General features: G+C 36.4%; 59 protein-coding genes, 1 pseudogene and 3 other annotated features (1 of these 63 running past the window's edge). Of the genes and pseudogenes, 46 read left to right on the plus strand and 14 right to left on the minus strand.

What is annotated here, in order from left to right; translation table 11 throughout:
• Window positions 1–162, minus strand: a pseudogene (locus tag FOT98_RS23695) (hypothetical protein); the annotation flags it as partial.
• Between the two features lie 199 nt (window positions 163–361).
• Between FOT98_RS23695 and FOT98_RS23700 the strand changes: the two are divergent.
• A complete protein-coding gene (locus FOT98_RS23700) occupies window positions 362–736 on the plus strand; it encodes a hypothetical protein (protein WP_063262640.1) in 375 nt (124 codons plus the stop codon).
• A 20-nt stretch (window positions 737–756) separates the two neighbouring features.
• Window positions 757–1,161 carry a DUF3221 domain-containing protein gene (locus tag FOT98_RS23705; RefSeq protein WP_063262641.1) on the plus strand — a complete coding sequence of 135 codons (405 nt, stop codon included), beginning with the start codon at window positions 757–759 and terminating at the stop codon, window positions 1,159–1,161.
• Here the strand turns inward: FOT98_RS23705 and pepQ are convergent.
• Window positions 1,144–2,241, minus strand: coding sequence for a Xaa-Pro dipeptidase (gene pepQ, locus FOT98_RS23710; RefSeq protein ID WP_000994028.1), 1,098 nt, complete (start codon window positions 2,239–2,241; stop codon window positions 1,144–1,146). The genes FOT98_RS23705 and pepQ overlap by 18 nt on opposite strands.
• A gap of 149 nt (window positions 2,242–2,390) precedes the next feature.
• Between pepQ and FOT98_RS23715 the strand changes: the two genes are divergently transcribed.
• Window positions 2,391–3,074: a metal-dependent hydrolase gene (locus tag FOT98_RS23715; RefSeq protein ID WP_063262642.1), complete on the plus strand. Its 684-nt coding sequence runs from the start codon at window positions 2,391–2,393 to the stop codon at window positions 3,072–3,074.
• Window positions 3,075–3,114: 40 nt separating this feature from the next.
• Here the strand turns inward: FOT98_RS23715 and FOT98_RS32540 are convergent, their stop codons facing one another.
• Window positions 3,115–3,276, minus strand: coding sequence for a hypothetical protein (locus tag FOT98_RS32540; RefSeq protein ID WP_000976299.1), 162 nt, complete (start codon window positions 3,274–3,276; stop codon window positions 3,115–3,117).
• 244 nt (window positions 3,277–3,520) lie between these two features.
• Between FOT98_RS32540 and FOT98_RS23720 the strand changes: the two genes are divergently transcribed.
• The 4 genes from FOT98_RS23720 (at window position 3,521) to FOT98_RS23735 (ending at window position 6,723) form a co-directional block, all read left to right on the plus strand.
• Window positions 3,521–4,834, plus strand: coding sequence for a CBS domain-containing protein (locus tag FOT98_RS23720; protein WP_061677030.1), 1,314 nt, complete (start codon window positions 3,521–3,523; stop codon window positions 4,832–4,834).
• A gap of 146 nt (window positions 4,835–4,980) precedes the next feature.
• On the plus strand, window positions 4,981–5,304 hold the full coding sequence (locus FOT98_RS23725; protein WP_063262643.1) for a hypothetical protein: 324 nt from the start codon (window positions 4,981–4,983) through the stop codon (window positions 5,302–5,304).
• Between the two features lie 126 nt (window positions 5,305–5,430).
• Window positions 5,431–6,372 carry a phosphotransferase enzyme family protein gene (locus FOT98_RS23730; RefSeq protein WP_063262644.1) on the plus strand — a complete coding sequence of 314 codons (942 nt, stop codon included), beginning with the start codon at window positions 5,431–5,433 and terminating at the stop codon, window positions 6,370–6,372.
• Window positions 6,373–6,459: 87 nt separating this feature from the next.
• Window positions 6,460–6,723, plus strand: a complete 264-nt coding sequence (locus FOT98_RS23735; protein ID WP_061677033.1) for a DUF3949 domain-containing protein — start codon at window positions 6,460–6,462, stop codon at window positions 6,721–6,723.
• Window positions 6,724–6,741: 18 nt separating this feature from the next.
• Here FOT98_RS23735 and FOT98_RS23740 read toward each other — a convergent pair whose 3' ends face one another.
• Entirely contained in the window at window positions 6,742–7,038 is a 297-nt protein-coding gene (locus FOT98_RS23740) for a YtpI family protein (protein ID WP_001144772.1), read from the minus strand.
• Between the two features lie 159 nt (window positions 7,039–7,197).
• Here FOT98_RS23740 and FOT98_RS23745 point away from each other — a divergent pair, with 159 nt between their 5' ends.
• Window positions 7,198–8,130: a DHH family phosphoesterase gene (locus FOT98_RS23745; protein WP_063262645.1), complete on the plus strand. Its 933-nt coding sequence runs from the start codon at window positions 7,198–7,200 to the stop codon at window positions 8,128–8,130.
• Window positions 8,131–8,181: 51 nt separating this feature from the next.
• On the opposite strand, the gene ytrI is transcribed toward FOT98_RS23745, so the two are convergent.
• Both ytrI and ytrH read right to left on the minus strand, forming a co-directional pair.
• Window positions 8,182–8,685 (minus strand): sporulation membrane protein YtrI, encoded by a 504-nt coding sequence (gene ytrI / locus FOT98_RS23750; RefSeq protein ID WP_001265726.1) that lies wholly within the window; start codon window positions 8,683–8,685, stop codon window positions 8,182–8,184.
• Window positions 8,682–9,095, minus strand: a complete 414-nt coding sequence (ytrH, locus tag FOT98_RS23755; protein ID WP_073516695.1) for a sporulation membrane protein YtrH — start codon at window positions 9,093–9,095, stop codon at window positions 8,682–8,684. The genes ytrI and ytrH overlap by 4 nt, the downstream gene beginning before the upstream one ends.
• A 42-nt stretch (window positions 9,096–9,137) precedes the next feature.
• Here ytrH and dnaE point away from each other — a divergent pair, with 42 nt between their 5' ends.
• The 8 genes from dnaE to FOT98_RS23795 all read left to right on the plus strand — a co-directional run bounded on the left by dnaE (window position 9,138) and on the right by FOT98_RS23795 (window position 19,968).
• A complete protein-coding gene (dnaE, locus tag FOT98_RS23760; RefSeq protein WP_063262646.1) occupies window positions 9,138–12,464 on the plus strand; it encodes a DNA polymerase III subunit alpha in 3,327 nt (1,108 codons plus the stop codon).
• A gap of 133 nt (window positions 12,465–12,597) precedes the next feature.
• A complete protein-coding gene (ystJ, locus tag FOT98_RS23765) occupies window positions 12,598–13,806 on the plus strand; it encodes an NADP-dependent malic enzyme (protein WP_161940843.1) in 1,209 nt (402 codons plus the stop codon).
• A gap of 14 nt (window positions 13,807–13,820) precedes the next feature.
• Window positions 13,821–14,465, plus strand: coding sequence for a FadR/GntR family transcriptional regulator (locus tag FOT98_RS23770; RefSeq protein WP_063262647.1), 645 nt, complete (start codon window positions 13,821–13,823; stop codon window positions 14,463–14,465).
• A 185-nt stretch (window positions 14,466–14,650) separates the two neighbouring features.
• Entirely contained in the window at window positions 14,651–15,520 is an 870-nt protein-coding gene (accD, locus tag FOT98_RS23775) for an acetyl-CoA carboxylase, carboxyltransferase subunit beta (protein WP_000942872.1), read from the plus strand.
• Window positions 15,508–16,482: an acetyl-CoA carboxylase carboxyl transferase subunit alpha gene (accA, locus tag FOT98_RS23780; RefSeq protein ID WP_000818786.1), complete on the plus strand. Its 975-nt coding sequence runs from the start codon at window positions 15,508–15,510 to the stop codon at window positions 16,480–16,482. Before accD ends, accA begins: the two co-directional genes overlap by 13 nt.
• A gap of 128 nt (window positions 16,483–16,610) precedes the next feature.
• Window positions 16,611–17,570, plus strand: coding sequence for a 6-phosphofructokinase (pfkA, locus tag FOT98_RS23785; RefSeq protein WP_000821161.1), 960 nt, complete (start codon window positions 16,611–16,613; stop codon window positions 17,568–17,570).
• Window positions 17,571–17,623: 53 nt separating this feature from the next.
• A complete protein-coding gene (gene pyk / locus FOT98_RS23790) occupies window positions 17,624–19,381 on the plus strand; it encodes a pyruvate kinase (RefSeq protein WP_063262648.1) in 1,758 nt (585 codons plus the stop codon).
• A 197-nt stretch (window positions 19,382–19,578) separates the two neighbouring features.
• Window positions 19,579–19,968 (plus strand): FxsA family protein, encoded by a 390-nt coding sequence (locus FOT98_RS23795; protein WP_061677040.1) that lies wholly within the window; start codon window positions 19,579–19,581, stop codon window positions 19,966–19,968.
• Window positions 19,969–20,595: 627 nt separating this feature from the next.
• Here FOT98_RS23795 and ytvI read toward each other — a convergent pair.
• Complete coding sequence (gene ytvI, locus FOT98_RS23800) at window positions 20,596–21,714, minus strand: sporulation integral membrane protein YtvI (protein ID WP_001081377.1); 1,119 nt, start codon at window positions 21,712–21,714, stop codon at window positions 20,596–20,598.
• Window positions 21,715–22,134: 420 nt separating this feature from the next.
• Between ytvI and FOT98_RS23805 the strand changes: the two genes are divergently transcribed.
• The 5 genes from FOT98_RS23805 to FOT98_RS23830 all read left to right on the plus strand — a co-directional run bounded on the left by FOT98_RS23805 (window position 22,135) and on the right by FOT98_RS23830 (window position 27,232).
• On the plus strand, window positions 22,135–22,596 hold the full coding sequence (locus FOT98_RS23805; protein WP_000625507.1) for a DUF441 domain-containing protein: 462 nt from the start codon (window positions 22,135–22,137) through the stop codon (window positions 22,594–22,596).
• A 386-nt stretch (window positions 22,597–22,982) separates the two neighbouring features.
• Window positions 22,983–24,131, plus strand: a complete 1,149-nt coding sequence (gene citZ / locus FOT98_RS23815; RefSeq protein WP_175562471.1) for a citrate synthase — start codon at window positions 22,983–22,985, stop codon at window positions 24,129–24,131.
• Between the two features lie 160 nt (window positions 24,132–24,291).
• Window positions 24,292–25,584: an NADP-dependent isocitrate dehydrogenase gene (icd, locus tag FOT98_RS23820; RefSeq protein WP_000206899.1), complete on the plus strand. Its 1,293-nt coding sequence runs from the start codon at window positions 24,292–24,294 to the stop codon at window positions 25,582–25,584.
• Between the two features lie 19 nt (window positions 25,585–25,603).
• Window positions 25,604–26,542: a malate dehydrogenase gene (gene mdh / locus FOT98_RS23825; RefSeq protein WP_063262650.1), complete on the plus strand. Its 939-nt coding sequence runs from the start codon at window positions 25,604–25,606 to the stop codon at window positions 26,540–26,542.
• Window positions 26,543–26,758: 216 nt separating this feature from the next.
• The gene (locus FOT98_RS23830; RefSeq protein ID WP_000914190.1) at window positions 26,759–27,232 is read left to right on the plus strand and encodes a MaoC family dehydratase; all 474 of its coding nucleotides are present in this window, start codon (window positions 26,759–26,761) and stop codon (window positions 27,230–27,232) included.
• A 51-nt stretch (window positions 27,233–27,283) separates the two neighbouring features.
• On the opposite strand, the gene FOT98_RS32545 is transcribed toward FOT98_RS23830, so the two are convergent.
• On the minus strand, window positions 27,284–27,421 hold the full coding sequence (locus FOT98_RS32545; RefSeq protein WP_080467775.1) for a hypothetical protein: 138 nt from the start codon (window positions 27,419–27,421) through the stop codon (window positions 27,284–27,286).
• Between the two features lie 91 nt (window positions 27,422–27,512).
• Here FOT98_RS32545 and FOT98_RS23835 point away from each other — a divergent pair, with 91 nt between their 5' ends.
• The 19 genes from FOT98_RS23835 (at window position 27,513) to FOT98_RS23925 (ending at window position 47,734) form a co-directional block, all read left to right on the plus strand.
• Window positions 27,513–27,749 (plus strand): hypothetical protein, encoded by a 237-nt coding sequence (locus FOT98_RS23835; protein WP_063262651.1) that lies wholly within the window; start codon window positions 27,513–27,515, stop codon window positions 27,747–27,749.
• Between the two features lie 159 nt (window positions 27,750–27,908).
• Window positions 27,909–28,628 carry a two-component system response regulator PhoP gene (gene phoP, locus FOT98_RS23840; RefSeq protein ID WP_061677044.1) on the plus strand — a complete coding sequence of 240 codons (720 nt, stop codon included), beginning with the start codon at window positions 27,909–27,911 and terminating at the stop codon, window positions 28,626–28,628.
• Window positions 28,621–30,384: a sensory box histidine kinase PhoR gene (gene phoR / locus FOT98_RS23845; RefSeq protein WP_063262652.1), complete on the plus strand. Its 1,764-nt coding sequence runs from the start codon at window positions 28,621–28,623 to the stop codon at window positions 30,382–30,384. Before phoP ends, phoR begins: the two co-directional genes overlap by 8 nt.
• Before the next feature lie 283 nt (window positions 30,385–30,667).
• Complete coding sequence (gene polA / locus FOT98_RS23850) at window positions 30,668–33,301, plus strand: DNA polymerase I (protein ID WP_063262653.1); 2,634 nt, start codon at window positions 30,668–30,670, stop codon at window positions 33,299–33,301.
• A 12-nt stretch (window positions 33,302–33,313) separates the two neighbouring features.
• Entirely contained in the window at window positions 33,314–34,144 is an 831-nt protein-coding gene (gene mutM, locus FOT98_RS23855; protein WP_061677047.1) for a DNA-formamidopyrimidine glycosylase, read from the plus strand.
• 72 nt (window positions 34,145–34,216) lie between these two features.
• On the plus strand, window positions 34,217–34,849 hold the full coding sequence (gene ytaF / locus FOT98_RS23860; RefSeq protein ID WP_000281742.1) for a sporulation membrane protein YtaF: 633 nt from the start codon (window positions 34,217–34,219) through the stop codon (window positions 34,847–34,849).
• A gap of 53 nt (window positions 34,850–34,902) precedes the next feature.
• Window positions 34,903–35,505: a dephospho-CoA kinase gene (gene coaE / locus FOT98_RS23865; protein WP_063262654.1), complete on the plus strand. Its 603-nt coding sequence runs from the start codon at window positions 34,903–34,905 to the stop codon at window positions 35,503–35,505.
• Between the two features lie 109 nt (window positions 35,506–35,614).
• Window positions 35,615–36,643 (plus strand): glyceraldehyde-3-phosphate dehydrogenase, encoded by a 1,029-nt coding sequence (locus tag FOT98_RS23870; protein WP_061677050.1) that lies wholly within the window; start codon window positions 35,615–35,617, stop codon window positions 36,641–36,643.
• 388 nt (window positions 36,644–37,031) lie between these two features.
• Window positions 37,032–37,415 carry an adenosylmethionine decarboxylase gene (gene speD / locus FOT98_RS23875; protein WP_002003660.1) on the plus strand — a complete coding sequence of 128 codons (384 nt, stop codon included), beginning with the start codon at window positions 37,032–37,034 and terminating at the stop codon, window positions 37,413–37,415.
• Between the two features lie 285 nt (window positions 37,416–37,700).
• Complete coding sequence (nrdR, locus tag FOT98_RS23880) at window positions 37,701–38,162, plus strand: transcriptional regulator NrdR (RefSeq protein WP_001203687.1); 462 nt, start codon at window positions 37,701–37,703, stop codon at window positions 38,160–38,162.
• A 152-nt stretch (window positions 38,163–38,314) separates the two neighbouring features.
• Window positions 38,315–39,727: a replication initiation and membrane attachment family protein gene (locus tag FOT98_RS23885; protein WP_063262655.1), complete on the plus strand. Its 1,413-nt coding sequence runs from the start codon at window positions 38,315–38,317 to the stop codon at window positions 39,725–39,727.
• A 33-nt stretch (window positions 39,728–39,760) separates the two neighbouring features.
• Window positions 39,761–40,699: a primosomal protein DnaI gene (dnaI, locus tag FOT98_RS23890; RefSeq protein ID WP_000400114.1), complete on the plus strand. Its 939-nt coding sequence runs from the start codon at window positions 39,761–39,763 to the stop codon at window positions 40,697–40,699.
• A 278-nt stretch (window positions 40,700–40,977) separates the two neighbouring features.
• On the plus strand, window positions 40,978–41,859 hold the full coding sequence (gene ytxC / locus FOT98_RS23895) for a putative sporulation protein YtxC (RefSeq protein ID WP_063262656.1): 882 nt from the start codon (window positions 40,978–40,980) through the stop codon (window positions 41,857–41,859).
• A gap of 31 nt (window positions 41,860–41,890) precedes the next feature.
• Window positions 41,891–42,119 (plus strand) — a binding site (T-box leader).
• A gap of 47 nt (window positions 42,120–42,166) precedes the next feature.
• A complete protein-coding gene (thrS, locus tag FOT98_RS23900) occupies window positions 42,167–44,104 on the plus strand; it encodes a threonine--tRNA ligase (protein ID WP_000786073.1) in 1,938 nt (645 codons plus the stop codon).
• A gap of 210 nt (window positions 44,105–44,314) precedes the next feature.
• Window positions 44,315–44,435: a sequence feature (ribosomal protein L20 leader region), on the plus strand.
• A gap of 62 nt (window positions 44,436–44,497) precedes the next feature.
• Window positions 44,498–45,001: a translation initiation factor IF-3 gene (gene infC / locus FOT98_RS23905; protein WP_000973214.1), complete on the plus strand. Its 504-nt coding sequence runs from the start codon at window positions 44,498–44,500 to the stop codon at window positions 44,999–45,001.
• A 21-nt stretch (window positions 45,002–45,022) separates the two neighbouring features.
• On the plus strand, window positions 45,023–45,223 hold the full coding sequence (gene rpmI / locus FOT98_RS23910) for a 50S ribosomal protein L35 (RefSeq protein WP_001125946.1): 201 nt from the start codon (window positions 45,023–45,025) through the stop codon (window positions 45,221–45,223).
• Window positions 45,224–45,260: 37 nt separating this feature from the next.
• The gene (gene rplT / locus FOT98_RS23915) at window positions 45,261–45,617 is read left to right on the plus strand and encodes a 50S ribosomal protein L20 (RefSeq protein WP_001138364.1); all 357 of its coding nucleotides are present in this window, start codon (window positions 45,261–45,263) and stop codon (window positions 45,615–45,617) included.
• Window positions 45,618–46,087: 470 nt separating this feature from the next.
• Window positions 46,088–46,579: a dUTP diphosphatase gene (locus FOT98_RS23920; protein WP_000365056.1), complete on the plus strand. Its 492-nt coding sequence runs from the start codon at window positions 46,088–46,090 to the stop codon at window positions 46,577–46,579.
• 69 nt (window positions 46,580–46,648) lie between these two features.
• Window positions 46,649–47,734 (plus strand): M42 family metallopeptidase, encoded by a 1,086-nt coding sequence (locus FOT98_RS23925; RefSeq protein ID WP_000163547.1) that lies wholly within the window; start codon window positions 46,649–46,651, stop codon window positions 47,732–47,734.
• Window positions 47,735–47,774: 40 nt separating this feature from the next.
• Here FOT98_RS23925 and FOT98_RS23930 read toward each other — a convergent pair whose 3' ends face one another.
• Window positions 47,775–48,392, minus strand: a complete 618-nt coding sequence (locus FOT98_RS23930) for a TetR/AcrR family transcriptional regulator (RefSeq protein WP_000023656.1) — start codon at window positions 48,390–48,392, stop codon at window positions 47,775–47,777.
• Between the two features lie 297 nt (window positions 48,393–48,689).
• On the opposite strand from FOT98_RS23930, the gene FOT98_RS23935 reads away from it, so the two are divergent.
• Together FOT98_RS23935 and FOT98_RS23940 are read left to right on the plus strand one after the other, a co-directional pair.
• Entirely contained in the window at window positions 48,690–49,343 is a 654-nt protein-coding gene (locus FOT98_RS23935; protein WP_016080108.1) for an HlyD family secretion protein, read from the plus strand.
• A 12-nt stretch (window positions 49,344–49,355) separates the two neighbouring features.
• A complete protein-coding gene (locus FOT98_RS23940) occupies window positions 49,356–51,155 on the plus strand; it encodes a DHA2 family efflux MFS transporter permease subunit (protein ID WP_063262657.1) in 1,800 nt (599 codons plus the stop codon).
• Window positions 51,156–51,176: 21 nt separating this feature from the next.
• Here the strand turns inward: FOT98_RS23940 and FOT98_RS23945 are convergent, their stop codons facing one another.
• Window positions 51,177–51,533, minus strand: coding sequence for a hypothetical protein (locus FOT98_RS23945; RefSeq protein WP_063262658.1), 357 nt, complete (start codon window positions 51,531–51,533; stop codon window positions 51,177–51,179).
• A 38-nt stretch (window positions 51,534–51,571) separates the two neighbouring features.
• Window positions 51,572–51,943 carry a hypothetical protein gene (locus tag FOT98_RS23950; RefSeq protein ID WP_063262659.1) on the minus strand — a complete coding sequence of 124 codons (372 nt, stop codon included), beginning with the start codon at window positions 51,941–51,943 and terminating at the stop codon, window positions 51,572–51,574.
• A gap of 145 nt (window positions 51,944–52,088) precedes the next feature.
• On the opposite strand from FOT98_RS23950, the gene FOT98_RS23955 reads away from it, so the two are divergent.
• Window positions 52,089–52,631, plus strand: coding sequence for a sigma-70 family RNA polymerase sigma factor (locus tag FOT98_RS23955; protein ID WP_063262660.1), 543 nt, complete (start codon window positions 52,089–52,091; stop codon window positions 52,629–52,631).
• Between the two features lie 21 nt (window positions 52,632–52,652).
• Window positions 52,653–53,678, plus strand: coding sequence for a DUF4179 domain-containing protein (locus FOT98_RS23960; RefSeq protein ID WP_063262661.1), 1,026 nt, complete (start codon window positions 52,653–52,655; stop codon window positions 53,676–53,678).
• A gap of 27 nt (window positions 53,679–53,705) precedes the next feature.
• Here the strand turns inward: FOT98_RS23960 and FOT98_RS23965 are convergent, their stop codons facing one another.
• The 3 genes from FOT98_RS23965 to sspI all read right to left on the minus strand — a co-directional run bounded on the left by FOT98_RS23965 (window position 53,706) and on the right by sspI (window position 55,504).
• Window positions 53,706–54,419 carry a CPBP family intramembrane glutamic endopeptidase gene (locus FOT98_RS23965; RefSeq protein ID WP_063262662.1) on the minus strand — a complete coding sequence of 238 codons (714 nt, stop codon included), beginning with the start codon at window positions 54,417–54,419 and terminating at the stop codon, window positions 53,706–53,708.
• 139 nt (window positions 54,420–54,558) lie between these two features.
• Window positions 54,559–55,116: an HD domain-containing protein gene (locus tag FOT98_RS23970; RefSeq protein WP_063262663.1), complete on the minus strand. Its 558-nt coding sequence runs from the start codon at window positions 55,114–55,116 to the stop codon at window positions 54,559–54,561.
• 178 nt (window positions 55,117–55,294) lie between these two features.
• The gene (sspI, locus tag FOT98_RS23975) at window positions 55,295–55,504 is read right to left on the minus strand and encodes a small acid-soluble spore protein SspI (RefSeq protein ID WP_000009509.1); all 210 of its coding nucleotides are present in this window, start codon (window positions 55,502–55,504) and stop codon (window positions 55,295–55,297) included.
• An 82-nt stretch (window positions 55,505–55,586) separates the two neighbouring features.
• Between sspI and FOT98_RS23980 the strand changes: the two genes are divergently transcribed.
• On the plus strand, window positions 55,587–56,384 hold the full coding sequence (locus FOT98_RS23980; RefSeq protein ID WP_061677063.1) for a TrmH family RNA methyltransferase: 798 nt from the start codon (window positions 55,587–55,589) through the stop codon (window positions 56,382–56,384).
• A 48-nt stretch (window positions 56,385–56,432) separates the two neighbouring features.
• Window positions 56,433–56,661, plus strand: a binding site (T-box leader).
• Between the two features lie 43 nt (window positions 56,662–56,704).
• Window positions 56,705–57,671, plus strand: partial view of a phenylalanine--tRNA ligase subunit alpha gene (gene pheS, locus FOT98_RS23985; protein ID WP_000388217.1) — the 5' portion only. Its footprint extends 68 nt past the window's final position; only the first 967 of its 1,035 coding nucleotides appear in the window; its start codon is at window positions 56,705–56,707; its stop codon lies beyond the right edge, outside the window.

Genomic DNA, 57,671 nt, shown 5'->3' on the forward strand with positions numbered 1-57,671 from the left:
TTTAGGTTGTAGTTTTTTTATCAATTCTTTCTCGTTTTCGCCCTCAATCAAACGATTAAAACTATATCGTTTTGCACTTTCGAACGTACGGATCAAAGCAATTAAAGCTTCCGTTTGTTCTTTTGTAATAGAATTGATTTTACAAGTACGTGTTGTTTTCATCCTTTTCCCCCTTTTCATCACCTGAAAATATTATAGGTTGAATTCTGTAAAATATAAAACCTGTAATTGTAAATTTTTATAGTTTTTTATAGATTCTTATTTACTGTTATTACCTCCTATTTTAGAAAATTCTGTATTTTAATAGTATAATAAGAGGAAGAAATAGACAATAAATAAATGCTTTTGAATGGGGGGCATTATGAAGAGAGTGTTATTCTTTTTCATCAGTATTTTCTTTTTAGGAAGCTGTTCGCTTTCGTATGTTACTTTTTCTAGCGAGAGCAAAAGTTGGACGGGGCAATATAAAGGGTATATTAAGGATGACAGTGAAGATGGAATGTTTACGTTTCAATATAAGGGCGGAGATGGAAATACAGAATTTAAAAATTTAGAGATTGCTATTACTGAAACCTTTAGTACAATGACACAAACTTCAGAAGTTCATAAAGGAGCAAGAATTGAAATGAAGTCTTCTTGCGTAAGTTGTGCACCTCTTTCTAAAGATGAACCGATAGAGGTTGTGATTAAATGGGATGATAAGTATGAAGAGAAGATGGTGTTAAATTTGAAATAGCCTAGAATAAGGAGTTGAAAATGAATAGGCATATGAAAAAATTAATGTTTTTAAGTGTATTTCTAATCATATTATCAGCGTGCACTACAAAACAAGTAGAGGTAAAAAAAGTACCTGAAGAAGGGTATGTCATAGTAAGAAATGACACGGTATTTTTCGTCAATGATAAAACGTATGAAACAAAAATAGAGTTACAAAATTATATAGAACAACAAATGAATAAAGAGTATCCATCACATATAGTTTTGAGCTTTAAAGATAAAGGTGCATATAAACAGTTAAAAACAGGGGATAAAATAAAATTATGGACTTCTCAAACGCTTGAAAGCTATCCAGCAAAAATGATTGTAGAGAAGTTTGAAATATTAGAGAAACAGAAAAAGGCAGCAATCACGCTGCCTTTTTTCTTATTTCACAAATTGTAATTCTTTCGGGAATTTCGTTAAAATTTCTGATCCGTCTTTTGTGATGTAAATATCATCTTCAATACGAACGCCACCTACGTTTGGTACGTAAATACCTGGCTCGATTGTGAAGACCATACCTTCTTTTAATGGAGACTCGTTACCAGCTTTCACATCTGGATATTCGTGTACGCTAATTCCAAGTCCGTGACCAAGGCGGTGCGGGAAGAAGTCGCCGTAACCTGCATCTGCGATCACAGAGCGAGCAGCGTTGTCGATTGCGCCAAGTGTAACACCTGGTTTACATGCTTCAACTGCTTGTAGTTGTCCAGCAAGTACAGTGTTATAAATGCGAGTTTGTTCTTCAGAAATATCACCGAATGCTACGGTACGTGTAATGTCAGAGCAATAACCTTCAATGATTACACCTAAATCAAATAGTACGAAATCGCCGCGTTTCATTTTGTTTGCACCTGGAATACCGTGTGGAAGAGCAGAGTTTGCACCTGCTAATACCATCGTATCAAATGACATTTTATGTATGCCTTTTGTTTTTAATTCGTGTTCAATAATTGCTAGTACTTCTAGCTCGCTACGATCTTCTTTAATTGCATTTACACCAACTTCAACAGCGTAGTCCGCCATTTTAGCTGCTTCGCGCAAAATAGAAAGTTCTTTTTCATCTTTAATTAAACGAAGTTCGCGAACTTTTTCTTCAGCTGATTTGAAAGCTGCATTTGGGAATAGTTTTGTTAATTCTTCGTAACGTTCTACGTTTAAATGTTCTTTTTCAATTGCAACTGCGTTTGCATTGATGCCGCGGTCTTTAATTGCTTTTGCAATCATATCCCATGGTCTGTCAGTATCAGTAAATCCAATAATTTCATGTGCCCAGCCAGCGTTACGCGCCTGACCTTCTTCCATTTTAGGGCAAATTAAAATAGGCTCTTTTTCTTGGAATACAAACATACCAAGCAGTCTTTCGTGTGGCTCACAGTGGAAGTTTGTCATGTAGAAAACGTTTGGTGTAGAAGTTAAGAACGCAGCTTCTACGTTTTTTTCTTTTAGCCATTGCATTAAATTTTCTAATCTAGCATTCATCGATTGGCACCCCCGAGATATTTAATTACAAATATAACTTTACATCGGAGGAAAGCGTTATGACAAGTAAATAGATGTTAGAAAAGACAGGGAATTGAAAAATCATGTAGAATAAAAAGTGAGAATGTGAATAGGGGAGGAATGTAGTAATGAAAGTATCTTATCATGGGCATTCAGTTGTAAAGATTGAAACGAATGGAAAAGTGATTTTAATTGACCCATTTTTAACTGGAAATCCTACAACAGATTTAAAGGCTGAAGATGTCAAAGTAGATGCGATTCTTTTATCGCATGGACATGGTGATCATGTTGGAGATACAGTAGAGCTTGCGAAGAAAAATAATGCAGTTGTTGTGGCACCATTTGAACTAGCGACCTTTTTAAGTTGGCAAGGTGTGAATACACATCCGATGCATATTGGTGGTTCGCATGAATTTGACTTCGGAAAAGTGAAGTTTACACAAGCATTCCACGGTTCTAGTTATATTGATGAAGAAAATAAGACGATTACATATACAGGTATGCCAGCAGGAATTTTATTTACAGCAGAAGAGAAAACTGTGTACCATGCAGGAGATACCGCTCTATTCTCTGATATGAAATTAATTGGGGAACTGAACAACGTTGATATAGCATTTTTACCAATTGGTGATAATTTCACAATGGGACCAGAAGATGCTGTTTTAGCAGCGAAATGGGTTCAAGCGAAAACTGTTGTACCGATGCATTACAATACGTTCCCAGTAATTGAACAAGACCCATATCAATTTGTAGAAAAGCTACAAAATTGTACAGGGAAAGTATTAGAAGCTGGAGAAAGTATTACACTATAGAAAAGAAACCCTTCATTTGAAAAGACAAGTGAAGGGTTTTTTACGTGTGTAGGACAGCTTTTAAAGTTTGTACTTGTTTTGGTGATTCTTTTCTTTTTGGAAGTGGCTGTTCAGGTGTTTCATTCAATTCCATTGCAACTTTTTTCCCGTCTACGAAAGCTAAAAATACAGCACCTACAACTTCTAATAATTTTTTCATCATGTATTCGCTCCTTTGTTTCATTTCTTGTCTTCATTGTATATTGAAGCAGCTGGACAAACTATCGAACGAGATGACAATACCATTACATTGTTGTAATAGAAGAAGTAGTATAATGTAAGGCGTATTTTGTTATAAAAAAAATAGTACAGACATACAAAGAGAGAGTGTAACAGTTTTGAAAATATAGTATACTGAAAATACAACACATGAAGAATTTAGGGAAAAGAAAGTATGGTGAAACCATTTGGCTACCAAGCATAACCAAATTTTAGAACATATTAATAGCCTGCCAGTAGGGCATAAAATTTCTGTAAGGCAAATTGCGAAAGATTTGAGTGTAAGTGAAGGGACAGCTTACCGTGCAATTAAAGATGCAGAAAATAAAGGATATGTTAGTACGATTGAACGTGTCGGAACAATTCGAATTGAACAAAAGAAGAAAGAGAATATTGAAAAGCTGACATATGCAGAAGTCGTTAACATTGTCGATGGTCAAGTACTTGGGGGCAGAGAAGGACTACATAAGACATTAAATAAATTCGTAATTGGGGCAATGAAATTAGAAGCGATGATGCGCTATACAGAAGCTGGGAACTTACTTATTATCGGTAACCGTACGAACGCACATCAATTAGCGTTAGAAGCCGGAGCTGCGGTATTGATTACGGGTGGATTTGATACGGAAGATCATGTGAAGAAATTAGCAGATGAATTAAAGCTGCCGATTATTTCAAGTAGTTACGATACATTTACAGTTGCGACGTTAATTAACCGTGCAATTTACGATCAGCTTATTAAGAAAGAAATAGTACTCGTTGAAGATATTTTAACACCAATTGAAGAGACACTATATTTAAAACCAGGTGATACAGTACAGCAATGGCATGCGTATAACGAAGAGACGATGCACGGAAGATATCCAATTGTTGATGAAAATAAAAAGGTATTAGGTATTGTAACTTCAAAAGATATGATCGGTGTAGCGAAAGAAACACCAATTGATAAAGTGATGACAAAACATCCAATTACGGTAAATGGAAAAATGTCTGTCGCGGCTGCGGCACGTATGATGGTGTGGGAAGGTATTGAGTTACTGCCTGTTGTTGATGAAGGAAATAAACTGCAAGGTATTATTAGCCGTCAAGATGTACTTCAGGCGTTGCAAATGATTCAGCGTCAACCACAAGTCGGGGAAACAATTGATGATATTGTAACGAATCAATTCATGACACCGAAAGAAGCAAAAAATGAACATCTATATCAATTTTCAGTGACGCCGCAAATGACTAATTCAATCGGAACGTTATCTTACGGTGTATTCACAACGATTGTGACGGAAGCAACGAACCGTGTTATTCGTGCGCAAAAGAAAAGTGATTTAATTGTTGAGAACTTAACAATTTATTTCGTAAAACCAGTTCAAATTGACAATGTTGTATCGGTTCATCCGAAAGTATTAGAAATTGGACGTAAATTTGGTAAGGTGGATGTAGAAGTACATCATGAAGGTAATGTTGTCGGGAAAGCATTACTTATGGTGCAGTTGATCGATAAATAAAAAGATGGAGCAAGCCGCTTTGGTTTGTTCCATTTTTTTATTTAAAAGGATAGAAACAAAAATAAATAGCGTATCATTTCATATTTATAATAAAAGACTAAAAAATTTGAAGATGTGGAAATGGAATAGCGATAAGGAGGAAGCGAATGGACGGAATCATTTTCTTTTTAGTGGTCGTATGTTTCATCATTATGCATGTGTTAACGCATAGAAGAATGAATGCTATTAAAAAGAGGCTGTATTTTGTAAGTTTAACTCTTGCTAGTGTGGGCGCCTTTATTCCTATATCAGGAGAAAATGAGCCGGACTTTCTTTACTTTGGTATACCAGCTGAAACGTTTGTTTATTATGGTGGATGGGAAATTTCGTTTAATCCATTAGGCTTTTTCTTTAACTTTATTTTGTTTTATTGGGTTTTGAAGTTAATGCTTAAGCTATGTAAGAGTTCGGATAGAGAAGTGAAAAAATAGAAGGATATGTATCAATGTGGATAGAAAATTGGTTGTTAGTCGATTACGCTACTAATCGTTAAAAGATAACAATCGTGGAGTTGGATAGGGAAATGATTCTTCACTATATGAACTAGGGGGAAAAGAATGGATTTTCAGACTAAAGAGCAGTTATGTAAGCAATATAATTTAAATAGTCTTACGGAAGTTTCATTGTTGCATGGGGGAGAAAATCAAACATATATATTCGAATCGGGCAAAAATAAATTTGTAGTTAGGCAGTATAGAGAAGGACGTTATATAGCAGAGCAAATAGAGGCTGAAATACATTGGTTATTAGCGATGCAAAAACAAATGCTAGTACCAGAAGTAGTTGCAAATAAAAATGGTGATTGGATCACATCTGTTATGAAAGATGAGGGAAGTATTCGGTATTTTGTTGTCTTTAGGTTTATAAACGGAAGTGAAATTTTAGAACCAAGGGATAAGGACTATGAAAAACTGGGGTCACTAATGCGAATGTTTCATGAAAAAACAAATGAAGTGCTCAAAAGAGTGCCGCAAACTTGGAGAGGTTACGAAAGGCCAATATATAGTGAGCAAAAGCTAATTCACGAGCCTTTACAGCGATTACTAAATGTTTCATTTCTATCGCATGCTGATAAGCATAAATGCATGAAAATTGCAGAAAGAATACAAGAGCTCACAAATTCAACTCAACTAGGAGAAAAACAATTTGTTCATGGTGATATGCATTTTGGTAATGTTCTTGTAGACAAAGAGGATTGGTATTTACTTGATTTTGATGAATGTGGATTTGGGTATAAAGAGTTTGATATTGGTGTTCCGAGATTACATTTAATTGCTTCGGGACAGTTAGAAGACGTATGGGGGAATTTCATGATGGGATATGGGGAAAATATTTCGGAAGCAGCCATTCGACTTGGGACTGCCTCAAGAATTTTTTATATGGCGGGAAAGATTCCGTTAAGGCTTGATATCGAGCCTATTAGAAAAGACCCCGGTGCTTTTATCCGACGATATGTTCAGTATGCTGAAAAAGAGTTATGTGGAGAGACGGTTATATAAAGAAGACAGAATAGTGATTTAATTAGGCTATATATTATGTTATAATTGTATTGTAAGAAAATGGATTCCGGGAAGGTGGTATGCAATATGTCATCAGAAGTGCTCTTTTTTGGTGGAATCGCACTATTTTACTTTCTTGTGATGATCCCGTTTCAATATTTATACTTACAAGGATTGCATGAAAAGAAGAAACGAACGGGATTATCTCAGCGAGAACTGTATGAAAAAATGTCTTTTGAGGAAGAACAATTACATTTTCACGTACAAGGAAATCCCTTTAATATACCATCTGCGTTTGTCGCATATATGATTTTAAAAGTTAGGGGACGTAAAAAAGCATCACAATATTGATGCTTTTTTTACGTTGCTTCAGACAGATTCAGCTTCTTCAACGGCTAATGGTAAGAAATGTTTGTATTGGCGAAATCCATTAAATACACTTGCACTACCAAATAGAACAAATAAAACACCAACGATAATACGAGCGGTTGAAAGTTCTAAAAAGAATTGGTTTATCCCGAAGAATAAGACGAATGAACCGAGTGCCATTGCGGATTTTCCTGAGAGCCAACCTTTCTCCATTGGGCGGTTTGTACGAAAGTATTTTGTTTTGTAGAAGAGGTACAACATAAATGAGACGATAATACAGAAGACTAATACTGGCATAATGCACACTCCCATCGCTTTGTAAAAATAATAGTGGCGAAAAAAGAAATATCTAAACTTTCTAACTTTTATTATAAAGCAATTGTTCGCATGTATGAAATACTTTCCGTTATAATGGAAGATAAAGTGAAGAAGTTGAGTAAAAAGGAGATTATACATATGCATGAGCAAATTTTAGGAGCAATTAAAGAGTTTGATACAATTATTATTCATCGCCATGTGCGTCCAGATCCAGATGCGTTAGGTTCACAGGGCGGTCTTGGTACCATTCTACAAGAATCGTTTCCAGAGAAAAATATTTATACGGTTGGGTACAATGAACCGTCACTAGCATATTTACGAGTAATGGATGATATTAAAGATAGTGTATATGAAAATGCACTTGTTATCGTATGTGATACAGCGAACCAAGAACGTGTTGATGATCAACGCTATGCAAAAGGGAAGATGTTAATTAAAATTGACCATCATCCGAATGAAGATCCGTACGGAGATATTACGTGGGTAGATACGACAGCAAGTTCTACAAGTGAAATGATTTATGAGTTTTACAGTTATGGAAAAGATAAAGGATTACAGATAACAAAAGAAGCAGCTCGTCTTATTTTAGCAGGTATTGTTGGGGATACAGGTCGTTTCTTATTCCCGAATACAACAGCAAAAACACTTCGTTACGTGAGTGAGCTTGTTGATATGGATGTGAAATTCACAGATTTATACAATGAAATGTATAAAACGAAAGAAAAGATTGCTCGTTTAAACGGCTATATTTTACAAAACTTTACGATGGTAGAAGAAGGAGCAGCGTACATTAAATTAACGAAAGAAGTATTAGAAAAGTTTGATGTACTTCCTTCTGAGGCGTCTGGCGTTGTTGGAGCACTTGGTAATATTGATGGATTAAAGGCGTGGGTTCTATTTTTAGAGGAAGGTGACGTGATTCGTGTTCGTCTTCGCTCAAAAGGACCAGTGATAAATAAATTAGCAATGCAATATAATGGCGGAGGGCATCCGATGGCTTCTGGTGCAAAAGCATCTTCTTGGGAAGAAGCGGATCGTCTTTTTGCTGATTTACGTGAGCTGTGTAGATAAGAGATTATATATGAAAACGAAAAGAAGGAGCGGCGCTAAAGCCCTCCTTCTTTATTTTTCTTTCTCTATCGTAATGCTAATTTCAAGCACTGTATCAAAAGATATCGTATCGACTTTGAAACGGTATAGCCGATCGTAATGTTTGTACGTTTTGTTTTCGATTACCTTTTTGAGCAGGTCTTTATTTTTTGCGATACTTTGTATGTTTTTCGTTAAAAGATGCTGGAGGTCATTATGGATAGATGTGGTCATATTTTCGAGTGTAAGGTTGTCTAAATCATATTTTTCTCGATTTATAAGTTTTATTTTAATCTCTTGAATAGTTAAGAGCCGTTTATTTTCTGTATTCAACTTTTCTTGATCTTCGAGAAGGACGTGGAGCTTTGCTTCTTGTTTTTCTATAATTTCTCGTTGTTCTGCTATTTTACTAGCTTGTTCTTCTTGAAAAACACCGTATATGTACAAAAAAATAAACCAGCTCAACACGCCTCCAACAGCAGCGCCAGCTAAAACTAAATACCATTTTTTTGCTGTATTGGCACTTGGTACTCTCATACATGTTCCTGCGTTAGCCATTTAATAATAGTAAGACCTGTTTGCATACCACCCGTTGCGAAAAAAATAAGGAGAATTTGTTTTACGATATCTTTCATATCTCCGCCAAAGAAACTTCTTTCAAAGCTGTAAAAAGTATCAAATGTTCCGCCAATTGCTGCAACGAGTGCCCAAATCCTCAAATTTTGGGCGAATTGATTAATGTAGGTTAGAGTTGGTTTTCCGATAAGAAATGCACCAAAGCCGCCAATTAATGAACCACCGAGTATAACTCCAAAGGCAATAAAATAACTAATAATAAGCAGAGAGAAAAAAGTGTGTTCTCTTACATCCATCGTCATTCCCCTTTCTTCTTCATATATATGGACAAAGTATAAGAAGTATGTTTTGATTTCCGCTTTCCTCATCACCTATAATAAAAGTAGTCAAATTGGTAAAGAGAGGGTACAACAGTGAAGTTTGTGCATTTACAATGTCAAACCGTTTTTAGTTTATTAAAAAGTGCTTGTAAAATTGATGAGCTAGTAGTCAGGGCGAAAGAACTTGGTTTTTCATCACTGGCTATTACGGATGAAAATGTTATGTATGGCGTTATTCCGTTTTATAAAGCATGTAAGAAACATGGTATACAGCCTATTATCGGCTTAACAGCTTCTATTTTTAGTGAAGAAGATGAAAAATCTTATCCGCTTGTTTTACTTGCTGAAAATGAAATAGGCTATCAAAATTTATTAAAGATTTCTAGTAGCATTATGACGAAGTCAAAAGAAGGTATTCCGAAAAAGTGGCTTGCCCATTATGCGAAAGGATTAATTGCTATTTCTCCAGGTAAAGATGGAGAAATTGAACAATTATTATTAGAAGACAAAGAGAGTGAAGCTGAAGAAGTAGCTCGCATGTACCAAAGTATGTTCGGTAATTTTTATATGAGTTTGCAGCATCATGCGATTCAAGATGAACTGCTTCTGCAAGAGAAATTACCTGCATTTATGAGTAGGATAAATGTTCCAGTTGTTGCAACAAACGATGTACGCTACATCAATCAAAGTGACGCACTTGTTCATGAGTGCTTATTATCTGTTGAAAGTGGATCGAAAATGACGGATCCAGATAGACCGAGGCTGAAAACAGATCAATATTATTTAAAATCATCAGATGAAATGGAAGCACTATTTTCTCACGTAGAAGAGGCGATTTACAATACAGTAGAAATTGCAGAACGTTGCAGAGTAGAAATACCGTTTCATGTAAATCAATTACCGAAATTTCCTGTTCCAGCTAACGAGACGAATGATATGTATTTACGCCGTGTTTGTGAAGAAGGGTTGCAGAAACGTTATGGTACGCCGAAGGAAGTACATATCCAGCGTTTAAATCATGAATTAAACGTTATTTCTAGTATGGGGTTTAGTGATTATTTCCTCATCGTATGGGATTTTATGAAGTATGCGCATGAAAATCATATTTTAACAGGACCAGGACGTGGATCGGCAGCTGGCTCACTTGTTTCTTACGTATTAGAAATTACAGATATCGATCCAATTGAATATGATCTATTATTTGAAAGGTTTTTAAACCCCGAACGTGTGACACTTCCAGATATTGATATCGATTTTCCAGATATAAGACGTGATGAGATGATTCGATATGTGAAAGATAAATATGGTCAGCTTCGTGTTGCACAAATCGTAACGTTTGGGACGCTTGCAGCAAAAGCAGCAATTAGAGATATTGCGCGTGTAATGGGGCTTCCGCCGCGAGATATTGACATATTCTCAAAGCTTATCCCATCAAAGCTTGGTATAACGTTAAAAGATGCATATGAGGAATCGCAATCACTCCGTGAGTTCATACAAGGGAATCTTCTTCATGAGCGTGTGTTTGAAATTGCAAAACGTGTAGAAGGCTTACCACGTCATACGTCTATTCATGCAGCTGGCGTTATTATGAGCCAAGAGCCGTTAACAGGAAGTGTTGCAATTCAAGAAGGGCATAACGATGTGTATGTGACGCAATATCCAGCTGATGCATTAGAAGAACTTGGTTTGTTAAAGATGGACTTTTTAGGATTACGTAATTTAACGTTACTTGAAAATATTATAAAGTTTATCGTGAAAAAAACGGGGACACAAATTGATATAAGAAATTTACCACTTCAAGATGAAAAAACGTTCCAATTGTTAGGTAGAGGGGATACAACAGGTGTATTCCAGCTTGAATCAGGTGGTATGCGAAATGTACTTCGTGGGTTAAAACCGAATGAATTTGAAGATATTGTCGCTGTTAACTCGTTATATAGACCAGGCCCAATGGAACAAATTCCGACCTTTATTGAATCAAAGCATGGAAAAAGAAAAATTGAATATTTACATCCGGACTTAAAGCCAATTTTAGAAAGAACGTACGGTGTAATTGTATATCAAGAACAAATTATGCAAATTGCGTCGAAATTAGCAGGATTCTCGCTCGGAGAAGCAGATTTATTACGCCGTGCAGTGAGTAAAAAAAATCGTGATATTTTAGATCAGGAACGTAAGCATTTTGTGCAAGGTTGTTTACAAAATGGTTATGACGAGACATCTGCAGAGAAAATTTACGATTTAATTGTAAGATTTGCGAATTACGGTTTTAACAGAAGTCACGCAGTTGCCTACAGTATGATTGGATATCAGCTTGCCTACTTAAAAGCGAATTATACGCTGGAATTTATGACAGCACTATTATCAAGTGCAATTGGAAATGAAGATAAGATTGTGCAGTATATACGAGAAACGAAGCGGAAAGGTTTTCACGTTTTGCCGCCGTCTCTTCAGAGGAGTGGTTATAATTTCCAAATAGAAGGCAATGCGATACGTTACAGCTTACTTTCCATTCGAAACATCGGAATGGCTACAGTGACAGCATTACTCGAGGAACGAGAGAAAAAAATGTTTGAAGATTTATTTGAATTTTGTCTTCGCATGCCATCAAAGTTTGTAACAGAGCGAAATTTAGAGGCGTTTGTCTGGTCTGGATGTTTTGATGATTTTGGTGTTTCGAGAACGAATTTATCGAAAAGTCTTAAAGGAGCGTTAGAGTATGCAAATCTTGCACGTGATCTAGGAGATGCTGTTCCGAAATCGAAATACGTACAAGGAGAAGAGCTCTCTTTTATTGAACAGTTAAATAAAGAAAAGGAAGCATTAGGTTTTTATTTATCAAGCTATCCGACAGCGCAGTATGTAAAGTTAGCGAAAGAATTAGAAATTCCATCTCTCGCTCAAGCGATGCGGCATAAGAAAAAAGTACAAAGAGCGATCGTGTATATAACAAGCGTGAGAGTAATTCGTACGAAAAAGTTGCAAAAGATGGCGTTTATTACATTTTGTGATCAAAATGATGAAATGGAAGCAGTTCTTTTCCCCGAAACGTATATACATTTCTCAGATAAGTTACAAGAAGGCGCAATTGTATTAGTTGACGGCATGATTGAGCTTAGAAATCATAAGTTGCAATGGATTGTAAATGGGCTATATCCGTTAGAAGAAATGGATGTGTATGAAGAAAAGAAAGACGCATCTGTTTACGTGAAATTGCCGTCTCAGTATGAGAAAAAGTTGTTAAATCAGGTTACTAAAATATTGTTTGACTATTCGGGTTTTGCGAAAGTACTAATTTATTATGAAAAGGAACATAAAATGGTACAATTATCACGAAGTTTATCGATTCATCCAAGTGAAGAATGTTTAGGAGCACTTCGTGAAATTGTCGGGGAAGAAAATGTGGTTGTGAAAATATAATGGACAATTTCCCTACACTTCGATTATTATAGTAGTAGTGTTCGTGGTCAGACCACTTGGAGAAATTGATATCAGCTAGAATAATTTGAGGAGAGTGGATAGTTTGTCAACACTTCGTGAAGAAGCACTTCACATGCATAAAGTGCATCAAGGAAAATTAGAAACTGTATCAAAAGTAAAAGTAGAAAATGCAAAAGATTTAAGTCTTGCATATTCTCCAGGGGTTGCAGAGCCTTGTAAAGAAATTTATGACGATAAAAGTAAGGTATATGAATATACGATGAAGGGAAATATGGTAGCAGTTGTGACTGATGGAACGGCTGTACTTGGTCTTGGTAACATTGGACCTGAAGCATCTCTTCCAGTAATGGAAGGTAAAGCTGTATTATTCAAGAGCTTTGCTGGTGTAGATGCATTCCCGATTGCCTTAAATACAAACGATGTAGATAAAATTGTTGAAACTGTAAAATTAATGGAGCCAACTTTTGGCGGCGTTAACTTAGAGGATATCGCAGCACCAAACTGCTTCATTATTGAAGAACGTTTGAAAAAAGAAACAAATATTCCTATCTTCCATGATGATCAACACGGAACAGCTATCGTAACAGTAGCAGGTCTTGTGAACGCGCTAAAATTAGTTGGAAAGAAAATGTCTGACATTAAAGTTGTCGCAAATGGCGCAGGTGCAGCAGGTATTGCAATTATTAAACTTTTATATCGCTATGGTGTACGCGACATTATTATGTGTGACCGTAAAGGTGCGATCTATGAGGGTCGTCCTACAGGTATGAATCCTGTGAAGGATGAAGTTGCAAAATATACAAATAAGAATCGTATCGAAGGTTCTTTAGCTGATGTTGTACAAGATGCGGACGTATTCATTGGTGTATCTGCAGAAGGTGCATTAACAGAAGAGATGGTTCGTACAATGAATGACGATGCAATTATTTTTGCAATGGCGAATCCAGTTCCAGAAATTATGCCAGAATTGGCAAAAGCAGCGGGCGCAGCTGTTGTTGGAACGGGTCGTTCTGACTTCGCAAACCAAGTAAATAATGTACTAGCGTTCCCTGGTATTTTCCGTGGTGCACTTGACGTACATGCGACACAAATTAACGAAGAAATGAAGATGGCAGCTGTACAGGCTATTGCTGAGCTTGTAGCAGAAGATGAGTTGAATGCAGACTATATCATTCCTGCACCGTTTGACGCGCGTGTAGCGCCTCAAGTGGCAGCTTACGTTGCGAAAGCTGCAATGGAGACAGGAGTAGCTCGCCGTCAAGTAGATCCAAATGAGATTGCTGAGAAAACAAAACAATTAGCGCTGATTGGTAAAGAATAAGCGAGGAATTTCCATTGACATCATCAAATACAAAAGTATATCTCGAAATTGTAAAAAAAATCCGTTCCATTATGGAAGAAGATGGATTGGTGGCGGGGGATCGTTTGCCGTCTGAACGTGAGTTAAGTTCACGTTTAAACGTAGGGCGTTCCTCTGTAAGAGAAGCATTGCGTGCTTTAGAACTGGTAGGATTGATTGAAACGAGACGTGGTGAAGGGACGTTTATTCGAAACTTTTACGATAACGGTCTTGTACAATTGATTGCGCCGTTCTTACTGCAAGATGAGAAAACAATTCGTGATTTATTACAAACAAAACGATTGCTTGAGAAAGATATGATTCGAATTGTATGTAATTTACCGAAAGAAACGTTTTCTAAAGTGCTAAGTAAATTACACAAAGTACTTGAAGAAAATGAAAACTCAATTCCAATGCTTCATCAAACGTTCTTTAAAACACTTATTGAACAAGTCGATAATTATTTACTTTATCGCATTTGGATGATCGTAAATGATTACGTATCAACTCTTTCTTGTAAAGTTTCAGGAGATACTATCGATATGTATAGAAAGCTTTATGCTACTTTGGAAGAAAAACAAGAAAATGATGCACTAAAAATTTACGATGAATTAGTAGAGAATATACAGTTTCACTCGTAATGTATAAAATTTGTCGAAATGACCATGACACGTTATGACAAACATTCTATCGCGTAGCGGTTAAAGTTAAACGTAAAGAGTGAGGTTATTAGACAGATTGAGAAGATAAGGCTAACATCAAACTTTGGTGTTAGCCCAATTTTCTTCTTACGCTAACCTTAGCTCTCAACGAAGGGGGTCAAATTGTGCTAAGAGATTTATTCGTGAAAAAGAAAAAGTACGCTGCAATACCTTCAGAACAAGTACGAAAAGATGTACCGGATGGCGTTATGACAAAATGTCCGAAATGTAAAAAAATCATGTATACGAAAGAGGTTCTAAAAAATTTAAAAGTATGTGTGAATTGTGGATATCATCATCCTATGAATGCATGGGAACGTCTTGATAGTATATTGGATGAAGGGTCATTCCGTGAGTATGACAAAGAAATGGTTTCATTAAATCCACTCGAGTTTCCAGGATACGAAGAGAAACTAGAGAGCGATCGTAAGAAGACTGAATTGAACGAAGCGGTTGTAACTGGTGAAGGAACAATTGATGACATGCTTGTTGTTGTTGCAGTAATGGATTCTCGTTTTCGAATGGGCAGCATGGGCTCTGTTGTAGGAGAGAAAATTGCCCGTGCAGTTGAAAAAGCATACGACTTACAAGTTCCATTTATTATCTTTACTGCGTCGGGTGGTGCCCGTATGCAAGAAGGGATATTAAGTTTAATGCAAATGGCAAAAACAAGCGTAGCTTTGAAAAAGCATAGTAATGCAGGAGGGTTATTTATTTCTGTTATGACTCACCCAACGACGGGCGGGGTTTCAGCGAGTTTCGCTTCACTTGGTGATTACAATCTTGCAGAGCCAGGTGCACTTATCGGATTTGCTGGTAGACGTGTAATTGAACAAACAGTGCGTGAGAAACTACCGGAAGATTTCCAAACGGCAGAATTTTTATTAGAGCACGGTCAATTAGATGCGGTGGTGCATCGTGATGATATGAGAGAATCGCTCCGTAAGATTTTAGAAGTTCATCAAGGAGGGGAAATGGCTGTATGGCAGAGCTAGAATTTGAGAAACCAGTTGTTGAGCTAAGAAATAAGATTCGTGAACTGAAAGACTATACGAAAAACAGCCAGATGGACTTCAGTGAGGAGATTCGTATTTTGGAAGACAAGTTAGAAAAATTAGAGGAAGATATATACGGCAATATGAAAGTATGGGACCGTGTTCAAATTGCTCGTCATGCAGAACGACCGACAACGCTCGATTATATTGAGCACTTATTTACTAATTTTTTTGAATGTCATGGAGATCGCCTATTTGGCGACGATGCAGCGATTGTCGGCGGCATTGCGAAATATAAGGGGATGCCAGTAACTGTAATTGGGCATCAACGCGGAAAAGATACGAAAGAAAATATTCGTCGTAATTTTGGGATGCCTCATCCAGAAGGATATCGAAAAGCACTGCGTCTAATGAAACAAGCGGAAAAGTTTAATCGTCCTATTATTTGTTTCATTGATACGAAGGGAGCTTATCCTGGTAAAGCAGCTGAAGAACGTGGACAAAGTGAAGCGATCGCCCGTAATTTATTTGAAATGGCGGGTTTAACTGTACCTGTTATTTGTATTGTTATCGGTGAAGGTGGTAGTGGTGGTGCGTTAGGTCTTGGAGTAGGAGATTACATTCATATGCTGGAAAATTCCACGTATTCTGTTATTACACCAGAGGGTGCGGCGGCAATTCTTTGGAAAGATGCTGGTAAAGCAAAAGAAGCTGCAGAAGCGATGAAAATTACAGCATTAGATTTGAAAGAATTAGGTGTAATTGACGAAATTATTCCAGAGGCAAAAGGCGGAGCACATCGTAATATTTTAAAACAATCAGAAAATATAGATTTAATGCTTAAGAAAACTTTTGAACAATTAAGCGGAATTTCGAAAGATGAATTAATCGAAAAACGTTATGAAAAATATATGAAAATTGGGCAAGTTTCGTTTTCAAACGCTTCCATTGGGATAAAATAATAAAAGCGTGCGTTCCTCTTCGCGAATGCACGTTTTTATTATGAAAAGACACATCTTCTCCATTGTGTTTTTATATTTTTTCGTGTTATTTTATTATAAGGCAAATAATCTTTATGAGGTGAGTACAAATGAAACGTATTGGTGTATTAACAAGTGGTGGAGATTCACCTGGTATGAATGCTGCCATTCGTGCAGTTGTTCGTAAAGCGATTTTCCATGATATTGAAGTATATGGTATTTACCATGGATACGCTGGTTTAATTTCTGGTCATATTGAAAAATTAGAACTTGGTTCTGTTGGCGATATTATCCACCGTGGTGGTACAAAATTATATACAGCAAGATGTCCTGAGTTTAAAGATCCAGAAGTACGACTAAAAGGTATCGAGCAATTAAAGAAACACGGTATCGAAGGACTTGTTGTTATTGGTGGAGATGGTTCTTACCAAGGTGCTAAAAAATTAACTGAACAAGGATTCCCATGTGTTGGTGTACCAGGTACAATCGACAATGATATTCCTGGAACAGACTTCACAATTGGTTTCGATACAGCTTTAAATACTGTTATTGATGCAATTGATAAAATTCGTGACACAGCTACATCTCATGAACGTACATATGTTATCGAAGTAATGGGACGTCATGCTGGAGATATCGCATTATGGGCTGGTTTAGCTGATGGTGCTGAAACAATTTTAATTCCAGAAGAAGAGTATGACATGGAAGATGTTATTGCTCGTCTGAAGCGTGGTAGTGAACGTGGTAAAAAACACAGTATTATCATTGTGGCTGAAGGTGTTGGAAGTGCAATTGACATCGGTAAGCATATTGAAGAAGCAACAAACTTTGATACTCGTGTAACTGTGTTAGGTCACGTACAACGTGGTGGATCACCAAGTGCACAAGACCGTGTATTAGCAAGTCGTCTTGGCGCAAGAGCAGTTGAATTATTGATTGCTGGTAAAGGTGGACGTTGTGTAGGTATTCAAGATAATAAACTTGTTGATCATGACATTATCGAAGCGTTAGCTCAAAAGCATACAATCGATAAAGATATGTATCAATTATCTAAAGAATTATCCATCTAATCGGCTTAATGTCGGATATTTGGGAACGGTTTCATAATTTTCGGAGGTGCAATATGCGTAAAACTAAAATTGTATGTACTATAGGTCCTGCTAGTGAAAGTATTGAGAAATTAGAACAATTAATCGAAGCGGGTATGAACGTTGCTCGTTTAAACTTCTCTCATGGTAGCCATGAAGAGCACGGCGCTCGTATTAAAAACATTCGTGAAGCTTCAAAGAAAACTGGTAAAACAGTTGGTATCTTACTTGATACAAAAGGTCCAGAAATCCGTACTCACGACTTCGTAGACGGACAAGCTGAGCTTGTAACAGGTGCAGAAGTAGTTCTTTCTACTGAGCAAGTATTAGGTACTGCAGAGAAGTTCTCTGTATCTTATGCTGGTCTTTATGACGATGTAGACCCAGGTTCTCGTATTCTAATCGATGACGGTCTTATCGAACTAGAAGTAATCGAAAAAGCTGACGGAAACATCCGTACAAAAGTTCTTAACAGCGGAACTGTAAAAAATAAAAAAGGTGTTAACGTACCAAACGTAAGCATTAAGCTTCCTGGTATCACTGAAAAAGACGTAAAAGATATCATTTTCGGTATCGAGCAAAAAGTTGATTTCATCGCAGCTTCATTCGTACGTAAAGCATCTGACGTATTAGAAATCCGTGAATTATTAGAAGAGCATAAAGCTCAATATATCCAAATCGTACCAAAAATCGAAAACCAAGAGGGTATCGATAACATCGATTCAATCTTAGAAGTTTCTGATGGTTTAATGGTAGCTCGTGGTGATATGGGTGTAGAAATTCCACCAGAAGAAGTACCATTAGTACAAAAACGTCTAATCAAAAAATGTAACGTGTTAGGTAAACCAGTTATTACTGCGACACAAATGTTAGATTCTATGCAACGTAACCCACGTCCAACTCGTGCGGAAGCAAGTGACGTAGCTAACGCAATCTTCGATGGTACAGATGCAATCATGCTTTCAGGTGAAACAGCTGCTGGTCAATACCCAGTAGAAGCAGTAACAATGATGGCTAACATTGCGGTACGTGTTGAAAAGTCATTACAGTATGAAGATATGTTCAAAAAACGTATTAAAGAGTTCACTCCAACAATTACAGATGCAATTAGCCAATCTGTTGCGCATACAGCACTTGCTCTTGATGTAGCTGCAATCGTAGCTCCAACAGAAAGTGGATATACTGCGAAAATGATCTCTAAATACCGTCCAAAATCTCCAATCGTAGCTGTAACATCTGACGAGCAAGTAGGACGTCGTCTTGCACTTGTTTGGGGTGTACAAGCATTTATGGCTGGAAAACGTGCAGCGTCTACTGACGAAATGTTAGATACTGCAATTCAAACAGGTATGGATGCAGGTCTAATTGGACTTGGAGACACTGTAGTAATCACTGCTGGTGTACCAGTTGCTGAAACAGGTACAACAAACTTAATGAAAATCCACGTTGTTGGTGAAGAAGTTGCAAAAGGACAAGGAATCGGTCGTAAAGCTGCAAAAGGTAAAGTAGTTGTAGCGAAAACAGCTGCTGAAGCTGTAGCGAACGTAAACAAAGGTGATATCCTTGTTACAACAAGCACTGATAAAGATATGATTCCTGCAATTGAAAAAGCTGCTGCTCTAGTTGTAGAAGAAGGCGGCCTAACAAGCCACGCGGCTGTTGTAGGTGTATCAATCGGTATTCCTGTTATCGTTGGTGTAAACGGCGTAACAGCAACTTTAAAAAATGGCCAAGAAGTAACAGTTGATGCGGCACGCGGAATTGTTTATAATGGACATGCGGAAGTGCTATAAGTAATACGGAGAGAAGGATCGGAGTCCTTCTCTTTTTTTTACACAAAAATGAGTTGTAACTAGCTTGAGACGTCTGAAATTGCTTTTAAAAGCTATTTATTATGAGGTTTGATAAGAAATGTATTCGGCTTTTATATGGTGTATATGAGCGTTGTGAGGGTGTTTAAAGCGATGGTATATGAGAGGGGTGTAGAACTATGAAGTGGTTACTATTCTTGTTTATTTTAATACCGGCGATTGAGATTACAGTCTTAATTGGATCGAGTCATGTAATAGGTTTATGGTCTACGTTCGCTATGATTGTATTTACGGGTGTTGTAGGTGTCTATTTGGCGAAAAGGCAAGGATTTAAAGTACTTGGAGAGATTCAATCTAAGTTGAATAGAGGAGAAATGCCAGGAGCGGCAGTACTCGATGGTATTTTTATCTTTGTAGGAGGTATTCTTTTGGTACTTCCTGGATATGTAACGGATATAATAGGCTTTATCTTTGTTCTTCCTGTGACGAGGGCTTTATTGAAGCCGTTTGTTATGAAATGGATGGAATGGAAGTTTAGAAAGAACTCTACTATTATCGTTCAGAAATAGTGCTTAGATTATAGCGATCTAAGCACTATTTTTTTTGCTCGCAAAAGGATGGGGGTGGATGAAGCTCTGTTAATTAAAGTTTTGTTATATCATGCTTTAAAATTTGGTGAGTGCGAAGGAGTTAAGTAGAAGTCGGATTGCCCATGAAAGTTAATAATCGGTGGTGGAAAAAATCCGTATTAATCGTTATCTTACTTTAGTATATTTGCTGTGTGTTTTGTGATTGGATATGTGATTTGGGGAGTTGGTAGCTCTTAATGAGTGTGCTGCAAGAAAAAAATGTGAACTCAAACTTGTTTTTGTATATAAAAAGAATCAATTGTCATCGAAAAAGTTAGATACGAGCAGGAAAGTTATTAGTTTAAGTCTCATTCTAAGTTGTTTTGTATATTTATTCATTTACATAAAAAGTAATAAATGTAAGTAATAATTATGAAAATGATAGAATAAATATGTAAAAAGGCATCAAAATATGCGTTTTTTATACAAAAAAACAAGAGAATGATCCTTTTTGGGTGCAATTCTCTTGTTGGATGTAATGAGTATGAAAAATAAGTACAAGGAATAATCAGTGGGATTTTCCCACTGATTATATGTAAGTTTTTGTTGTATATGAATTAGAAACTATTATTTTGAAGGTGAGCCTTTAATATATTTCCACAAATCATGGAATACACGAGCTTTGTGCAATGTATTAAGTAGTACTAAGGTGACTGGACCGATGATTAATCCTAAAAAGCCAAAGAGTTTAAAGCCGACAAATAGAGCAATCAGTGTTGCTAATGGATCGAGGCCGATATTAGAAGAAAGTACTTTAGGCTCCATAATTTGTCTTTGGACAATCACGACGATGTATAAGATGAGAAGACCGATGGCGAAAGCAGTGTCGCCAGTGAAAAATACGTATATAACCCAAGGAACGAAGACGGCGCCTGTTCCTAGATACGGGAGTAAATCTACAACCCCTGTAATAATCGCGATAGTAATGGCGTATGGTACGCGTAATATTAACAGTCCGATTAGTACAATAACAGTTGTCATAGATACGAGTGTAAGTTGAGCTTTAACAAAACCAAATAAAGCTTTTCTTAAATCAACAAAAATAGTTTTTCCATAGCCATGAACACGATTTGGCAAAAATTTCCTTACTTTCTGAGCAAGACGGTGCCAATCGTAACTAATGAAGAAAGTGGCTAATAAAACGAATACAAGAACAGTTAAAGTTGTTGGTAATGCACTAATGAAATTTGTTAACCCGCTGATAATAGCAGTTAAAAGTTCTTTCATTTGCGTCGTTGCTTCGGTTCCTAAGTTTTGAATGTTTTGTGTAATCGTATAGCGCTGTGGTTCCCCAAGATGATTAAATTTAGAAATTAAATCATCATAGAGAGGCATAATATGATTAAGTGCAAATTGTTGCGCGAATGCAACGATATCTGGAAACTTTACTGTAACAAGTTGTAGTAAGTATGTTGTGGCAGATATTGCTTCTGTTACAAGATATGTAACGAGTCCGACGATAGCTCCGAATACGAGAATTAAGCTAACGAGTACTGCTAGTGCGCGAGGAAATTGTAGTTTTTGATTAAGGAAATTGACGACAGGATTAATCAAATAAGCAAATGCGAAAGCGATAATAAAAGGGTAGATAAGTCCTGACATATATAGTAATGCATAGAACCCGGCTACCGTTGCTACAATGACAAATATGAGTCGCAATATCATATATAGTAAGTTTCGGTTCAAAGATGTATACCTCCCATTCCAATTTGGATTATCCTAATTCGTTCAACTTATAACGAGTGTGCTCCACTGATTAAAGTTTCACTTTATGTTATAGTGGAATGATGGATTTTCCCTGCTTTTTCAGTATATGAGTGACCGGAAAAGCTTGGTGTTGATGCTTCTACTATATGGTAAAAACTTCATTTTCTCTTCTTTTTATTTTACCTGTTTCTTATTAGAAAAGAAAGGAGAGACGACCGTTTTTAAAAATGTATATATGCTTAAATTTATGATGGTTAGCGTTTCGATTTGTCATTTTAAAATATGTAAAAAATGAAGTGGTTATTGTTGCATATACATCGATATAGCATGTATAACGATAGGTTTAAAGGTATTTTTGTTTGGAAATGAGTTCATTATTTTCAGAAAGGAAGTGCAAACATGATTAGTCAGTCAACGTTATTTTTATTCATACTACTTATTATAGGACTTATTGCGAAAAACCAATCGCTTACTGTAGCCATTGGTGTGTTATTTTTATTGAAATTTACGTTTTTAGGAGATAAAGTCTTTCCTTATCTACAAACGAAAGGGATTAACCTCGGTGTTACGGTTATTACAATAGCAGTACTCGTACCGATTGCGACAGGGGAAATAGGTTTTAAACAACTTGGAGAAGCGGCGAAATCGTATTATGCATGGATTGCTTTAGCTTCAGGGGTAGCGGTGGCTTTGTTAGCGAAAGGCGGCGTACAATTATTGACGACGGATCCTCATATTACAACTGCGCTCGTTTTCGGTACAATTATAGCGGTTGCTTTATTTAATGGGGTTGCTGTAGGTCCATTAATTGGGGCTGGAATTGCCTATGCAGTTATGAGTATTATACAGATGTTTAAATAAGGAATTTTATAGTAATATAAAATTTTTGAATTCTTTCTGTTCACAAAAGTCAGATAATTGTTTATAATAGGATTAGAAACTTTGAAAAGTTACATAACAGCAGAGACTTTACACCAGATAAAATAAAAACAACATAAAACAATTTTATAATGATATTGTTTTATGTTGTTTTTATCATAAAACTCTTCGGAATTAATTTTCCTCACTAACTTGTTGTTTTGAGCGTGAGGATTCGGGGAGACATTCACGCTCATGCTTTCCATGTAAACAATGGACATAAGAGGGGAACATCGCAACAAATTTGCATGATCGTGCATTTTGCTTGCCTAAAGAGTGAACGGGCGTTCATAATTCAAAAGGGGAGCAAATAGATATAAGGAGCAAGGTTGGGAGAATTTTCAGGAAAAGGAGAGAATGTCATGACTGTTATTCGAGGTTTAGAAGGGGTAGTAGCAACAACATCATCTGTGAGCTCTATTATTGATGATACATTAACGTATGTTGGGTATAATATTGATGATTTAGCTGAGAATGCTACATTTGAAGAAGTAGTGTACTTATTATGGCATCGCAAGCTTCCTAATGAACAAGAACTAGCGAAATTTAAAGAAACTGTATCAGAATACTATAAAGTTCCAGGTGAGATTTTAACATATTTAAAACAAGTAGATTTAAAAATCGCACATCCGATGTCTGTTTTACGAACTGCAATTTCCATGCTATCATTATACGATGAGAGCGCTGAAATTATGGATGAAAACTCCAATTATTTGAAAGCGGTTAAATTGCAGGCTCAAGTGGGAACTTTAGTTGCTGCTTATGCAAGAATTCGTAAAGGTTTAGATATTGTTGAGCCTAGAAACGATTTATCATTAGCTGCAAACTTCTTGTATATGTTAAATGATCGCGAGCCAAATGAAGTTGAAATTGAAGCTTTTGATAAGGCGCTTGTACTTCATGCAGATCATGAGTTAAACGCTTCTACATTTACTGCACGTGTTTGTGTAGCTACACTTTCAGATGTATATTCTGGTATTACGGCAGCAATCGGTGCGTTAAAAGGTCCTCTTCACGGCGGGGCAAATGAAAATGTAATGAAGATGTTAACTGAAATTGGCGAAGAAGAAAATGTAGAATCATATATTCATAATGCTCTTCAAAATAAAGTGAAAATCATGGGCTTTGGCCACCGTGTATATGAGCAGGGTGATCCGCGTGCGAAACATTTACGCGAAATGTCCAAGAGATTATGCGTGCTTTTAGGAGAAGACAAATGGTATAATATGTCTATCAAAATTGAAGACATTGTAACAAAAGAAAAAGGTCTTCCACCAAATGTTGATTTCTATTCAGCTTCTGTATACCATTGTTTAGGAATTGACCATGACTTATTTACACCTATTTTTGCAATTAGCCGTATGTCAGGCTGGTTAGCTCATATTCTAGAACAATATGAAAACAACCGTTTAATCCGTCCACGTGCTGATTATAATGGACCAACACATCAAGTGTATGTTCCAATTGCACAACGATAAGCGAAAAACACTATTTTGATAGTGAAAATACGCTTTCAAAAGTCTGATTTTTTAGGAAAGACGTAATGATTAGAATATTTTAATTTGAATAACGGTTTGAACTGAGGGGTTATTCCCTCAGTTTCATACATATGAAATTTCAAACATGGGGGTTATCACATTGACGACAGGTGAAAAAATTACTGTAACTAACGGTGTTATGAATGTACCAAACAATCCGATTATTCCATTTATCGAAGGAGATGGAATTGGTCCTGATATTTGGGCAGCTGCATCTCGTGTACTAGAAGCAGCAGTTGAAAAAGCTTATGATGGTGAGAAGAAAATTGTTTGGAAAGAAGTGCTTGCAGGGGAAAAAGCATTCAACCAAACAGGCGAGTGGTTACCAGAAGAAACTTTAAATTTAATCCGTGAATATTTAATCGCGATTAAAGGTCCACTTACAACTCCAGTTGGCGGTGGTATTCGTTCTCTAAACGTAGCACTTCGTCAAGAGTTAGATTTATATGTATGTCTACGTCCAGTTCGTTATTTTGAAGGTGTTCCTTCACCTGTAAAACGTCCGGAAGATACTGATATGGTTATTTTCCGTGAAAATACAGAAGACATTTATGCTGGAATTGAATATGCACAAGGATCTCCAGAAGCAGAAAAAGTTCTTGCTTTCTTAAAAGAAGCAATGGGCGTTAATAAAATCCGCTTCCCAGAAACATCTGGTATTGGTATTAAACCAATCTCAGAAGAAGGGACAAAGCGTCTTGTTCGTGCTGCAATTCAATATGCAATTAACGAAAAACGTTCTTCTGTTACATTAGTTCATAAAGGAAACATTATGAAATTTACAGAAGGTGCTTTCAAAAACTGGGGTTACGAAGTAGCGGAACAAGAATTCGGCGATAAAGTATTTACTTGGGCTGAATATGACCGTATCGTAGAGAAAGATGGTAAAGATGCAGCGAATAAAGCGATGGCAGATGCTGAAGTGGCTGGCAAAATCATCGTAAAAGATTCTATTGCAGACATCTTCTTACAACAAATTTTAACTCGTCCACGTGAGTTCGATGTTGTTGCAACAATGAACTTAAACGGAGACTATATCTCTGATGCACTTGCTGCACAAGTAGGTGGAATTGGTATTGCACCTGGTGCAAACATTAACTATGTGACTGGACATGCTATCTTTGAAGCTACACACGGTACAGCTCCAAAATATGCAGGTTTAGACAAAGTAAACCCATCTTCAGTTCTTCTTTCAGGTGTATTATTATTAGAGCACTTAGGATGGAACGAAGCTGCGAAATTAGTAACTGCTTCTGTTGAGAACACAATTGCTTCAAAAGTAGTAACTTATGATTTCGCACGCTTAATGGAAGGTGCAACAGAAGTGAAATGTTCTGAGTTCGCTAATGAACTTATTAAAAACATGGATGTAGCGATAATCAAAAACGCATAATTAAAGCGGGGGGTAAATTATGACAATCAAACGCAAGAAAGTTTCAGTCATCGGTGCAGGATTTACAGGAGCAACAACAGCATTCTTATTAGCACAAAAAGAACTTGCAGATGTTGTATTAGTGGACATTCCACAACTGGAAAATCCAACAAAAGGGAAAGCGTTAGATATGTTAGAAGCGAGCCCAGTACAAGGTTTTGATGCTAACATTATTGGAACATCTGATTACGCAGATACTGCTGATTCTGACGTTATCGTTATTACAGCAGGTATTGCACGTAAGCCTGGTATGAGCCGTGATGACTTAGTAGCAACAAACTCTAAAATTATGAAAAGTATTACGCGCGACATTGCAAAACATTCACCAAATGCGATTATTCTTGTATTAACAAATCCAGTTGATGCAATGACATATTCTGTATTTAAAGAAGCAGGATTCCCGAAAGAGCGTGTTATCGGTCAATCGGGCGTATTAGATACAGCTCGTTTCCGTACATTTATTGCACAAGAATTAAATCTTTCTGTGAAAGACATTACAGGATTTGTTCTTGGTGGCCACGGTGACGATATGGTACCTCTTGTACGTTATTCTTATGCAGGTGGCATTCCGTTAGAAACGTTAATTCCGAAAGAGCGTTTAGAAGCAATCGTAGAACGTACCCGTAAAGGTGGCGGCGAAATTGTAGGCTTATTAGGAAACGGTAGTGCATATTACGCACCAGCTGCTTCTTTAGTTGAAATGACAGAAGCAATCTTAAAAGATCAACGCCGTGTATTACCGGCTATTGCGTACCTTGAAGGTGAATATGGTTATAGCGACCTTTACTTAGGGGTACCAGTAATTCTAGGTGGTAACGGAATTGAAAAAATTATTGAGTTAGAACTTCTTGCAGATGAAAGAGAAGCGCTAGATCGCTCTGTAGAATCTGTACGTAATGTTATGAAGGTTCTTGTTTAATAATTAAATATAAACGGAAAAAGATTCGGGGCCCCGAATCTTTTTCTACTATTTATTCAAATGTTTTTTTGAAATAATATGAAAACGCTATCATTTGGTGTATCCTATAATGAAACTATAGATTTATACTATACATTGCCCTCATCATAGTAAATTTCGGATTAGGTATCGGTTTTAGTAGGATAATAAGGTGGAAAAATCGGAGGGGGTTGTAACATGTTAAAGAAAAAAGTTCAAATTGGTCGTAGAATGGATGAAATTACAGTAGGAGAGAAATTATCTATCACTGAAAAAATTGAGGATAAAGATTTGTTATTGTACTTAGGGTTAACGAATGATGCCAATCCATTATATATTCAGCATGATTACGCATCCCAAACTCCGTATGAAAAGCCGATTGTACCAAGCATTATGCTAACGGGAATGATTACAACGGCAGTTACGAAATATTTACCAGGTCCAGGTAGTCATATTACAAGGAAGGACCTTACGTTCGTGAAGCATGTTCACCATTATGAAACGTTACAAATCCACTTTGAAGTTGTGGCTGTTTCCGAGGAGGAACATACAATTGATATGCTTGTATCTGCCCATGATGAAAAAGGAGAAACGGTTGTAAAGGGCTCTTTAACAGTAACGCCGCCTTTTAAATCAGTTTCTATTATGGAAAAAGCATTAGATAATTTTTAAAACATAAAAATATGAATAGCGCTAGCATACCTTTCTATAAGGGGGCTAGCGCTATTTTAAGTTGAAGAATCCTTCTTTGAACCCTTCAGCAAATTCTGAACAACCTGTTTTAATCGTATCCCAGCTCGGTACGTTAAAGGTAAGGAAACATGTAACTACTAAAGTTAAAATAGGTAGTAATATTCGCATAATAGACCTCTCTGTATATTATTTATTTATATATTTAAATTAATAATATATTTATTGGTAATTGAAGTCAATGAAAGGTGTGATTTTTAAGGTGAAGTGGAAAAAAGAAGACGTTATCTTTGAAACGATGAGAGAAGCTGAAGTGTGGGCAGACGCGGTCGCGAATGAAATGTACGGAAGAGTATTTGATGAATATGAAACGCTAGACTATAAAATAGCGTATGCTCTTGCGTTTTTGTTAGCGAAAAATCGAGAATTTAATATTTATACGGAAGTAGAATGTAATGAAACTATAGAAGTGTATAAAGTATCGATAACAATAAGTTAATGAAGCTGAGTGTAATTGTTTTTAGGAATAATGATAGTACAAATCAGCTCCATGTATAGACAATTATATTGAGAGGGACCTTGTTTTCTAGTATGATGAGAATAACGGGGAAAATACTAGGATGAAGAAGGTTTCAAGTCTATAACTTGGAGGAAAAGAATGAACAATCGTATTTTAGTAGTTGATGATGAGGAGTTTATCTTAACTTTAATTGAATTTAATCTACAACAAGCTGGGTTTGAAGTGATAACAGCGATGGATGGAGAAATGGCGCTTCAAAAAGCGACAACAGAACGCCCAGATTTAATTATATTAGATTTAATGCTTCCAAAAATGGATGGTATGGAAGTGTGTAAAGAATTACGATTGCAGCGCGTTATGACGCCGATTTTAATGTTAACAGCAAAAGATGATGAATTTGATAAGGTGCTAGGTCTTGAACTTGGGGCAGATGATTATATGACGAAGCCGTTTAGCCCGAGGGAAGTTGTTGCGCGTGTGAAGGCAATTTTGCGCCGTACGAAATTGCAACAAGAAGAACAAGTTAAAGAAACATCAGATGAAGAGAGCATTACAATTGCTGAACTTAAAATTTTGCCGGAATTTTATGAGGCTTATTTCCAAGGAAGAAAGCTTGAATTAACACCAAAAGAATTTGAACTACTTGTTTATCTTGCGAAAAATAAAAGTCGCGTGTTGACACGTGATCAATTATTAAGTGCTGTATGGAACTATGATTTTGCTGGTGATACACGAATTGTTGACGTTCATATTAGCCATTTGCGCGATAAAATTGAACAAAATACGAAAAAACCGACGTACATTAAAACGATACGTGGTTTAGGATATAAATTAGAGGAGCCAAAAGGGGATGAATAAATTTCGTTCCAGGCTTCTTTTTACATTTGTTTCTCTTATTGTTTTTATTTTAGTTGGACTAGGTTTATTGCTGGAAACTGTGTTTGAAAACTACTATATAGAACATGCAAAAGAGAGAATGGTAAAAGAGACAGAGTATGTTGCAGTATTAGCAGAAGAACAAGGTTTTGATGATGTCTTAAAAAATCCATATGTATTTGAAAAGTTAGAAGAAAAAATACAGGCTTCTATTGCATTTGTAGATGAAAAAAAGAAAGTGCAATATAGCGGCGGAGAACAGTCTGCGTTTAGCCAAGGGATAATGAAAGAACTTACTTCTGAAACAACGAAACAAAGAAATAAAGTCATTACGAAAGAAACAGATCAGAATAATGAATTTTACCATGCGGTGTTCGTTCAAGATGTGGCAGGGAAACAAGGGTATATTTTGGTAAAAAGTACAATTGAGCCTTTGAAAGCTGTTCATCAAAAAACGTGGGGATTATTAATTATCGGATTTGTTATCGCTTGTCTCGTAGTCGTATTTTTAGGTATGAAAATTACAGGGCAATATATTAGGCCGATTGAATCCGTTACGAAAGTGGCTATTGAATTAGCGAAGGGAAATTATAAAGCACGCGCTTATGAAAGTCATTCAGATGAAACAGGAATGCTGAGTAAAGCGATTAATATTTTAGCCCGTAATTTACAAGAGATGACACTTGAGCAAGAAATGCAACAAGATCGTCTGCATACGTTAATTGAAAATATGGGCAGCGGAATGATTTTAATTGATAGCCGCGGTTATATAAACCTTGTAAACCGTTCGTATAAGGAGACTTTCCACGTAACAGATGAAGAATATTTAGATCGTTTATATTATGAATCGTTTCATCATACAGAAATTATAGAGCTCGTGGAAGAAATCTTTATGACAGAAGTGAAAGTGCGTAAACAAATGTTATTGCCGCTTGGAATTGAGCGAAAGCATTTCGAAGTATATGGAGCACCAATTATTGGGACGAACCATGAATGGAAAGGGATTGTCCTTGTATTCCATGACATTACTGAGCTAAAGAAATTAGAACAAATGAGAAAAGACTTTTTAGCGAATGTTTCTCATGAACTAAAGACACCGATTACTTCTATTAAAGGTTTTTCAGAAACGCTCTTGGACGGTGCGATGGATAATAAAAAATTCTGCGAACATTTCTTGCACATTATTTTAAAAGAAAGTGAACGCATGCAAGGGTTAATTGAAGATTTATTAGATTTATCAAAGATTGAGCAACAAGGATTTAAATTGAGTATGGGGACCGTTGATATGAAGGGACTTCTTGAAGACATTCATATGGTTCTTGATAACAAAGCAGGAGAAAAAGAAATTTCTTTACAAGTAAATGCGCTAAAAGGAGTCTCGGTCATTGGAGATCCGAGTCGTTTGAAGCAAATCTTTATTAATTTAATAAATAACGCAATCGTATACACGCCGGCTGGAGGCGTTGTTTCTGTAGAATTAGCAGAAGATAAATATAATGCTTATATAAAAGTATCGGATACGGGAATTGGTATTAGTAAAGATGAAATTCCGCGTATTTTTGAACGCTTTTACCGAGTGGATAAAGCGAGAAGTAGAAATACTGGTGGTACAGGCCTTGGGTTATCAATTGTAAAGCATTTAGTTGAGGCGCATCACGGTACGATTACAGTGGATAGTGAAGTTGGGGAAGGGACAACATTTACAGTTGTTTTACCAAAATCAGCAACCGAAAAATAGGATGAAGGATGTTTACAATATATTAACAATGGCTTAATTAAATATTAATAAAGCTCTGTTAATATAATACATGAAAACCCCTTCATCCAAGGAGTAATTTTGGACGAGAATAGTTATGCTGTTCTCGTCACTTCCCTTTTATATTAGTAAACGTTTGTATATATAATAGAAAATAGCCGTTATTTTTCTTCTCTCTATTAGTCATGTTAATATAGAGAGAGGAAAGGAACGGTTTTTTTCTGTGAAAAAAATCATTTCAAATTTGTATGGGGAGGTTTCTGTTTTGGAAAAAAAGGTCGTATTAGTAGATGGTAATAATATCGCGTATCGTGCTTTCTTTGCACTACCGCTTTTAAATAACGACAAAGGTATACATACGAACGCAATTTACGGTTTTACAATGATGTTAATGAGAATATTAGAGGAAGAAAAACCGACGCATATGTTAGTAGCGTTTGATGCGGGTAAAACAACGTTCCGTCATAAAACGTATAGTGATTATAAAGGAGGACGTCAAAAGACTCCACCTGAATTGTCAGAGCAATTCCCGTTTATTCGTGAGATGCTGGATGCATTCAACGTACCGCGTTATGAATTAGAAAATTATGAAGCGGATGACATTATGGGAACGCTAGCGAAAGAAGCAAGTGAACAAGGAGCAAATGTAAAAGTTATTTCAGGAGATAAAGATTTACTTCAGCTTGTTTCTGATAACACGCTTGTATGCATTCCTCGAAAAGGGATTACGGAAGTAGATGAATATACGAAAGAAGCTTTATTTGAGAAATACAGCTTATCACCAAAGCAAATTATCGATATGAAAGGTTTAATGGGAGACCAATCAGATAATATTCCAGGGGTACCAGGAGTTGGTGAAAAAACTGCGATTAAATTGTTAACACAGTTTGGAACGGTTGAAGAAGTTTATGAAAATATAGAGCAAGTAAGCGGGAAAAAATTAAAAGAAAAGCTAGAAGCAAATAAAGACCAAGCTCTTATGAGTAAAGATCTTGCAACTATTATTACAGATGCGCCGATTACGGTGCATGTGGATGATATGGAGTATAAAGGATATGAAGCAAGTGATGTCATTCCAATGTTCGAGAATTTAGGATTTACATCTCTTTTAAATAAACTAGGTGTCACGCCAGAAGAAACGGCTCCAGCTGAATTAGATGATATTACATTTGATATTGTGGAAGAAGTTACAGAAGAAATGCTTCAGCAAGATAGTGCGCTTATTGTTGAAGTGCAAGAAGATAACTATCATAAAGCGGACATTCAAGGTTTTGGTATTCAAAATGAAAATGGTTGTTACTTTATTCAGAAGGACATTGCATTTGCATCGGATGCTTTCAAAGCATGGCTTGCAGATGGAGAAATGAGAAAGCACACATTTGATGCAAAACGTGCGATTGTGGCACTTAAATGGAATGATATAGATATGCAAGGGATTGACTTTGATCTATTAATCGCTGCTTATTTACTTGACCCAGCTGATACGGATAAAGATTTCCGTACTGTGGCGAAAATGAAAGAAACGCATGCTGTGAAATCCGATGAAGAAGTTTACGGAAAAGGTGCAAAGCGTGCGGTTCCAGAGCTAGAAGTAGTAGCGGAGCATGTAGCTCGTAAAGTGCACGTATTATATGATGTAAAGCAAACATTCGTAGAAGAGTTACAAAAGAATGAGCAATATGAACTGTTTACAGAGTTAGAATTACCACTTGCGCGTGTATTAGCTGATATGGAAGTAAAGGGTGTAAAAGTTGATACGGAGCGTCTTCGTAATATGGGAGAAGAACTTGCGGGTAGATTAAAGGAAATGGAACAGGAAATTTATAAGCTTGCGGGAACAGAATTTAATATTAATTCACCGAAGCAGCTTGGTGTTATTCTGTTTGAGAACTTAAACTTACCGGTTATTAAAAAGACGAAAACAGGTTATTCTACGTCAGCTGATGTACTAGAAAAGCTTATGGATCGCCATGAAATCATTCCAAACATTTTACATTATCGTCAATTAGGGAAACTAAATTCAACTTATATTGAAGGTTTATTAAAGGTTGTGCATGAAGATTCGTCTAAAATCCATACTCGTTTCAATCAAGTATTAACGCAAACAGGTCGCTTAAGTTCAACGGATCCGAACTTGCAAAATATCCCGATTCGACTAGAAGAAGGAAGAAAGATTCGTCAGGCATTTGTTCCATCAGAAGAAGGATGGATTATGTACGCGGCAGATTATTCGCAAATTGAACTTCGTGTATTAGCTCATATTGCAAATGATAAAGGGCTAGTTGACGCGTTCCAACATGACATGGATATTCATACGAAAACAGCTATGGATGTATTTGGCGTTGAAAAAGATGAAGTAACTTCAAATATGAGACGACAAGCGAAAGCTGTTAACTTCGGAATTGTGTATGGTATTAGTGACTACGGTCTTTCGCAAAACTTAGGAATTACAAGAAAAGCAGCAGCGGAATTTATTGAAAAGTATTTAGAAAGCTTCCCTGGTGTACAAGAATACATGGACGACATCGTAAAAGATGCGAAACAAAAAGGATATGTGGCTACATTATTAAATCGCCGCCGTTATATTCCAGAAATTACGAGTCGTAATTTCAATTTACGTAGTTTTGCTGAGCGTACAGCTATGAATACACCAATTCAAGGTACTGCAGCAGATATTATTAAAAAAGCGATGATTATTATGGCAGATCGTTTAGAGGAAGAAGGATTACAAGCACGTCTTCTTCTGCAAGTACACGATGAATTGATATTTGAAGCACCACAAGAGGAAATTGAAAAATTAGAGAAGCTTGTACCAGAAGTAATGGAGCATGCAATTGAACTTGCAGTTCCGCTGAAAGTTGATTATTCTTACGGTCCAACTTGGTACGACGCAAAATAAGGAAGTGATGAGATGCCTGAATTACCAGAGGTTGAAAACGTCAGACGGACACTTGAAAATCTTGTAACAGGAAAAACGATTGAAGATGTTATTGTTACGTATCCGAAAATAGTCAAACGACCGGATGATGCAGAAATTTTTAAAGAAATGCTAAGAGGCGAAAAGATTGAAAATATAAAGCGAAGAGGGAAGTTTTTGCTTTTATATGTAACGAATTATGTTATTGTTTCACACTTGCGTATGGAAGGTAAGTTTTTACTGCATCAAGAGGGTGAACCAATTGATAAGCATACGCACGTCCGTTTCTTATTTACAGATGGAACTGAATTACATTATAAAGATGTGAGAAAGTTTGGTACGATGCATCTCTTTAAGAAAGGTGAAGAGTTGAATCAAATGCCTCTTGCTGACCTAGGTCCGGAGCCATTTGATGCTGAATTGACACCGCAGTATTTACAAGAAAGATTGCAAAAGACCAATCGTAAAATAAAAGTTGTATTATTAGACCAGCGTCTTTTAGTAGGGCTTGGAAATATATATGTAGATGAAGTTTTATTCCGCTCTCAAATTCATCCGGAACGAGAAGCATCGTCTTTAACAGCAGAAGAAATTGAACGAATTTACGAGGCGACTGTTACAACGCTAGGCGAAGCAGTGAAGCGTGGCGGAAGTACAATTCGAACGTATATCAACTCGCAAGGGCAAATTGGTTCGTTCCAAGAACTTCTAAATGTATACGGAAAAAAGGGAGAACCGTGTGTAACTTGCGGTACGATACTAGAAAAAACAGTTGTTGGCGGAAGAGGAACGCATTACTGCCCAATTTGTCAGCCGAGAATATAGAAAAGAGATAACATCGGATAGGCATTTGTCATATACATACAGCAGAGCTATGTATAAGGGAGGAGCTTACCGATGTACCTTTATTTATCTCTTATTTTATTAGCTTTTACATTGAGCTTAGATAGCTGTAGTGTAGGGCTAACATATGGTTTAAGAAGCGTAAGAATTCCACTAAGATCAATTATAATTATTGGAATGTGTTCAGCGGCTGTTATGCTTGTTTCAATGGGAATTGGACATATGATCGCGAAAGTATTTTCACCTGTTATCGCAACGCGTATCGGTGGGCTTGTTCTTATTGGAATAGGAATTTGGGTATTATACCAATTTTTTCGAAGTGAGAAGAAAGAAGAACCGAAGCAAGAGGAGAAGGTATGGAAATTAGAAATTGCTTCGCTCGGGCTAGTGATTCAAATTTTACGGAAACCGACTGTTGCAGATTTTGATAAATCAGGCACCATTTCTGCAGGAGAAGCGTTACTTCTTGGTATCGCTCTTTCTATAGATTCGTTCGGTGCTGGAATTGGTGCATCTTTATTAGGGTATGCACCTGCTATGATGGCGATATTAGTTGCAGTGATGAGTTCTTTGTTTTTATTTATTGGAATGAAACTTGGAACGGTTTTATCAAATATGAAATGGTTACAAAAATTTACATTCCTGCCTGGGGTATTACTCATTATTATTGGAATTTGGAAAATGTAAGTATGGGCGTGGAACATTAGTTTCGCGCCTTTTATATTGTGAGGAGGATTATGATGACGGTAGTAATTGGATTAACGGGAGGCATTGCAAGCGGGAAAAGTACGGTATCAGAAATGTTTCGTGAACTGAGTATACCAGTTATTGATGCGGATATTATTGCGAGAGAAGTTGTAGAGCGAGGAAAACCAGCATATAACAAAATAGTAGAAGTGTTTGGAACGGAAGTATTACAAGAAGATGGAGAACTGGATCGGCCGAAATTAGGAAGTGTCGTTTTCCATAATGAAGAAAAACGATTGCAGTTAAATAAAATTGTTCATCCTGCAGTGCGTGAGGAAATGAATAAGCAAAAGGAAATGTACATAAAGGAAGGTATGCAAGCGGTTGTGTTAGATATTCCTCTTCTGTTTGAGGGGAAATTAACAAGCCTTGTTGATCGTGTTTTAGTTGTAGCAGTTAAGCCACATACGCAATTAGAACGTTTAATGAAACGAAATAATTTTTCAGAAGAAGAAGCAACGGCTCGTATTCAATCTCAAATGCCGCTAGAAGAAAAAGTGAAGAATGCAGATGAAGTGATAAATAATGATGGCACAATTATGGGAACGAAAACACAATTACAGGTGATTTTAAAGAATTGGAACATTATTGACTAAAAAATTGTGAAATTAATGAAAATGCTTAGTGACATATCCTCTTTTTGTGTTATACTATTATTGGGATTGGAGATAAATAGTATAACGCATTCAAGGGGGATAACATATTATGACTCGTGTGGCAATTAATGGATTTGGACGTATTGGGAGAATGGTATTTCGTCAGGCAATAAAAGAAAGCGCATTCGAAATTGTAGCAATCAATGCAAGCTATCCATCTGAAACGTTAGCACATTTAATTAAATATGATACAGTTCACGGCAAGTTTGACGGAACAGTAGAAGCATTTGAAGATCACTTATTAGTTGATGGGAAAATGATTCGCCTTTTAAACAACCGCGATCCAAAGGAATTGCCTTGGACAGATTTAGGTGTTGAAGTTGTAATTGAAGCAACTGGTAAATTTAATTCAAAAGAAAAAGCAATTCTTCATGTTGAAGCTGGAGCGAAAAAAGTTATTTTAACAGCGCCTGGTAAAAATGAAGATGTAACAATTGTAGTTGGTGTGAACGAAGACCAATTAGATATTACAAAACATACTGTTATTTCAAATGCATCTTGCACAACAAACTGTTTAGCGCCTGTTGTTAAGGTGTTAGATGAGCAGTTTGGAATTGAAAACGGTTTAATGACAACTGTTCACGCTTATACAAATGACCAAAAAAATATTGATAACCCACATAAAGATTTAAGAAGAGCGCGTGCTTGCGGACAATCAATCATTCCGACAACGACAGGTGCTGCGAAAGCGCTTGCAAAAGTTCTTCCGCACTTAAACGGAAAACTTCATGGTATGGCACTTCGTGTACCAACACCAAACGTGTCTCTTGTTGACTTAGTAGTAGATGTAAAACGTGATGTGACAGTTGAAGCTATTAATGAAGCGTTCAAAACTGTTGCAAACGGTGCATTAAAAGGTATTGTAGAATTCAGTGAAGAGCCTTTAGTATCTATTGACTTCAATACAAATACACACTCAGCTATCATTGATGGTTTATCTACAATGGTAATGGGTGATCGTAAGGTAAAAGTACTTGCTTGGTATGATAACGAGTGGGGCTACTCTCGTCGTGTTGTGGATCTTGTAACGTTAGTTGTTGACGAATTAGCGAAACAAGAAAATGTGCAACATATTTAAGTGAATAAGGGAGAGGGCAAGTAAATATTTGCCCTCTTTTTTTTATTTTTTTCTGAAAAGGAAAAAAATTATAGGAGTATATTTTTGAAAGTGGACATACCACGAAACGTTGTGTTTACTGTATTTGTGAATCATTTATTTTTTTTAGGGAAAAGTAAAGAGGAAAATATGACAGAAAATCGAAAAAACTGTTGTTGCAAAATGAAAATAAACAAAGTATACTAACACTCGTAAACTTAAGAGCTGAGGTACGTAGTCACTACTTAAAGGGTTAGGACCTCTCTGGACTAACTTTCCCCCGTGGTAGTGGAGCAAGCCAAATTGCAAATTAGTTTTCAATTCGAACAGTTAGAATAAATTTACAAGGGGGAACTGTAGAATGGATACTATGGATACGATGGGTCGTCACGTGATCGCTGAACTTTGGGATTGCGATTTCGACAAGCTTAATGACATGCCGTATATTGAACAATTATTTGTGGATGCAGCACTGAGAGCTGGTGCTGAAGTGCGTGAGGTGGCTTTCCATAAATTTGCACCACAAGGTGTAAGTGGAGTAGTAATTATCTCGGAATCACATTTAACAATTCATAGCTTTCCGGAGCACGGTTACGCAAGTATCGATGTTTATACTTGTGGGGATCGTATTGATCCAAATGTTGCTGCAGAATATATTGCAGAAGGTTTAAACGCGAAAACGCGTGAGAGCATCGAGCTTCCTCGAGGCACTGGTAGCTTCGAAATTAAGCAGAGAGAAACAAAAGCTCTTTAAAAAAGAACATAATTGATTTAAAATGTAAAGAGGTGTATAATGCACCTCTTTTTTAGTTTATAAAAAAGGAAAAATATAACGTACTCGTTAGTTAGATAAATTGAGCTCTTATGAATAAGTTAACGCTCCGTCTATCATCTTATTTTTGAAAACGAGATGATAAAATAATGTGCGTAAACTTAAAGTGGTAAGAGAGTTAGAATGAGTTATATAATATTGTATATATATTGTCAGATGAAGTAAGTAGAGGAAAAATAAAGAGTATAGTGTAAAGGAGTGAATATATTGCGTTGTCCATCCTGTTCTCATAATGGTACAAGAGTGTTAGATTCGCGTCCGGTAGACGAGGGGCGCTCTATTCGAAGAAGGAGAGAGTGTGAAAGTTGTTTAAGTCGCTTTACGACATTTGAAAGAGTAGAAGAGTCACCTCTTATCGTTGTAAAAAAAGAAGGCACACGTGAAGAGTTTAATAAAGAAAAGATTTTGCGCGGTTTAATTAAAGCGTGTGAAAAAAGACCAGTATCTTTAAGGCAATTAGAAGAAGTAACTCAAAGTGTGGAACGTGAACTTCGTAATTTAGGTATATCAGAAGTGAAAAGTGATATGATTGGTGAAATTGTTATGGAAGAACTGCGTGATATTGATGATGTTGCTTACGTGCGTTTTGCTTCTGTATATCGCCAATTCAAAGATTTAAATGTATTTATTGAAGAATTAAAAGATATACTGCAAAAAGAAAGAGAGTAGAAGTTCTATTTTATTCTCTTTACATACCGTAAGGAATGAGATAAGAGAGCTAGAAGCGAAAGCTAATAGCTCTTTTTCGCTAAGAAATTATATAATGAAGATAGAACGAATGAAGTAGAGGATAGATTGGATGAGAGAAAGGAAAAGCAAGAATGGAAAAACAGTCATGGATGGAGCTATTGCCAATTGATCGTTACAAAGTAAGTGCGAAAGGGTTACTGCATAATTACGACCGAAAAGTGTTAACGATGTTGTATCAGCCGTTAATAGGTAGTAGAGCTTTTAGCTTGTATATGACGCTATGGGGAGAGTTAGAGCAAGATCGTGTGTTTGGAAAAGAGAATACACATCATTCCCTTATGGTAACCATGCAAATGCAGCTTCCTGAAGTATATGAGGAACGAGTAAAGTTAGAGGCAATTGGGCTTTTGAAGGTATATATTAAGAAAGAAAAAGATATTCGAATGTTTATATACGAATTGCAACCACCTTTATCTCCGAAACAGTTTTTTGATGATATTGTGTTAAGCATCTTTTTATACAATCGATTGAGTCGGACAAAATATAATCAAGTAAAGCAATATTTCTTAGAAGAAGAATTTGATTTTGCTTCTTATGAAAATGTTACGCGTTCTTTCAATGATGTGTTTGGTTCGTTTAATCCAGGACAGCTTGAGCATGCGCAAGAAGATCTTCGTATTCCAAAAACGACAGCTATGCCAAGTAACGAGAAGGGAGACGCTCCAAAAGTTTGGAATGATTTCTTTGATTTCTCCTTATTTGTAGATGGCTTGTCCGCGCTTGTCCCTAAAAAGGCGATAACAGATCAAGTGCGAGAATGTGTCATTACACTTGCTTACGTGTATGATGTAGATGTGTTATCGATGCAAAATATCGTTCTTGGTACGGTGACAGAGATGCAGACAATTGATATCGAAAGGCTTAGAAAAGGAGCACGTGATTGGTATCAGTTCGAAAACGGTCAAGCGTTACCTGTATTAAGTGAAAGAGTACAACCTCACGCTGCACGTATGATGGAAGGGAAAGAGCCTTCTACGCAAGAAGAGATGTTAATAAAACAGTTAGAGGAAATCTCACCAAAACAACTATTGAAAGAAATCTCTGGTGGTGCAGAGGCGACAAAGGCTGACTTGCAGATTGTTGAAGATGTAATGATCAATCAAAAATTAACGCCAGGTGTTGTGAATGTACTTATTTATTACGTTATGCTACGCTCAGATATGAAACTTGCGAAAACGTATGTGGAGAAAATTGCTGGGCATTGGGCACGTAAAAAGGTCGGTACAGTAGCGGAAGCGATGGCGTTAGCGAAAGAAGAAAATCGTCAATATCAAGAATGGGCTGAGACGAAGAAAAAAGGCCGTACGTCGAAGAAAACGATTAGAAAAGAAATGGTACCAGATTGGCTGAAAGAAGAGCCGAAAGAACAAGAGAAAGAAACAGAAACAGTGAAGAAAGATGTAAGTAAGAAAAAAGATGCAAGTACGTTAGATGATGAACGAAAACGACTAGAAGAAGTGTTAAAAAAATATAAGCGTGATTAATAGAAGAGAATGAACGCTCTTTGAGGTGAGAAAATGGAGCATATTCAAAATTCATTTGCAAAGTTAATGGAAAATAAAAATTTTAAAAATAGATATGAAGTATTAAAGGCGGAAGTGATGGCACATCCGCGTGTGAAAGAATTTATAGACGAACATCAAGGTGAAGTAACGACTTCTATGATTGAGCGCAGCCTTGTGAAGTTATACGAATATATCGGACAAAGTGTAGGTTGCGCAGATTGTCCGGATCTAGGTTCTTGTAAAAACATGCTGCAAGGATATGAGCCAAAGCTCGTTATCCAAGGGAAGATGATTGATATTCAATACGATCGTTGCGTTAGAAAAGTAGCATATGACGAGAGAAAGAAATATGAAAAACTCGTTCAAAGTGTATATATGCCAACTGACATTTTACAGGCAACGATGGAAAACTTAGATCCTTCAGATTTAGATGCGCGTATTGATGCCATTGGTGCAGCCAATGAATTTTTAAGTACATATGAACCTGGTAAAAAAGTACAAGGTTTATATTTGTACGGTAAATTTGGTGTAGGGAAAACGTATTTGTTAGGAGCAATGGCGAATGAGCTTGCTCAAAAGAAAATAAGTTCGATGCTCGTATACTTCCCTGAATTTCTACGTGAAATTAAAAGTTCGATTCAAGATAATTCGATTGGGGAAAAGATTGATGCGGTGAAACGCGTACAAGTTTTAATGTTAGATGATATCGGAGCAGAAGCGATGTCAAGCTTTGTACGTGACGATGTGCTTGGTGCAATTTTGCAATTCCGTATGTTAGAAAACTTACCGACGTTCTTTACGTCTAACTTTGATTTCAAGGAATTGGAACATCATTTAACGTATACACAGCGTGGTGAAGCAGAACAAATGAAAGCAGCGCGTATTATGGAACGAATTAAATATTTAGCGAAGCCAATTCCAATTGGCGGGAAAAACCGACGTCATAAGTAAAGAGTAAGCTGAAAAGCTTGCTCTTTTTTTCGTTTTGAACACTTTTTAGACTAGGTGAATTATAAAACGAAAAGTTCTTATGGAAAATTCATTGTAGCTTGTATCATTTTTTTCTCCCTCCCTTAATATATATAAAATTAGCAAGCCATATCGAGTGGATCTTCTAGCGATAGGAAATGTAATTCTACTAAGAGTGAACTTCACGCGGGACGGACTCTTATAGGATTTGTAACGTATAGATACAATCCTTTAGAGCAGGGATAAAAGGGGGGACAAAAGTGATTGAAATTTGCTTCGAAGAAAAAAATGATGCTATGCATGTATATAGACAACTATTGAAAAGGGCTGAACTGTTATATAAGGAAACGAGTGTGTATTTACAGGAACAAAAAGTGGTGATTCACATACCAGTATGTGAATCGAATTATATTGAAAAGATTTTATTGCCAGTCATGGTATATTTCATTGTGAATGTAAAGCAAAATGAGTGGATTTATACGATCTTAAAAGAAAAGTTTTTTTATGAAGAAGAGGAAGAGTGTCATCAAATATTGCATATGGCACAAGAGATTTTAAAGGGAAGAAGAAAAGGGATTGCTCATGAATTAACACGTCATACATTTGAATCATATATTAAATCTTCTTTAAATAACTGGCTTTGTGATCCGCTTTCGTTCTCGTTTTCATCATATGTTCGTTTTCGCCTTCGTACATATAGGGAAATGGTAGCTAAGCTTGCTGAAGTGTCGATTGATGAGTATAAGTTGGAACAAGAATATCAAATGTTTATTGAGACGCTAAGGCAACAAGTGCGTAGCCGAAAATCGCGTTTGTCCTGTGTGCATCTTATTTTTGATGAAAGTTTTATTTTCTATGATGATAAAGGTAGGCGTTTAAAACAGGAGAAATTGGTCCAATATATAGATGAGGAATTATTAAAGCAAAAGGATGTATATATTGATACGAAAGTAATTGCACCACTGCTTTCTATTTCGCCGAAAAAAATTTATTTATATACGAAAGAACAAGACCATAATATGATTATTACTTTGCGAAATGTATTTCAAGAACGGGTCCAATTACATGGATTACATGAGTTTGAGCGCAATGTGAAAAATTTAAAAAATAAAGGTAACGCCCTTGATTTTCTAAGTTTTTGAGCATATAATTACCTACATAAATGAAATATATTGAAATGTCATGATGAGGACATGAGTAGTTTTCTACGATTTTCAGAGAGGGAAGCCTTAGGGTGTGAGCTTCCTAGTACGGGATTATTACTTACCACCTCTAAACTTTAGCAGTGAACGGTTTTTCTAGTAATTGCTAACGGACAACACCGTTATGTTGAACTTGAGCAATTAACAATAAGGTTAATTGGAACAAGGGTGGAACCACGAATTCAACACTCGTCCCTTTTTACGGGATGAGTGTTTTTTATTTTGAAAAAAAGAGGAGTGACCAGTGATGGCAGATGTAGTTAAAATTACTTTCCCTGATGGAGCTGTGAAGGAGTTTCCAAAAGGCGTAACAACTGAAGAAATCGCAGCTTCTATTAGCCCAGGCTTAAAGAAAAAAGCTGTGGCTGGAAAATTAAACGATGAGATGATCGATCTTGTTACACCAATCGAAGAAGATGGTGCAGTTTCTATTATTACATTAGATTCTGAAGATGGCTTATACATTTTACGCCATTCAACAGCCCACCTTTTAGCGCAAGCGTTAAAACGTTTATATAAAGATGCTAAGCTTGAGCTTGGTATTGGTCCAGTAATCGAAAATGGCTTCTACTACGATATTGATATGGAAGAAGCAATTACAGTTGAAGACTTCAAGAAAATTGAAAAAGAAATGCAAAAAATCGTGAACGAGAACTTAGAAATCGTTCGTCATGAAGTACCACGTGCAGAAGCACTTCGTCGCTTTGAAGAAATCGGCGATGAGTTAAAATTAGATTTAATTAACGATCTTCCAGAAGATGCGGTTATTTCAATCTATGAGCAAGGCGAATTCTTCGACCTTTGCCGTGGTGTTCACCTTCCATCTACAGGGAAAATTAAAGTATTTAAATTATTAAGCGTTGCAGGTGCTTACTGGCGCGGCGACAGCAATAATAAAATGTTACAACGTATTTACGGTACTGCATTCGTTAAGAAAGCGGAATTAGATGAGCACTTACGTATGCTTGAAGAAGCGAAAGAGCGCGATCACCGTAAATTAGGTAAAGAATTAAAACTATTTACTAATAGCCAAAAAGTAGGACAAGGTTTACCACTTTGGTTACCAAAAGGTGCAACTATTCGCCGTATTATCGAGCGTTACATCGTTGATAAAGAAGCAAGCTTAGGCTATGATCACGTATACACTCCAGTACTAGGAAGCAGAGAGCTTTATGAAACTTCTGGTCACTGGAATCACTACCGTGATGGTATGTTCCCATCAATGGAAATGGATAATGAAGAGTTAGTTCTTCGTCCAATGAACTGTCCTCACCACATGATGGTTTATAAAAATGATATTCACAGCTATCGTGAATTACCAATCCGTATTGCGGAACTTGGAACAATGCACCGCTATGAAATGTCAGGTGCGTTATCTGGATTACAACGTGTACGCGGAATGACTTTAAACGATGCGCACATTTTCGTTCGCCCAGATCAAATTAAAGAAGAGTTAAAACGTGTTGTAAACTTAACGCTAGAAGTGTACAAAGATTTCGGTTTAGAGAACTATTCATTCCGCCTATCTTACCGTGACCCAGCTGATACTAAAAAGTACTATGCTGATGACGAGATGTGGGAAAAAGCACAAGGTATGCTAAAAGAAGCTATGGATGAAATGGGTCTTGATTACTATGAAGCTGAAGGTGAAGCGGCATTCTACGGTCCAAAACTTGACGTTCAAGTTCGTACTGCTCTTGGAAAAGACGAAACACTTTCAACTGTACAATTAGACTTCTTACTTCCAGAACGCTTTGAATTAGCTTACGTTGGTGAAGACGGTAAACAACATCGTCCAGTTGTAATTCACCGTGGTGTTGTATCAACTATGGAACGTTTCGTAGCCTTCTTAATTGAAGAATACAAAGGTGCATTCCCAACTTGGTTAGCTCCAGTTCAAGCACAAGTAATTCCAGTTTCTCCGCAAGTACATTTAGACTATGCGAAGAAAGTACAAGATGAATTACGTCGTGCTGGCATCCGTGTTGAATTAGATACTCGTGAAGAGAAGATCGGTTACAAAATCCGTGAAGCACAAATGCAAAAAATTCCGTACATGCTTGTAGTAGGTGACAATGAAGTAACTGAAAACGGCGTAAACGTACGTAAATACGGTGAACAAAAATCAGAAACAATCGCATTAGATGCTTTTGTTGATATGATTAAAGTAGAAGGAAAAAGATAAGACAGAGCCGCGGTATACCGCGGCTTTCGTATGTATTATAAAAAAGAAAAACTAGAAAAAATAACCAAACAATACTTATCATAAAAAAGTATTGCAAGTATGTTAGTTGTTTGTTACAATATTTCTTGTTGTTAGTAAAACACATCGCGTCTTCTTGACAGACGTCATGTCCTATGATAAACTCATCAAGGATAATAGAATATTGTTTTGTGGAACAAGTAGAAGCACCCGCTTCTCACCTGATGGACGCATTCGCAGTTTACAGGTAAATGTATTTCTTACTTAAGAATTTACAAGTGTGGGTGTCGTATGCCCGCACTTTTTTTGTCGGGTTCTATGACTACAAAATATGTTCTGAGAAAACCTTGGAGGTGGCTTACTATTAGCAAGGATATGATGATTAACGAGCAAATTCGTGCACGTGAAGTACGTTTAGTTGGTGCCAATGGCGATCAACTTGGAATCAAGTCTCGTAATGACGCTTTAGACTTAGCTGCAAATCTTAATCTTGATTTAGTATTAGTTGCTCCAAATGCGAAACCGCCAGTATGCCGCATTATGGACTACGGTAAATTCCGCTTTGAGCAACAGAAGAAAGAAAAAGAACAGCGCAAAAATCAAAAAGTAATTAGCATGAAAGAAGTTCGTTTAAGTCCAACAATTGATGAACACGACTTTAACACAAAACTTCGTAATGCTATCAAGTTTTTAGAGAAAGGCGACAAGGTTAAAGCGTCAATTCGCTTTAAAGGACGTGCCATTACTCATAAAGAAATCGGTCAACGTGTTTTAGATCGCTTCTCAGAAGCTTGTGCTGAAGTTAGTACAATTGAATCTAAGCCTAAAATGGAAGGACGTAGTATGTTCTTAGTTTTAGCACCGAAAAACGATAAGTAATAGATAGAGGAGGAAATACCTATGCCTAAACAAAAAACTCATCGCGGCTCTGCAAAGCGTTTCAAAAAGACTGGATCAGGTAAACTGAAACGTTCTCACGCTTACACAAGCCATTTATTCGCTAACAAATCTACAAAAGCTAAACGTAAACTACGTAAAGCTGGTGTAGTAAGCGCTGGTGACTTCAAACGCATTCGTCAAATGCTTGACAACTTAAAATAAGTTCGGCTGATATATAGAACAATTAGGAGGTAATATTATGCCAAGAGTAAAAGGTGGTACAGTTACTCGTCAACGTCGTAAAAAAGTTATAAAATTAGCAAAAGGTTACTACGGTTCTAAGAGTACATTATTCAAGGTTGCTAACCAACAGGTTATGAAATCTCTAATGTATGCATTCCGTGACCGTCGTCAAAAGAAACGTGACTTCCGTAAATTATGGATTACACGTATCAACGCGGCAGCTCGTATGAATGGTCTTTCTTACAGCCGCTTAATGCACGGTCTTAAAAATGCTGGCATCGAAGTTAACCGCAAGATGCTTGCTGACTTAGCTGTTCATGACGAAAAAGCTTTCGCTGAATTAGCAACAGTTGCAAAAAACAACATTAACTAATTAATTAGTTGAAACCTTAGAAGATTTTTCTTCTAAGGTTTTTTATTTGTATGCAAAGAGAAGTATGTCGTTATCGATATGACAAAATCAATATAAAAGCTATAGCGATATAGAAGAATATATATATGAAGCCAGGAGAATTCTCCTGGCTTTTTTCAATTATCTCCCTTTGGAAAGAAGAGTATCTTTCCTACCTGAAACGACACTGCTATAATGGAAAGATGATATGGAACTTTCATCAGATAAAATAAATTTTTTTATCAGTGGACAATCCCCGGATAATGATTAATTATCACCAATCGGAGTGAACAATCTAATCGTGATGATTGAAACGTATTTGTAAATTAAGGACAAGCTATTTTGTAAAGAGATAAATGGCTGACTTATTAATAAGAAACGAAAAATAATAATGAACTTTGAGATGAAACAACATTGTTGCGTAAAATGCGATGTTGGAGGAGGACAATAGAATGGACTTACTACAACTATTTAAATTACAAAAAGAATTAGATGACCGTATTGTGAAAGAGCATGACTTACAACCGAAAAAATTGTTAAAAGAAAAAATGTTAGCTCTTCTTGTAGAAATTGGAGAACTTGCAAATGAAACACGTTGTTTTAAATATTGGAGCAACAAACCAGCATCAGAACGTGAAGTAATATTAGAAGAATACGTAGATGGTTTGCATTTTATTTTATCAATCGGAATTGATTTAGGTATTGATAAAAACTTCCTATTCTATAAGTGTGCACAAACGAATAAAACACAAGTAGAAATTTTCTTAGACACATATGCGAAGGTGATTCGCTTTACAGATCAACCATCTATTACGAACTATATTGAATTATTTACAAGCTACCTTCGTCTTGGACAAGCGCTAGAGTTTGAACAAGAAGAGATTGAAAAGGCATATTTAGATAAAAACGAAGTAAATCATGAGCGTCAAACACAAGGATACTGATTTAATTTTTGAATATTTCAATTTCCTTTTGTATAATGAAGTGACTGAAGAAAAAGGAGGGTGTTGGCAATGACAAAATTAGACGCGACATTGACAATGCTAAAAGAATTAACAGATGCACGTGGTATTGCGGGTAACGAGCGTGAACCACGCGAAGTAATGAAGAAATATATTGAGCCGTTTGCGGACGAACTTTCTACTGATAATTTAGGAAGCTTAGTTGCGAAAAAAGTAGGGGAAGAAAACGGCCCGAAAATTATGGTTGCAGGTCATTTAGATGAAGTTGGCTTTATGATTACGCAAATTGATGACAAAGGTTTCCTTCGTTTCCAAACAGTTGGTGGCTGGTGGTCACAAGTTATGCTTGCACAGCGTGTGACAATTGTAACGCGTAAAGGAGATGTAACAGGTGTAATTGGTTCAAAACCACCGCACATCTTACCTCCAGAAGCGCGTAAAAAGCCAGTAGATATTAAAGACATGTTCATCGATATTGGTGCTTCTAGCCAAGAGGAGGCAATGGAGTGGGGCGTACGACCAGGAGATCAAGTTGTACCTTACTTTGAATTCCAAGTGATGAAGAATGAAAAAATGTTACTTGCAAAAGCATGGGATAACCGAATTGGTTGTGCAATTGCAATTGACGTATTAAAACAATTAAAAGATGAAAAGCATCCAAACGTTGTATATGGCGTAGGGACTGTACAAGAAGAAGTCGGTCTTCGTGGTGCGAAAACATCTGCAAACTATATTAAACCAGATATCGCGTTCGCAGTAGATGTTGGTATCGCTGGTGACACGCCTGGTGTAACGGCAAAAGAAGCGCAAAGTAAAATGGGTGATGGACCACAGATTATTTTATATGATGCGTCTGTTATTGGTCATACTGGTTTACGTGACTTTGTAGTTGATGTTGCTGACGAATTAGAAATTCCATATCAATATGATTCAGTAGCGGGCGGTGGAACGGATGCAGGTGCAATTCACATTGCTGTAAATGGTATCCCGTCTATGGCAATTACGATTGCAACGCGCTACATTCATTCTCATGCGGCAATGTTACACCGTGATGACTATGAAAATGCAGTGAAGTTAATTGTAGAAGTTATTAAACGTCTTGATAAAGAGGCTGTACATAACATTACATTTAATTAATAGAAAAAGCGAAGGAGTCTCTCCTTCGCTTTTTTATGTTTTAAAAAGGTCGCTCTAATCCAGCGGCAGTATGAGCTCCTAAAATAATTAAACGAGTTAATTGCATGGCCATAAAATGCGGAGTATATATCATCCCTCTTTTTAACCATGACATAATCATCCCGATATGAGCTCCTGTCACATAGCTAATCAAAATGTCACGAGGAACCATAAGATCTTTATCATCTGGCTGTGAAATCGATAAGCTTAACGTTAAATGAGTTTGTATTGTTTTCATCATTTTATAAGAGTAGTTTCCAGCGGCTTTATCACCAAGCATAACGTTATAGAAGTTCACATTTTCTGCAATATGTTCGAACAAAGCTAAAAAGGTTGGATTTGGTGAATCAAATGTAAGTTGAAACTCTTCTTTATTTCTATTTTTTGGTTTAATAACTTCTGTTAATTTCTCTAACATTTCTTCGATGCTTTTGTCTAATAGGTCATACTTATCATGGTAATGGCTATAAAACGTAGCACGATTTACAGGAGCACGTTCTGCGATATGTTGAACAGTTACATCGTCAAATCCTTTTTCGCCTACTAAAGCGACAAAAGCATCCTGTATGAGTTGTCTCGTCCGCTTTACACGTGGATCATTTGTATTTTTAATAGACATTTTTACTTCTCCTCGTTTAATTTTATATACTTAAACAACATATTGTTATTATATTGTTGTTTAAGCAACATTTCATACGTAAATTGTCGGTTGTAGATTCGAAATAATTATTTATAATTATAAACGATAGTCCTTCAGAAATCAGCACCGCTCGCAGGTAGATAAATTTCGATTTACACCGCAGATGGTGTGATTTTTTTGTTTAAAAGTTAATATAATTAACAATTAAACAGTCTAAACAATAAGGACGTAAATAGTTTAGAAAAAAATTATATGCGATATAAGGAGAGGAATGCAATGAATCAGTTTCGAAGAATGGTAATTATCAACATTATCACATTAATTGTACTAGTTGGCGGCGGTATTGGCGGTTACTACTATTACAACCAAACGGAAAATTACTTAAAAACAGACAATGCAAAAATTGATGGAAAAGTAATTCCGGTTGCTTCACCAGTAGCAGGTAAATTAACGGACTGGAAAGCTGAAGTAGGTAAGAACTACAATGAAAACGATAAATTAGGTGCGGTTACTGTAGCGGCAGCAAATGGAGAACAAACAGTAGATGTAACAATTCCGCAAAATGCAACAGTTGTACAATCAAACGCAACGACAAATGCTTTCGTTGGAGCGGGTAGCCCAATTGCTTATGCATTTGATATGAACAATTTATGGGTAACAGCAAACATTGAAGAAACAGTGATTGACGATGTTCAAAAAGGTCAAACAGTAGATGTGTATGTAGATGCATACCCAGATACAACGTTAACAGGGAAAGTAGAACAAGTTGGATTAACAACAGCAAATACATTCTCAATGTTACCATCAAGTAACGCAACAGCGAACTATACAAAAGTAAAGCAAGTTGTACCAGTTAAAATTTCTTTAGACCATAGTAAATCAGTAAATATTGTTCCTGGAATGAATGTGTCAGTTCGTATTCATAAGTAAGGGGGAGATGAGATGTCCTCAATTGCAATTGTAGGATATGCACTATTTTGTATAATCGTCTTCTTCCTTGTAAATCGTCTTTTACGAAAGAAAAAAACGAACGTGGGAGAAGAACAAGTCCCAGCCGTAAGTAAAATAGAAGTAAGTAAAGTAGAAACAGAAGAGAAAGAAATAGAACAAAAGCAAGAAGTAGAAATTTCTAATGTAGTTGAATTAGAAACAGGCAAGCAAGAAGAAGTAAAACAAGAAAAAGAAATGCCGAAAAAACAAACGTCTATGCCTATAGAGAATGTAAATGTAAAAGCAGTTGTAACAGTATTAATTCTTGGTATGTTCGTTTCTATTTTAAACCAAACGATCATTAACGTTGCATTGCCTCCGTTAATGAACGAATTTAACGTGTCAACATCAACAGCGCAATGGTTAATTACAGGCTTCATGCTTGTAAATGGTATTTTAGTACCGATTAGTGCCTTTTTAGTTTCACGATTTACGTACCGTAAATTATTTGTAGCAGCCATGTTATTCTTCACGGTAGGATCTATTATTTGTGCTACATCAGGAAACTTCACAATGATGATGACAGGTCGTGTTATTCAAGCGGTCGGTGCAGGTATTTTAATGCCGGTTGGTATGAATATCTTTATGACATTATTCCCGCCTAATAAGCGCGGAGCAGCGATGGGATTACTAGGCGTTGCAATGATTTTAGCACCAGCTATCGGACCAACTGTAACGGGTTGGGTTATTGAAAACTACAGCTGGAACTTAATGTTCTACGGAATGTTTGTAATTGGTTTAATTATTACGTTCTTATCTTTAAAATTCTTTACACTAGCTCAGCCAGTGTCTAATACGAAATTAGATGTATTTGGTGTAATTAGTTCAAGTATTGGACTAGGTAGCTTACTGTATGGATTTAGTGAAGCTGGAAATAATAGTTGGACTAGTGCCGAAGTTGTTATTTCACTTGTTATCGGTGTAATTGGTTTAGCGTTATTTATTTGGAGAGAGTTAACAACAGACAATAAAATGCTTGATTTACAAGTATTTAAATATCCGGTATTTACTTTTACTTTAGTAATTAACGCAATCGTTACAATGGCATTATTCGGAGGTATGTTATTACTTCCAGTATATCTGCAAAACATTCGCGGCTTTACGCCGATTGAATCAGGTTTATTATTACTACCAGGATCATTAATTATGGGTATCATGGGACCTATTGCAGGTAAACTATTTGATAAATATGGTATTCGTCCGTTAGCGATTGTTGGATTAGCCATTACAACGTTTGCGACATATAAATTCACAACGTTATCGATGGATACACCATATAGCGTTATTATGACGGATTATATTATACGTTCAATTGGTATGTCATTCATTATGATGCCAATTATGACAGCTGGTATGAATGCATTGCCAATGAAATTAATTTCTCACGGTACAGCAACGCAAAATACGTCAAGACAAGTAGCTGGTTCAATTGGAACAGCGATATTAATTACACTTATGACGCAACAAACGACTGCTCACGTAGCAGATTACGGCAACATGTTAACAACGTCAAATCCAATTTTAGTTGATAAAGTACACGGTATGGGACAAAGTTTAGCAGCCTTAGCTGGATCGGCTCAAGCAGGAGATGCGATGAGCACGCAACTATTATTTGGACAAATTTCGAAGTTATCGGCAATTAACGGTATTAACGATGCCTTCTTAATTGCAACGATACTCGCAGGTATTGCTTGGGTATTATCGTTCTTCTTACCATCAGGCAATAAACCAAATAGAAAAGCAGGGAATTAATTTCCCTGCTTTTTTGTCTTTTTAAAGAGTGAGATATAAAAAATGATAACCAGTTACGGAGCACAGACCTGTTATAAACAAAATTGTTCCCATAGCACGAATGCTTGATATTGGTCTTCCGCTTATAATAGCTAATAGTCCAGCTAAAGAGAAAAAACTCCAATATAAAGTTCCTGAAATTGGAACAATTCCCTCTAAATCCATTCCATAACCTATGCAAATGATAGGAACAAAGATAAGCGATATGCTAATCAAACCAGCTATAATAGTAAGTGATTTACGACATTTAATGCCAGCAATAATTAAAAAAATGCCAACGATGAAGTCGCATATCATCAAAGTAAGAGCTAAAATCATCCAAGTTAACATTCCGAACACTTCTGTATTACCTCCGATTTATCCGTTTCTAAAAAATATTATATATAGTATGAATCACCTACAGTCATGAGTAACCAGAAGATAACCCCTAATACTCCAGCGATAAAAATAATGAATCCCATATTACGTATACTTTTAATTTTTGCTTGTAATCCACTTAATCCTGCCAATAATCCAGTTAAAGAAAACAGAATCCAATATAAAGTAGTTGAAATAGGGATGATTGTATTGCTCTCCACTCCTATGCCCCAAAAAACAAAAGGTAGTGTGACAAAGGAAAAGCTAAGTAGCCCCATTAAACCGACAAATAATTTACGGTGTTTCACGCTAGTAACAATTAAGAAAATACCACCGAAAAATCCGCATAAAACAAGAAGTGGCATGTAAACAACCCAAAGTAAGCTCAACATATGTAATCTCCTTCTATGTAATCAGTTATATTTTACTACATGAGGTTTATTTTGGATATTATTAATAAATATGTATAAATTGATAGAAATGAGAAATGATGATACGAATTAATAGATATAGAGAACGTTAGAGAGGAGGGTGTATATGAAAATTACAGAAGAGAACGTTGCAATGCAGCTAAGGAAAAGGAATGAAAAAGCATTATACTTTATTATCGACCAGTACGGTGGACTTATAAAAAGTATTATTCAGAAGCATTTAGCTTCGTTTCAAGATGTACAAGAGGAATGTATGGATGATGTGTTATTAGCGATTTGGAATCATATTGAAAAGTATGATGAAGAGAAAAATACTTTGAAAAATTGGATCGCGGCTATTACAAAATACAAATCTATCGATTATGCGAGGAAATATGCGAAAACAGTAAATGAAAAAGGGTTAGATCAAATAGGTGAAATAGCGGTGCATACCGATACGATTAAAAATGAAATTAGTAATGATATGGAACATATATTAGATCATTTAAAGAAGAATGATAAAGAAATCTTTATGAAGCATTACGTGGAAGAAGATAGTGTAGAAAATATTGCAGAGAAAATGGGAGTGAAAACTTCTTTTATATACAATCGTCTATCGAGAGGACGGAAGAAGTTAAGGTCATTATTTTTACATAACCGGATGAAATAAATAAGAAAAGAGGTGAAGAAAATGAAAGATCCATATGAAATGTTAAATGATATAAAAATGGATGAGAATGAATATGAAGAGGTTAACTTAACTCACATAGAGAAACAGAAAATAAAAAAGCGAGTTCGTAAAAAAATAAACAAGAACAAAGTTCATACGAAACGGAATGTAGCGATTGTAACATCGGCTGCGGCATTATTTATTATGATGATGACTGTAGATATGAGAAGGATGATTGCGGATATACCGTTAATCGGAAGTAAAATGGAAGACTACGTAAACAGTAGAGGAGAACCTTTAAAAGAATATAAAACGACAATAGGACAAACGGTTTATGATAACGGTGTAGAAGTGCGGTTAGATGAAGTGATGATAGATGAAGGGCAGATTATTGTTAATAGTACGTTTAAGTCTAGTCGAGTCAATTTAGAGGACTCTTATCCTATGCTTGATATTTATATAAATGGAAAACAGTTAAATGGAAGTGGTAGTGGTGGAGACAAGAAAATAAATGAGTACACGTATACATTTTTCTCAAATATAGATTTAAAAGATGATGAAATGAATCCTCTAGAAATTCGTGGAGAATGTGATGTACAAGTTGTATATAGGGATATTTCTTTAAAAGAGGGCAATTCAACATGGAAAGGAGAATGGGGCTTTTCCTTCAAAGCGTTTGGAGACAAAATAAAAGCGGAAACGAAAACAATCCCAATCCATAAGCATTTTAAATTAGAAAATGGTCAAAAAATAGAAGTGGAAGATTTAAAAGTTTCTCCTATATCTGCGAAGTTGAACTATAAAATGTTGAATGGAACGAAATTAGAGGTGAAATTTATCGCGAAAGATCAAGATGGAAAAGAGTTAATACCACATTCAGGTCTTACGCTATCCAAAAATAGTTATTGGCGTTTTGAAAAACTAGAAGACAGTGTAACGAAAATTGTACTGACCCCTGTCCTAACTTCTGGTGAAGAAGGAGAAAGGAAAACGGATTATCGAAAAGTGTTAATGGAAGAAGAGTTTGAAGTTGTGATAAAAGAGTAGAAAGAGGTATCGCAATGATACCTCTTTTTAACTCAAGAACGCCAGCATATTATTCATAATATGAAATAACATAGCTGGAATGATGGATTTTGTTTTTTTACATAAAACCGCCATTAATAATCCCATGAAGAAAGTAATTACCATTACCCCAATTGAGTATGTATGAGCGATACCGAAGAAGAAACTTGTTATGATGGCTGCAATCCAAAATGGAAAGCGTTCTGAGAAGAAGCGAAGTATAAAGCCACGGAAAATAAGCTCTTCAAAAATTGGTGTAAGTATTGCGAAACCGAGAAGTAATAATATTTGATACTGCTTAAAAACGTCTAAGTTTAATGCGGAAGATTGCTGCTTTGTTGCGTCTTGGAACATATAATTTAACAAGATGTAATTGAGTAAAATGTTTATAGCGAAGAAAAGAAGTAAATATACGTATGTACGCCATTCTTTAAGTGCTTTAAAGTTAAATGATTGTAGTAGTAATTTTTTTGCGGGTTCGAATTTAAAAATGAAGAATAACAACACGGCTAGTTGTAATACGATACTTGCAGTATTTACGATCGATTCATACAGGGCAATTTGTTTTTTATCTGTAAGCCCTGCTGTATAAATCGTTAAGGGCATTGCGAGGAACACAGTAATGAGTCCGGTTCCGAAAAAAGCGAATAAAACGGAGCTAATAAATTGTCCCCATGACATAGAGTATTTCTGTTCATTAGAAAGTTGTGTAGCGGGTTGCATTTATAAAATCACCTCTTTATATTTGTATATTTAATTATAGGGTATTTTGTTTTTATATGTAATATTTAAATATTACATACAAAGGTGTATTTTCCATAAAATAATAAAAGAGGTATCACCCTATAGTGATGCCTCTTTCTCATTGATAACTATGTTCTGCCTTGTTATTCAATTTTGATTGCTCTATTTGCAATTCACGTTCTACCAATCGGTCTAATTGCTGAATAGCTTTTAATGCTTTTTCATAAGAAATCGTTCTATAATGGTGCGCTCCGCCCGGTTCTTCATCTGCTTCGTCTGCCCATTTAATAATGTTTTGAAGAGATGTTCTTTCAATTTCTTGCTGTACTAAGAAAGAATCTGTATGAAGAAGAATCGCGATAGAAATTTCTTTTGCTAGTTTCGGATGTTCTCCTAATCTAATAAGTAATTTATGAGCTCTTTCTGCTCCTTTAATCGCATGGATATCATTCTTTTTATACAAGTCATAGTCCCATTCTCCTTCACTGTACCATGTGTGATGTCCGATATCATGAAGGAAACCAGCTTTTGTTGCAGCATCGACTGAGGCATGATGCTTTTTCGCTAAGTGAAACGCATGGTAAGCGACAGCAATCGCGTGGACCATTCCAGAACGGTTCACATATTTTTGTGTAATGTGGTGTTTAAAAACTTGTTCAAGCGTAATACGTTGCATAAAACATTCACTCCTTTTATCTAATGATGTATATGAAGAAAAATCGATCGGTTTAAATGTATTTTGAACATTGTACTCCATTGGGGTAGCGTTAGTAAAGTAGAAATGTTTAGGAGAAGAAAAAAATTTTTCGTGAAAAAAATCACCTTAGCTTATGCGAAGGTGATTTTCAAATTGCTTATTTTTTTAGTCCTTGCTCTAATGTTTCTAACATTTCGTGCTTTTCATTTTCATCAGCGTTTTTCCAAATGACTTCGAATAAAACACCAAGACCTGGAAGCATTTTTTCTTCACCGCTTTGAATTGCATCGACAATTGTTTCTTGCAATTGATCTTGTGAATTTCCAGATACATTTGCTAATACAGCACCACGTAAATTAAAACTCATTGTTTTCACCTCTTCTTCAGAATTGAAACTGACGTTAGTTTTTGTTCTTTTTTATGTAAATATGTATGAAAAATAGGCTATAATGATAAGACAAGAAGAGAGGGAAATACATATTATGAAAAACATTGATTCAGTACAAAATCCGCGTGTGAAGCAGTGGAAAAAGCTGCAGACGAAAAAAGAGCGCGATAAAAAAGGTTTATTTTTTGTAGAAGGATTCCACTTAGTCGAGGAAGCTTTAAAAGCAGGAGTTGTAACAGAACTTATCGTTTCTGATCAGACAGATCTTCCGAAAGATTGGACAGTTAATGATGTGGAAATGTATATCGTACCTGAAGCAATCGTAAAAATACTTCGCGAAACAGAAACGACGCAAGGTGTATTTGCTGTTTGTGAGAAACACGAGAGTGAAGTAGCTCTTGCTGATGGGAAGTTTCTCTTATTAGATGGCCTTCAAGACCCAGGTAACTTAGGGACAATTATTCGTACAGCTGATGCAGCTGGTATTCATGCCGTTGTGCTTGGAGAAGGATGCGTTGATGCATATAATAGTAAAGTGCTTCGCTCTACACAAGGTTCTATTTTCCATTTACCAGTTGTAAAAGGTAACTTAGAAGAATGGGTAGACAAGCTAAAAGAACAAAACGTTCCTGTATATGGAACAGCTCTTGAAAATGGAGTTCCGCACGTTGAAGTAACACCAGCTGGTAGTTTTGCATTAATTGTAGGAAATGAAGGAAGCGGCGTAAGCCAAGAAATTCTTGCGAAAACGGATCAAAACTTGTATATTCCGATTTACGGCGGGGCAGAATCATTAAATGTTGCGGTTGCAGCAGGGATTTTAACGTATTATTTGCAAAGCCCAGTTGCGAACAAATAAAAAACTTCTTATAATAAGTTGAAGTATATTATATTAAAAGTTAAATAACGAAAAACGTTGATAGAGAAGAGTAACTTACAAAATCGCCATATAGGGAGAGAATGCCTTAGACTGAAAGCATTCTTATGGTAGACGGAAGTGAATTCACCTCTGGAGTTGACGCCAGGACCATATATATGTAAAGGCGTTCCGGTCAGAATTGATCGTTATAACTAATGAGTGGGCAGACTTGTTCTGTCAATTTAGGGTGGTACCGCGAATTTACCTCGTCCCTTTTTGGGAGCGGGGTTTTTTTATTTTTAAAATTAGGAGGGTTCCAAATGGAAGCACGTTTAAAAGAGCTAAAGCAAAAAGCGTTAGAGCTTATTGAAGAAGCGAAAGAGCTAAAAGGCTTAAACGACGTACGCGTAGCGTACTTAGGAAAAAAAGGTCCAATTACAGAAGTGTTACGTGGCATGGGAAAATTATCAGCAGAAGAGCGTCCACGTATGGGAGCATTAGTAAATGAAGTACGTGAAGCGATTCAAACGCGTCTAGATGACAAAATTGGTAACTTAGAAAAAGCAGTAATTGAAGCGAAATTAGCTACTGAAACAATTGATGTTACACTACCAGGTCGTCCTGTTGAAACAGGTTGTCACCATCCGTTAACAGCTGTTGTTGAACAAATTGAAGATGTATTCATCGGTATGGGTTATGAAGTAGCTGAAGGAACAGAAGTAGAAAAAGACTACTATAACTTCGAAGCATTAAACTTACCGAAAGATCACCCAGCGCGTGATATGCAAGATACATTCTACATTACAGAAGAAACGTTACTACGTACACATACATCTTCTGTGCAAGCACGTACGATGGAAAATAATAAAGAAAAAGGCCCGATTAAAATTATTTGTCCTGGTAAAGTGTATCGCCGCGATGACGATGATGCGACGCATTCACACCAGTTCATGCAAATTGAAGGTCTTGTAATTGATAAAAACATTCGTATGAGTGACTTAAAAGGTACACTGCAAGTATTCGTGAAAAAGATGTTCGGTGAAGACCGTGAAATCCGTCTTCGTCCAAGTTTCTTCCCATTCACAGAGCCATCTGTAGAGATGGATATTTCTTGTATGATGTGTCACGGCAAAGGTTGCGGCACTTGTAAAGGAACTGGCTGGATCGAAATTTTAGGCGCAGGTATGGTTCACCCGAACGTACTTGAAATGGCTGGTTATGATTCAAAAGAATATCAAGGTTTCGCATTCGGTATGGGCGCAGAGCGTATCGCAATGTTGAAATACG

Source organism: Bacillus sp. HY001 (assembly GCF_007558965.1).
Taxonomy (GTDB): domain Bacteria; phylum Bacillota; class Bacilli; order Bacillales; family Bacillaceae_G; genus Bacillus_A; species Bacillus_A mobilis.

Coding starts and splice junctions, on each gene's coding strand:
- speD (WP_002003660.1), top strand. CDS start 37,032: ATGGATACGATGGGTCGTCACGTGATCGCTGAACTTTGGGATTGCGAT.
- FOT98_RS23960 (WP_063262661.1), top strand. CDS start 52,653: ATGAAAGATCCATATGAAATGTTAAATGATATAAAAATGGATGAGAAT.
- thrS (WP_000786073.1), top strand. CDS start 42,167: ATGGCAGATGTAGTTAAAATTACTTTCCCTGATGGAGCTGTGAAGGAG.
- FOT98_RS23940 (WP_063262657.1), top strand. CDS start 49,356: ATGTCCTCAATTGCAATTGTAGGATATGCACTATTTTGTATAATCGTC.
- sspI (WP_000009509.1), bottom strand. CDS start 55,504: ATGAGTTTTAATTTACGTGGTGCTGTATTAGCAAATGTATCTGGAAAT.
- infC (WP_000973214.1), top strand. CDS start 44,498: ATGATGATTAACGAGCAAATTCGTGCACGTGAAGTACGTTTAGTTGGT.
- FOT98_RS23965 (WP_063262662.1), bottom strand. CDS start 54,419: ATGCAACCCGCTACACAACTTTCTAATGAACAGAAATACTCTATGTCA.
- pepQ (WP_000994028.1), bottom strand. CDS start 2,241: ATGAATGCTAGATTAGAAAATTTAATGCAATGGCTAAAAGAAAAAAAC.
- FOT98_RS23885 (WP_063262655.1), top strand. CDS start 38,315: ATGGAAAAACAGTCATGGATGGAGCTATTGCCAATTGATCGTTACAAA.
- pyk (WP_063262648.1), top strand. CDS start 17,624: ATGCGTAAAACTAAAATTGTATGTACTATAGGTCCTGCTAGTGAAAGT.
- phoP (WP_061677044.1), top strand. CDS start 27,909: ATGAACAATCGTATTTTAGTAGTTGATGATGAGGAGTTTATCTTAACT.
- FOT98_RS23735 (WP_061677033.1), top strand. CDS start 6,460: ATGTCATCAGAAGTGCTCTTTTTTGGTGGAATCGCACTATTTTACTTT.
- FOT98_RS23955 (WP_063262660.1), top strand. CDS start 52,089: ATGAAAATTACAGAAGAGAACGTTGCAATGCAGCTAAGGAAAAGGAAT.
- phoR (WP_063262652.1), top strand. CDS start 28,621: ATGAATAAATTTCGTTCCAGGCTTCTTTTTACATTTGTTTCTCTTATT.
- FOT98_RS23740 (WP_001144772.1), bottom strand. CDS start 7,038: ATGCCAGTATTAGTCTTCTGTATTATCGTCTCATTTATGTTGTACCTC.
- rplT (WP_001138364.1), top strand. CDS start 45,261: ATGCCAAGAGTAAAAGGTGGTACAGTTACTCGTCAACGTCGTAAAAAA.
- FOT98_RS23725 (WP_063262643.1), top strand. CDS start 4,981: ATGGACGGAATCATTTTCTTTTTAGTGGTCGTATGTTTCATCATTATG.
- FOT98_RS23935 (WP_016080108.1), top strand. CDS start 48,690: ATGAATCAGTTTCGAAGAATGGTAATTATCAACATTATCACATTAATT.
- ystJ (WP_161940843.1), top strand. CDS start 12,598: ATGCATAAAGTGCATCAAGGAAAATTAGAAACTGTATCAAAAGTAAAA.
- FOT98_RS23705 (WP_063262641.1), top strand. CDS start 757: ATGAATAGGCATATGAAAAAATTAATGTTTTTAAGTGTATTTCTAATC.
- mdh (WP_063262650.1), top strand. CDS start 25,604: ATGACAATCAAACGCAAGAAAGTTTCAGTCATCGGTGCAGGATTTACA.
- FOT98_RS23805 (WP_000625507.1), top strand. CDS start 22,135: ATGATTAGTCAGTCAACGTTATTTTTATTCATACTACTTATTATAGGA.
- FOT98_RS23745 (WP_063262645.1), top strand. CDS start 7,198: ATGCATGAGCAAATTTTAGGAGCAATTAAAGAGTTTGATACAATTATT.
- accA (WP_000818786.1), top strand. CDS start 15,508: ATGGCAGAGCTAGAATTTGAGAAACCAGTTGTTGAGCTAAGAAATAAG.
- FOT98_RS23870 (WP_061677050.1), top strand. CDS start 35,615: ATGACTCGTGTGGCAATTAATGGATTTGGACGTATTGGGAGAATGGTA.
- mutM (WP_061677047.1), top strand. CDS start 33,314: ATGCCTGAATTACCAGAGGTTGAAAACGTCAGACGGACACTTGAAAAT.
- FOT98_RS23730 (WP_063262644.1), top strand. CDS start 5,431: ATGGATTTTCAGACTAAAGAGCAGTTATGTAAGCAATATAATTTAAAT.
- FOT98_RS23930 (WP_000023656.1), bottom strand. CDS start 48,392: ATGTCTATTAAAAATACAAATGATCCACGTGTAAAGCGGACGAGACAA.
- FOT98_RS23795 (WP_061677040.1), top strand. CDS start 19,579: ATGAAGTGGTTACTATTCTTGTTTATTTTAATACCGGCGATTGAGATT.
- ytrI (WP_001265726.1), bottom strand. CDS start 8,685: ATGAGAGTACCAAGTGCCAATACAGCAAAAAAATGGTATTTAGTTTTA.
- FOT98_RS23925 (WP_000163547.1), top strand. CDS start 46,649: ATGACAAAATTAGACGCGACATTGACAATGCTAAAAGAATTAACAGAT.
- coaE (WP_063262654.1), top strand. CDS start 34,903: ATGACGGTAGTAATTGGATTAACGGGAGGCATTGCAAGCGGGAAAAGT.
- FOT98_RS32540 (WP_000976299.1), bottom strand. CDS start 3,276: ATGATGAAAAAATTATTAGAAGTTGTAGGTGCTGTATTTTTAGCTTTC.
- rpmI (WP_001125946.1), top strand. CDS start 45,023: ATGCCTAAACAAAAAACTCATCGCGGCTCTGCAAAGCGTTTCAAAAAG.
- FOT98_RS23980 (WP_061677063.1), top strand. CDS start 55,587: ATGATAAGACAAGAAGAGAGGGAAATACATATTATGAAAAACATTGAT.
- ytaF (WP_000281742.1), top strand. CDS start 34,217: ATGTACCTTTATTTATCTCTTATTTTATTAGCTTTTACATTGAGCTTA.
- FOT98_RS23715 (WP_063262642.1), top strand. CDS start 2,391: ATGAAAGTATCTTATCATGGGCATTCAGTTGTAAAGATTGAAACGAAT.
- FOT98_RS23920 (WP_000365056.1), top strand. CDS start 46,088: ATGGACTTACTACAACTATTTAAATTACAAAAAGAATTAGATGACCGT.
- FOT98_RS23970 (WP_063262663.1), bottom strand. CDS start 55,116: ATGCAACGTATTACGCTTGAACAAGTTTTTAAACACCACATTACACAA.
- dnaI (WP_000400114.1), top strand. CDS start 39,761: ATGGAGCATATTCAAAATTCATTTGCAAAGTTAATGGAAAATAAAAAT.
- FOT98_RS23950 (WP_063262659.1), bottom strand. CDS start 51,943: ATGTTGAGCTTACTTTGGGTTGTTTACATGCCACTTCTTGTTTTATGC.
- pfkA (WP_000821161.1), top strand. CDS start 16,611: ATGAAACGTATTGGTGTATTAACAAGTGGTGGAGATTCACCTGGTATG.
- FOT98_RS23830 (WP_000914190.1), top strand. CDS start 26,759: ATGTTAAAGAAAAAAGTTCAAATTGGTCGTAGAATGGATGAAATTACA.
- FOT98_RS23700 (WP_063262640.1), top strand. CDS start 362: ATGAAGAGAGTGTTATTCTTTTTCATCAGTATTTTCTTTTTAGGAAGC.
- FOT98_RS32545 (WP_080467775.1), bottom strand. CDS start 27,421: ATGCGAATATTACTACCTATTTTAACTTTAGTAGTTACATGTTTCCTT.